General features: G+C 63.8%; 56 protein-coding genes, 1 tRNA gene and 1 riboswitch. Of the genes, 30 read left to right on the top strand and 27 right to left on the bottom strand.

What is annotated here, in order from left to right; translation table 11 throughout:
• The first annotated feature begins 488 nt into the window (after window positions 1–488).
• The 4 genes from D1Y85_RS02285 to D1Y85_RS02270 all read left to right on the top strand — a co-directional run bounded on the left by D1Y85_RS02285 (window position 489) and on the right by D1Y85_RS02270 (window position 4803).
• Window positions 489–1172, top strand: coding sequence for an ABC transporter ATP-binding protein (locus tag D1Y85_RS02285; RefSeq protein WP_124149382.1), 684 nt, complete (start codon window positions 489–491; stop codon window positions 1170–1172).
• A 9-nt stretch (window positions 1173–1181) separates the two neighbouring features.
• Window positions 1182–2570, top strand: a complete 1389-nt coding sequence (locus tag D1Y85_RS02280) for an ABC transporter permease (RefSeq protein ID WP_124149381.1) — start codon at window positions 1182–1184, stop codon at window positions 2568–2570.
• A gap of 16 nt (window positions 2571–2586) precedes the next feature.
• Entirely contained in the window at window positions 2587–3384 is a 798-nt protein-coding gene (locus D1Y85_RS02275; protein WP_221410256.1) for an outer membrane lipoprotein-sorting protein, read from the top strand.
• A 96-nt stretch (window positions 3385–3480) separates the two neighbouring features.
• Complete coding sequence (locus tag D1Y85_RS02270; RefSeq protein ID WP_124149380.1) at window positions 3481–4803, top strand: hypothetical protein; 1323 nt, start codon at window positions 3481–3483, stop codon at window positions 4801–4803.
• Between the two features lie 278 nt (window positions 4804–5081).
• Here D1Y85_RS02270 and D1Y85_RS02265 read toward each other — a convergent pair whose 3' ends face one another.
• Window positions 5082–5423, bottom strand: a complete 342-nt coding sequence (locus D1Y85_RS02265) for a zinc ribbon domain-containing protein YjdM (RefSeq protein WP_124149379.1) — start codon at window positions 5421–5423, stop codon at window positions 5082–5084.
• Window positions 5424–5636: 213 nt separating this feature from the next.
• On the opposite strand from D1Y85_RS02265, the gene D1Y85_RS02260 reads away from it, so the two are divergent.
• From D1Y85_RS02260 to fghA, 3 genes are read left to right on the top strand one after another with little or no spacing between them, the layout of a single operon-like run.
• Window positions 5637–7073 (top strand): xylulokinase, encoded by a 1437-nt coding sequence (locus tag D1Y85_RS02260; RefSeq protein ID WP_124149378.1) that lies wholly within the window; start codon window positions 5637–5639, stop codon window positions 7071–7073.
• Window positions 7074–7125: 52 nt separating this feature from the next.
• Window positions 7126–8232, top strand: a complete 1107-nt coding sequence (locus tag D1Y85_RS02255; RefSeq protein WP_124149377.1) for an S-(hydroxymethyl)glutathione dehydrogenase/class III alcohol dehydrogenase — start codon at window positions 7126–7128, stop codon at window positions 8230–8232.
• 13 nt (window positions 8233–8245) lie between these two features.
• Window positions 8246–9091, top strand: a complete 846-nt coding sequence (gene fghA, locus D1Y85_RS02250) for an S-formylglutathione hydrolase (protein WP_124149376.1) — start codon at window positions 8246–8248, stop codon at window positions 9089–9091.
• A gap of 100 nt (window positions 9092–9191) precedes the next feature.
• On the opposite strand, the gene D1Y85_RS02245 is transcribed toward fghA, so the two are convergent.
• The 3 genes from D1Y85_RS02245 to D1Y85_RS02235 are packed head-to-tail and all read right to left on the bottom strand — an operon-like array spanning window position 9192 to window position 11924.
• The gene (locus D1Y85_RS02245; protein WP_124149375.1) at window positions 9192–9974 is read right to left on the bottom strand and encodes a metal ABC transporter permease; all 783 of its coding nucleotides are present in this window, start codon (window positions 9972–9974) and stop codon (window positions 9192–9194) included.
• Complete coding sequence (locus D1Y85_RS02240) at window positions 9967–10953, bottom strand: ABC transporter ATP-binding protein (RefSeq protein ID WP_124149374.1); 987 nt, start codon at window positions 10951–10953, stop codon at window positions 9967–9969. The genes D1Y85_RS02245 and D1Y85_RS02240 overlap by 8 nt, the downstream gene beginning before the upstream one ends.
• Before the next feature lie 23 nt (window positions 10954–10976).
• Window positions 10977–11924 (bottom strand): metal ABC transporter solute-binding protein, Zn/Mn family, encoded by a 948-nt coding sequence (locus tag D1Y85_RS02235; protein ID WP_124149373.1) that lies wholly within the window; start codon window positions 11922–11924, stop codon window positions 10977–10979.
• A 309-nt stretch (window positions 11925–12233) separates the two neighbouring features.
• On the opposite strand from D1Y85_RS02235, the gene D1Y85_RS02230 reads away from it, so the two are divergent.
• From D1Y85_RS02230 to D1Y85_RS02205, 6 genes are all read left to right on the top strand, one after another.
• Window positions 12234–13037: an L-iditol 2-dehydrogenase gene (locus D1Y85_RS02230; protein ID WP_246024737.1), complete on the top strand. Its 804-nt coding sequence runs from the start codon at window positions 12234–12236 to the stop codon at window positions 13035–13037.
• 59 nt (window positions 13038–13096) lie between these two features.
• Window positions 13097–14422 carry an ABC transporter substrate-binding protein gene (locus tag D1Y85_RS02225; protein WP_124149371.1) on the top strand — a complete coding sequence of 442 codons (1326 nt, stop codon included), beginning with the start codon at window positions 13097–13099 and terminating at the stop codon, window positions 14420–14422.
• Between the two features lie 134 nt (window positions 14423–14556).
• The gene (locus D1Y85_RS02220; protein ID WP_124149370.1) at window positions 14557–15477 is read left to right on the top strand and encodes a carbohydrate ABC transporter permease; all 921 of its coding nucleotides are present in this window, start codon (window positions 14557–14559) and stop codon (window positions 15475–15477) included.
• Entirely contained in the window at window positions 15474–16352 is an 879-nt protein-coding gene (locus D1Y85_RS02215; RefSeq protein ID WP_124149369.1) for a carbohydrate ABC transporter permease, read from the top strand. The genes D1Y85_RS02220 and D1Y85_RS02215 overlap by 4 nt, the downstream gene beginning before the upstream one ends.
• Window positions 16349–17044: an HAD family hydrolase gene (locus D1Y85_RS02210; protein WP_124149368.1), complete on the top strand. Its 696-nt coding sequence runs from the start codon at window positions 16349–16351 to the stop codon at window positions 17042–17044. Before D1Y85_RS02215 ends, D1Y85_RS02210 begins: the two co-directional genes overlap by 4 nt.
• A gap of 90 nt (window positions 17045–17134) precedes the next feature.
• Complete coding sequence (locus tag D1Y85_RS02205; RefSeq protein WP_124149367.1) at window positions 17135–18244, top strand: ABC transporter ATP-binding protein; 1110 nt, start codon at window positions 17135–17137, stop codon at window positions 18242–18244.
• A 258-nt stretch (window positions 18245–18502) separates the two neighbouring features.
• Here D1Y85_RS02205 and D1Y85_RS02200 read toward each other — a convergent pair whose 3' ends face one another.
• Window positions 18503–18901: an FKBP-type peptidyl-prolyl cis-trans isomerase gene (locus D1Y85_RS02200; RefSeq protein ID WP_124149366.1), complete on the bottom strand. Its 399-nt coding sequence runs from the start codon at window positions 18899–18901 to the stop codon at window positions 18503–18505.
• A gap of 172 nt (window positions 18902–19073) precedes the next feature.
• Between D1Y85_RS02200 and yedE the strand changes: the two genes are divergently transcribed.
• Both yedE and yedF read left to right on the top strand, forming a co-directional pair.
• A complete protein-coding gene (gene yedE, locus D1Y85_RS02195; protein ID WP_124149365.1) occupies window positions 19074–20294 on the top strand; it encodes a selenium metabolism membrane protein YedE/FdhT in 1221 nt (406 codons plus the stop codon).
• Window positions 20294–20533, top strand: a complete 240-nt coding sequence (gene yedF, locus D1Y85_RS02190) for a sulfurtransferase-like selenium metabolism protein YedF (protein WP_124149364.1) — start codon at window positions 20294–20296, stop codon at window positions 20531–20533. Before yedE ends, yedF begins: the two co-directional genes overlap by 1 nt.
• A gap of 125 nt (window positions 20534–20658) precedes the next feature.
• Here yedF and D1Y85_RS02185 read toward each other — a convergent pair whose 3' ends face one another.
• From D1Y85_RS02185 to mutL, 5 genes are all read right to left on the bottom strand, one after another.
• Window positions 20659–21606 carry a sugar-binding transcriptional regulator gene (locus D1Y85_RS02185; RefSeq protein ID WP_124149363.1) on the bottom strand — a complete coding sequence of 316 codons (948 nt, stop codon included), beginning with the start codon at window positions 21604–21606 and terminating at the stop codon, window positions 20659–20661.
• Between the two features lie 60 nt (window positions 21607–21666).
• On the bottom strand, window positions 21667–23148 hold the full coding sequence (gene xylB, locus D1Y85_RS02180) for a xylulokinase (protein WP_124149362.1): 1482 nt from the start codon (window positions 23146–23148) through the stop codon (window positions 21667–21669).
• A 160-nt stretch (window positions 23149–23308) separates the two neighbouring features.
• Window positions 23309–24718, bottom strand: a complete 1410-nt coding sequence (gene dalD, locus D1Y85_RS02175; RefSeq protein WP_124149361.1) for a D-arabinitol 4-dehydrogenase — start codon at window positions 24716–24718, stop codon at window positions 23309–23311.
• 504 nt (window positions 24719–25222) lie between these two features.
• Entirely contained in the window at window positions 25223–26200 is a 978-nt protein-coding gene (gene miaA / locus D1Y85_RS02170) for a tRNA (adenosine(37)-N6)-dimethylallyltransferase MiaA (protein WP_124149542.1), read from the bottom strand.
• Window positions 26200–28308, bottom strand: a complete 2109-nt coding sequence (mutL, locus tag D1Y85_RS02165) for a DNA mismatch repair endonuclease MutL (protein WP_124149541.1) — start codon at window positions 28306–28308, stop codon at window positions 26200–26202. Before mutL ends, miaA begins: the two co-directional genes overlap by 1 nt.
• Window positions 28309–28442: 134 nt before the next feature.
• On the opposite strand from mutL, the gene D1Y85_RS02160 reads away from it, so the two are divergent.
• Complete coding sequence (locus tag D1Y85_RS02160; protein WP_124149360.1) at window positions 28443–29135, top strand: VTT domain-containing protein; 693 nt, start codon at window positions 28443–28445, stop codon at window positions 29133–29135.
• Window positions 29136–29303: 168 nt separating this feature from the next.
• Here D1Y85_RS02160 and D1Y85_RS02155 read toward each other — a convergent pair whose 3' ends face one another.
• Window positions 29304–30086 carry a mechanosensitive ion channel family protein gene (locus D1Y85_RS02155; protein WP_425466871.1) on the bottom strand — a complete coding sequence of 261 codons (783 nt, stop codon included), beginning with the start codon at window positions 30084–30086 and terminating at the stop codon, window positions 29304–29306.
• 347 nt (window positions 30087–30433) lie between these two features.
• On the opposite strand from D1Y85_RS02155, the gene D1Y85_RS02150 reads away from it, so the two are divergent.
• Entirely contained in the window at window positions 30434–31108 is a 675-nt protein-coding gene (locus D1Y85_RS02150; protein WP_124149358.1) for a ParB-like protein, read from the top strand.
• A 21-nt stretch (window positions 31109–31129) separates the two neighbouring features.
• On the opposite strand, the gene D1Y85_RS02145 is transcribed toward D1Y85_RS02150, so the two are convergent.
• A complete protein-coding gene (locus tag D1Y85_RS02145) occupies window positions 31130–32047 on the bottom strand; it encodes a LysR family transcriptional regulator (protein ID WP_124149357.1) in 918 nt (305 codons plus the stop codon).
• A gap of 106 nt (window positions 32048–32153) precedes the next feature.
• Here D1Y85_RS02145 and D1Y85_RS02140 point away from each other — a divergent pair, with 106 nt between their 5' ends.
• From D1Y85_RS02140 to motB, 4 genes are all read left to right on the top strand, one after another.
• A complete protein-coding gene (locus tag D1Y85_RS02140; protein ID WP_124149356.1) occupies window positions 32154–32726 on the top strand; it encodes a cytochrome b in 573 nt (190 codons plus the stop codon).
• A gap of 43 nt (window positions 32727–32769) precedes the next feature.
• Window positions 32770–33348, top strand: coding sequence for a YceI family protein (locus D1Y85_RS02135; protein ID WP_124149355.1), 579 nt, complete (start codon window positions 32770–32772; stop codon window positions 33346–33348).
• Between the two features lie 61 nt (window positions 33349–33409).
• Window positions 33410–33991 carry a YceI family protein gene (locus D1Y85_RS02130; RefSeq protein WP_124149354.1) on the top strand — a complete coding sequence of 194 codons (582 nt, stop codon included), beginning with the start codon at window positions 33410–33412 and terminating at the stop codon, window positions 33989–33991.
• A gap of 441 nt (window positions 33992–34432) precedes the next feature.
• The gene (motB, locus tag D1Y85_RS02125) at window positions 34433–35422 is read left to right on the top strand and encodes a flagellar motor protein MotB (RefSeq protein ID WP_124149540.1); all 990 of its coding nucleotides are present in this window, start codon (window positions 34433–34435) and stop codon (window positions 35420–35422) included.
• Between the two features lie 169 nt (window positions 35423–35591).
• Here motB and D1Y85_RS02120 read toward each other — a convergent pair.
• The 9 genes from D1Y85_RS02120 to ydfG all read right to left on the bottom strand — a co-directional run bounded on the left by D1Y85_RS02120 (window position 35592) and on the right by ydfG (window position 42154).
• Window positions 35592–35667: transfer RNA gene (locus D1Y85_RS02120), tRNA-Lys, on the bottom strand.
• Window positions 35668–35834: 167 nt separating this feature from the next.
• Window positions 35835–36584 (bottom strand): tol-pal system protein YbgF, encoded by a 750-nt coding sequence (gene ybgF, locus D1Y85_RS02115; RefSeq protein ID WP_124149353.1) that lies wholly within the window; start codon window positions 36582–36584, stop codon window positions 35835–35837.
• A 24-nt stretch (window positions 36585–36608) separates the two neighbouring features.
• A complete protein-coding gene (gene pal, locus D1Y85_RS02110) occupies window positions 36609–37118 on the bottom strand; it encodes a peptidoglycan-associated lipoprotein Pal (RefSeq protein WP_124149352.1) in 510 nt (169 codons plus the stop codon).
• 18 nt (window positions 37119–37136) lie between these two features.
• On the bottom strand, window positions 37137–38429 hold the full coding sequence (gene tolB, locus D1Y85_RS02105; RefSeq protein ID WP_124149351.1) for a Tol-Pal system beta propeller repeat protein TolB: 1293 nt from the start codon (window positions 38427–38429) through the stop codon (window positions 37137–37139).
• A gap of 118 nt (window positions 38430–38547) precedes the next feature.
• On the bottom strand, window positions 38548–39543 hold the full coding sequence (gene tolA, locus D1Y85_RS02100) for a cell envelope integrity protein TolA (RefSeq protein ID WP_124149350.1): 996 nt from the start codon (window positions 39541–39543) through the stop codon (window positions 38548–38550).
• The gene (tolR, locus tag D1Y85_RS02095) at window positions 39540–39986 is read right to left on the bottom strand and encodes a protein TolR (protein ID WP_124149349.1); all 447 of its coding nucleotides are present in this window, start codon (window positions 39984–39986) and stop codon (window positions 39540–39542) included. Before tolR ends, tolA begins: the two co-directional genes overlap by 4 nt.
• A 17-nt stretch (window positions 39987–40003) precedes the next feature.
• A complete protein-coding gene (gene tolQ, locus D1Y85_RS02090) occupies window positions 40004–40681 on the bottom strand; it encodes a protein TolQ (RefSeq protein WP_124149348.1) in 678 nt (225 codons plus the stop codon).
• Between the two features lie 130 nt (window positions 40682–40811).
• The gene (gene ybgC, locus D1Y85_RS02085) at window positions 40812–41330 is read right to left on the bottom strand and encodes a tol-pal system-associated acyl-CoA thioesterase (protein ID WP_124149347.1); all 519 of its coding nucleotides are present in this window, start codon (window positions 41328–41330) and stop codon (window positions 40812–40814) included.
• Window positions 41331–41407: 77 nt separating this feature from the next.
• The gene (ydfG, locus tag D1Y85_RS02080; protein WP_124149539.1) at window positions 41408–42154 is read right to left on the bottom strand and encodes a bifunctional NADP-dependent 3-hydroxy acid dehydrogenase/3-hydroxypropionate dehydrogenase YdfG; all 747 of its coding nucleotides are present in this window, start codon (window positions 42152–42154) and stop codon (window positions 41408–41410) included.
• A 170-nt stretch (window positions 42155–42324) separates the two neighbouring features.
• A riboswitch (ZMP/ZTP riboswitch) is annotated at window positions 42325–42504 on the top strand.
• A 223-nt stretch (window positions 42505–42727) separates the two neighbouring features.
• Between ydfG and glyA the strand changes: the two genes are divergently transcribed.
• The 7 genes from glyA (at window position 42728) to D1Y85_RS02045 (ending at window position 47356) form a co-directional block, all read left to right on the top strand.
• Entirely contained in the window at window positions 42728–43975 is a 1248-nt protein-coding gene (gene glyA / locus D1Y85_RS02075) for a serine hydroxymethyltransferase (protein ID WP_124149346.1), read from the top strand.
• 18 nt (window positions 43976–43993) lie between these two features.
• Window positions 43994–44476, top strand: coding sequence for a transcriptional regulator NrdR (gene nrdR, locus D1Y85_RS02070; protein WP_124149345.1), 483 nt, complete (start codon window positions 43994–43996; stop codon window positions 44474–44476).
• A 159-nt stretch (window positions 44477–44635) separates the two neighbouring features.
• Entirely contained in the window at window positions 44636–45172 is a 537-nt protein-coding gene (locus D1Y85_RS02065) for a GspH/FimT family pseudopilin (RefSeq protein ID WP_124149344.1), read from the top strand.
• Window positions 45169–45582: a hypothetical protein gene (locus D1Y85_RS02060; RefSeq protein WP_124149343.1), complete on the top strand. Its 414-nt coding sequence runs from the start codon at window positions 45169–45171 to the stop codon at window positions 45580–45582. Before D1Y85_RS02065 ends, D1Y85_RS02060 begins: the two co-directional genes overlap by 4 nt.
• Window positions 45579–46379 (top strand): PilW family protein, encoded by an 801-nt coding sequence (locus tag D1Y85_RS02055; RefSeq protein ID WP_124149342.1) that lies wholly within the window; start codon window positions 45579–45581, stop codon window positions 46377–46379. The genes D1Y85_RS02060 and D1Y85_RS02055 overlap by 4 nt, the downstream gene beginning before the upstream one ends.
• 5 nt (window positions 46380–46384) lie before the next feature.
• A complete protein-coding gene (locus tag D1Y85_RS02050) occupies window positions 46385–46906 on the top strand; it encodes a pilus assembly PilX family protein (RefSeq protein ID WP_124149538.1) in 522 nt (173 codons plus the stop codon).
• 27 nt (window positions 46907–46933) lie between these two features.
• A complete protein-coding gene (locus D1Y85_RS02045) occupies window positions 46934–47356 on the top strand; it encodes a type IV pilin protein (protein ID WP_124149341.1) in 423 nt (140 codons plus the stop codon).
• 20 nt (window positions 47357–47376) lie between these two features.
• On the opposite strand, the gene D1Y85_RS02040 is transcribed toward D1Y85_RS02045, so the two are convergent.
• The 3 genes from D1Y85_RS02040 to D1Y85_RS02030 all read right to left on the bottom strand — a co-directional run bounded on the left by D1Y85_RS02040 (window position 47377) and on the right by D1Y85_RS02030 (window position 48733).
• Window positions 47377–47841, bottom strand: a complete 465-nt coding sequence (locus D1Y85_RS02040) for a DUF3318 domain-containing protein (protein ID WP_124149340.1) — start codon at window positions 47839–47841, stop codon at window positions 47377–47379.
• A gap of 31 nt (window positions 47842–47872) precedes the next feature.
• The gene (locus tag D1Y85_RS02035) at window positions 47873–48259 is read right to left on the bottom strand and encodes a phage holin family protein (RefSeq protein ID WP_124149537.1); all 387 of its coding nucleotides are present in this window, start codon (window positions 48257–48259) and stop codon (window positions 47873–47875) included.
• A 171-nt stretch (window positions 48260–48430) separates the two neighbouring features.
• Window positions 48431–48733 (bottom strand): ElaB/YgaM/YqjD family protein, encoded by a 303-nt coding sequence (locus tag D1Y85_RS02030; protein ID WP_124149339.1) that lies wholly within the window; start codon window positions 48731–48733, stop codon window positions 48431–48433.
• A gap of 355 nt (window positions 48734–49088) precedes the next feature.
• Between D1Y85_RS02030 and D1Y85_RS02025 the strand changes: the two genes are divergently transcribed.
• Complete coding sequence (locus D1Y85_RS02025; RefSeq protein WP_124149338.1) at window positions 49089–49727, top strand: peroxiredoxin; 639 nt, start codon at window positions 49089–49091, stop codon at window positions 49725–49727.
• An 87-nt stretch (window positions 49728–49814) separates the two neighbouring features.
• Here D1Y85_RS02025 and D1Y85_RS02020 read toward each other — a convergent pair whose 3' ends face one another.
• Window positions 49815–51005, bottom strand: a complete 1191-nt coding sequence (locus tag D1Y85_RS02020; protein WP_124149337.1) for an acyl-CoA dehydrogenase — start codon at window positions 51003–51005, stop codon at window positions 49815–49817.
• Between the two features lie 99 nt (window positions 51006–51104).
• Between D1Y85_RS02020 and D1Y85_RS02015 the strand changes: the two genes are divergently transcribed.
• On the top strand, window positions 51105–51911 hold the full coding sequence (locus tag D1Y85_RS02015) for an IclR family transcriptional regulator (RefSeq protein ID WP_124149336.1): 807 nt from the start codon (window positions 51105–51107) through the stop codon (window positions 51909–51911).
• A 105-nt stretch (window positions 51912–52016) separates the two neighbouring features.
• Here the strand turns inward: D1Y85_RS02015 and D1Y85_RS02010 are convergent, their stop codons facing one another.
• Window positions 52017–53246, bottom strand: coding sequence for an argininosuccinate synthase (locus D1Y85_RS02010; RefSeq protein WP_124149335.1), 1230 nt, complete (start codon window positions 53244–53246; stop codon window positions 52017–52019).
• Window positions 53247–53364: 118 nt separating this feature from the next.
• Complete coding sequence (gene argF / locus D1Y85_RS02005; RefSeq protein ID WP_124149334.1) at window positions 53365–54294, bottom strand: ornithine carbamoyltransferase; 930 nt, start codon at window positions 54292–54294, stop codon at window positions 53365–53367.
• Between the last annotated feature and the right edge of the window lie 542 nt (window positions 54295–54836).

The raw sequence follows: 54836 nt of genomic DNA, 5'->3' as shown, positions 1-54836 counted from the left end.
CGTCGCACGAACAGGCCGCTTGAGCGACGCGTGTGAGCGTGAGCGCGGCGATCACGAGAAACAGGCGAGCCTTCATGTCTGTTCCTCGAGGGGAGCCCGCGGGATGTGGACGCCATTAGGTCAAAGGATCAGCAGTGCTGCTTTCAGTCGCTACCGCGTAGCCGCGTGTCGTCGTATCCATCCCCCGTGTGACAAGGGATTCGGTCGACTGCATCGTGAAAAACGGGACGCAGATCAGGCTCTTTCCCGGCATCTATTTTTGCTGTTTTTAACAGGATGTTTTTCATTATTTAAAATGAAGTGGATGTGTATATTTGTTGATTTATTTAACTTAATTTCACTTGATCCTGAATTGATTATCTTGTCGGCTGTAAATCGGTGATGTGGATCAATTGTTGATTGCCGCGGCCCGGATTTTCAACGCCATACCTTTTTTTGCCGCTAACATCGTTGTGTCGTAATCAGCTATCCCTTATCGGGACAGAAACATGCCGGCGGTAAAGATAGATGGCGTGAGCAAGAGCTATATGCTCGGGCGATCGCGGGTAGAAGCATTGAAAAATGTAAATCTTGAAATAGGGAGAAAGAAATTTGCTGTATTTTCAGGAAAATCGGGAAGTGGGAAAACCACGCTGCTGAATCTGATTGGCGGAATTGATAATCATGATAAAGGGCGTCTGGTAGTCGACGGTCACGATATGGCGCAAATGAATGATGATCAGCGCAGCGAGTTTCGGGCGCGCCATTTCGGGTTTATTTTTCAGAATTTTAATTTAATTCCGGTGCTCACTGCGCGTGAGAACGTTGAAATTCCGTTGCTCCTTCAGCCCGGCACCGCCACGCAGCGCCGTCGCGCAGTGATGGAGATGCTGGAAAGCGTTGATCTCGCGGACAAGGCGAACGCATTTCCCGACCAGCTCTCCGGCGGACAGCGCCAACGGGTTGCTATCGCGCGGGCATTGGTTCACCGCCCGGCGTTGGTACTGGCCGATGAGCCCACCGCCAACCTCGACAGCAAGACCGGTCAAGCTATTTTGCAGTTGCTGCGCGGTCTGCAGCAGCAGCACTCGGTCACGGTTGTCTTTTCCTCGCACGATCCGCAGGTCATTGCCGAAGCGGACGATCTTTATCGGGTCCACGACGGTATCGTCAGCCGCCTGCCAGTCGCGTAACGCAGCACAATGCAAACCGCCAAACTCGCTTTCCGCAATCTGCTGCGCAACCGTCGCCGCACGCTCTCTACCCTGGGGGCGATCGTGGTCGGTGCAGTCGGTATTCTTCTTTTCGGCGGCTATAACCGCTCCATCGAATACAGCCTCCAGACCGCCTTCGTTCGCGACATCGGCCATCTGCAGATCCAGCATGAAGACTATCTGCGTAACGGCATGGGCAACCCGGCGGAGTACAGCATCCGTGACTATCAGAAGATCATGGATACGATTGCCCACGATCCCGTGCTGGCGTCGATGACGAAGGTTAGTACACCGGTGTTGTTGGTGTCCGGCATCGCCGGGAAATATTCGACGGGAGTGGCCCATCCCGCGCTGATTTACGGTTGCGACGAAGCAGGGCGCGCGCAGCTCGATCGCTGGGATGAATACCGGCTTGGCGCCCAGTTGAAGACCCGGAAAACGCTCGACAAAAACCCGGATTCAGCCCTGATCGGCGCTGGCCTCGCGCGGTTGCTGCAGCTAGGCGAGTTCGTCAACGATCCGCAGTATGGCTCGTCGACGAAGCAGAGCGATAAGGTTTCGGAATCAATTCCGGACGATATCCGGGTGCTGGCTCAAGCCGCTCAGCAAGCGCGGCCACCGGACAAGGGCACGCGCATCGAGTTGCTGGCTGCGTCGACCGGTGGTGTGCCGAATATCGTTCGCGTGCAGGTGGACGGCGTCGCACCCCAGGCGGCGCGAGAACTGGACGACAGCTTCGTTGGAATTCATCTGCAGCGAGCCCAGCAACTGCTGTTCGGTCAGGACACGCCGGGGGTTACGGCGATCATTCTGCAACTGCATAAGACCGCTCAACTGGAGGCTGCGCGCTCGCGTTTGCAGCACGTGCTCGCCACCTCGCACGTGGGAGAGCGTCTCGCCATTTACGACTTCGCCCAGTTGCAACCGACGTACGGCCAGGTTCTGGGGATGTTCAGCGACCTATTCGATTTCCTGCTGGCGTTGATCCTTGGCATCGCGCTCTTTACCGTCAGCAATGCGATGGGAGTGGCCGTTCTGGAGCGCACCGTGGAAATCGGAACGCTGCGTGCGGTGGGGCTGAAAAGGTGGGACATCCAGCGCCTGTTTCTCAACGAAGGCGTGCTGCTCGGTGTCATTGGTTCGGTCATCGGTGTCGCTGCCGCCCTGATCCTCGCCAATGTGATCAACGTGTCCGGGCTGACCTGGCAACCGCCCGGTGTGATTGCCCCCGTTCCACTTCGTATTGCCGTCTGGGGCGAGTGGTGGATGATCGCTCGCGTCGTGGGGATCTTGCTGGCAGCGACCGTTTTTTCCTCCTGGTGGCCGGCGCGACGCGCGGCGAATGTGTCCGTCGTCGAAGCGTTGCGTCATCGCTAAATATTTGGGGTCGACAATGAAGGGGCAACTGGGATTTCAGATGAGCAGGTTTGTTGCAGCTTGCGCGATTTCGATGGTGTTGAGTGGTGGTCAAGCCCTGGCCGCGATGAGTGCGCAGGAAATCCTGAAGAAAAGCGATGCGGTTCGTAACCCGGATCGCTCATTCAGCCTCGTCACCACCATGGTCAGCTTCAAGAACGGTAAGCAGGACGAATCAAACAGGATGACGCTCTATTCCCGCGCGTACCCGAACGGGGGGCAGTTCCGCAGTCTGCTGCGCTTCATCAGCCCGCAGCGCGACGCCGGAAAACTGACGCTGAAAAGCGGTCGCGATTTGTGGCTGTTTGATCCTTCCAGCCAGGCGAGCGTGCCGATTTCTCCGCAGCAGAGACTGCTGGGACAGGCTTCCAACGGCGATGTGGTAACCGCGAACTGGAGCACGGACTATCAGGCCACGCTGGTGGGCGAAGAGAGGATTCAGGATGGGGATCGTCAAATGCGCGATTGCTACCGTCTGCATCTGGTAGCGAGCAATCCAGACGCAGCTTATCCGGCTATGGAGCTGTGGGTGGACCGCGCCGACTTCAAGAGCCGCAAGGCGGAATTCTATGCAATCAGCGGCGGCCTGCTGAAAACGACCTACTACCGCCGCTACGAACAGGCGCTGGGCGGCGTTCGGCCAATGGAAGCGGTGATCATCGACGGGGTGGATGCAAACCTGGTTACCGTGATCCGGCATCAGGATTTTGCGTGGCGCGATGTGCCTGAAGCATGGCTGCAGCGGGACTATCTGCCGCATTTCAAGGACAACTGATCGATGAGGATGGCGCGATTTCCTCGCCGGGCGGTTCGGTTGTCTCAACTGGCAGTATGGTTCGCGCTTTGCGGAACCCCCGCTTTCGGATTCGGGATGACTGCCGCTGTAATGCCCGGCCAGGCAAACGAATCCGAACTGTTGGTCGTCTTGACGAAAATGCCGGGAACAACGGTAGAGGCGGCCAACGCCCCGAGCGAAAAGGCCGGCAACATGCCGGATGCCACGCTTGCCGCCCTCGATCTGGCGGACCACACCGAATTCGCCCCCGTCACGAAGAAAAGACTGATCGTGCTGGTCGAAGCGGCTAGCGTCCTTAACGAAAGTGCCAGTAACGTGCAGCGCGGGTCGCTCGACCTGCGCTGGGACACGCCGCTGATGGGGCGGCTCGCTGACAACTGGCACCTGGTATTCTCCGATCGTTTCGACGGTCGCGTCTACTCCGGGCTGAGCGAGAGCCGCGGCGTCAACACGCTCAGGGAAGCCTACGTGACGTATCAACCAGGTTACGGGATGTCCATTGACGTCGGCCGCGTCAACACCCGATACGGTGTAGCGTTCGGCTACAACCCCACGGACTTCCTCGGGCGTGGCACCGTGCGTTCGGTGATCTCCGCCGATCCGGAAAGCTTGCGCAACAACCGCCTTGGCAATGCGATGGTCCGTCTGCAGCAGACTTCGGACAAAAGTGCGATCACGTTGATCGCATCGCCCAAGCTGGGCGACCACCCGGACGATAGCGGTGGCAGTCTAGACTGGGGCGCGAGCAACCCCCGAAATCGCGTTTTGCTCGCGGGCAGCTATCGTTTTGCCGACAACCTGAATCCACAATGGCTGCTTTTCCTGGAAGAGGGCCGTTCCCTGCAGCTCGGGTTCAATTTTTCGCGTGTCCTCAGCCGCTCTACGCTCCTCTATACCGAGTGGGCGGGTGGCCGGCAGCCACTCGACTGGCAAACGTCGTTGCCTGCGAGTCAGCAGGACATCGCCTGGCGTAACCGTGTGGCGACCGGTGTGACCTGGACCAGCGAGAAAGGGCTGACGCTACGTCTCGAAGGGCAGTACGACGGCAGCGCAGACAACGAGCGCGCCTTGTCGGTGCTGGCGGCTGCGCCGGCTTATGCGATGTCGCTCGGTAACGGAAGCGCCGGCAGCTCTGCGCAACAGGCTCTGGACTGGGTCGCGCCGCGCCGTTCCGTGCTGGTGCAGGGATACTGGACCAACGTGTTCGATCAGTACGATCTCAATCTGATCTGGCAACGCGATCTGCAGCGGCAGCGCAACATGGGTTTTGCGGAACTGCGGCGGCACATTGGCCCGGTGGACCTTGCGCTGCAGTGGCAAAGGATATATCGACTGGGGCTGGATCGCCAGATCCATGCGGATCAGCGTTGGCAGGTGTCGTGCGGCTACTATTTCTGAGCGCGAGGTGCCGCTGGTGCAAGAGGAGGTCGGTGTTTGCGCCCGACGCGCGCCATCGCGAGCGTGGCCGATAGCACCAACGGATCGATCGTCGGCAACCAGTTCAAGACCTTCGCGTCTGACCGGCAGACAGACTGTCCGCGACGTGCGGTGCCGTCGGCATTGCCCTGCGCACCAAACGCGTACACGAGTGTTCGTCCATCGCCTGCCTGGCGTGTCCGTTGCGCAGACTGCTGCCGGCAGGCTGCGCTGATCGAGGTTACGCGTTGTCTGCCCGATTACACCTTTTTGACGAATTCCGATTTCAGGCTCATCGCACCAAACCCATCGATCTTGCAGTCGATATCGTGGTCACTGTCCACCAGACGGATATTCTTGACCTTGGTGCCCATCTTGACCACGCCGCCCGAACCCTTCAGTTTCAGGTCTTTGATGACAGTGACGGTGTCCCCGTCCTGCAGGACGTTGCCAGCCGAATCGCGATAAACCTTGGCAACCGTTTCTGTCGATACGGCCGCATCGGCCGACCATTCATGCGCACACTCCGGACAGATGAAAACGCCTCCGTCTTCGTACGTAAACTCGGAGTTGCATTTCGGGCAAGGGGGCAGCGTGCTCATGGGTAATCCTTTGTGCCAGATAACGGTAATAAAAGCGCGAAAGTATAACGCCGCCTGGTAGCTGGCTCGTCCTCCGGCGTCGTGACTTCAATGTAGAACGTCCGCTGGCGGAATGTATGAAGGCGCGCCTCGGGCCGTTATGCGGGGTGTCGCATGGGCGGCTCCTCCCGCCGTTATCATGACCCTTTCTCACTTCCGCGCATCCCGATTCCCATGAGCCCATCGCACGCACGTTTTCTGGGTATCGATCTCGGCACCGGCTCGCTCAAGGTTGCGATCATCGACGAAGCAGGGGCCGAACGCGCGACAGCCAGTGCCGCCTATGCATTCGATACCCCGAAACCCGGCTGGGCCGAAATTCCCGTCACGCGCTGGTGGGACGCGTTATGCGCGGCATTTGCGCGCCTCGATGTCGGCGAGCGCGCGGCCGTGCGTGCGATCGGCTTCTCGGGGCAGATGCACGGCGTCGTGCTGACCGACGAAGCGGGCCGCGCGCTACGCCCCGCGATGCTGTGGCCTGACACGCGCGCGCACGCGCTGCTCGACGCCTGGCCCCAGCCGCAGCCCAATCCGGTCGCGCCGGGCATGGCGGGACCGCTCCTGCGGTGGACGATGCTGCACGACGCCGATACAGCGCGCGCCGCGCACTGGGCCTTACAGCCGAAGGACTGGCTGCGTGTCGCGCTAGGCGGTGCGATCGCGGCCGATCCGTCAGATTCCTGCGCGACTGCGCTCGCGACGCCCGACGGCGCATGGGACCACGCACTGATCGAGCGCCTCGGCTTGCCGTCGCATTGGTTCGCGCCGCTCGCGACATCGTCCGGGGCGAGCGGCAAACTTCGTGCCGACGTCGCGCGAACGCTCGGCCTCACCGCCGGCATTCCACTTGCGACGGGCGCGGGCGACACGCCGTGCGCCGCGCTCGGCAGCGGTCTCGCGCCCGAAGGCGACGCGCTGCTCACCACGGGCACCGGCGGCCAGATTCTCGTGACCGCGCGCGCCGAACCGCCTGCGCAGCATGGCCTGCATCGTTATAGATCGGCGAGCGGCGGCTGGTACACGATGGCGGCCATGCAGAACGTAGGTGTGGCCTTCGAAGCAGCGCGCGGCTGGTTGTCATACGATTGGGCTCGCGCGTATGAAGAAGCGTTCGACGCGACGCCATCGGCGACCCTCGCGTTCTTGCCGTATCTGAGCGGCGAGCGTTCGCCGTGGCTCGATCCGTCGGCGCGCGGCGGCTGGCTCGGCGCCGGTTTGAGCGACACGCGCGGCACGCTCATGCGCGCCGCGTTCGAAGGCGTTGCCTTCGCGTTGCGCGCGGGACTCGATGCAATCCGCGACAGTGGCACACAGATCACGGCGCTCAAGCTCGCAGGCGGCGGTTCGGTCGATGCGCGCTGGCGGCAATTGCTCGCCGACGCGCTCGACGTCGAACTCGACGCCATCGATTGTCCGAACGCCGCTGCACGCGGCGCTGCGCTGCTCGGCGGTCTCGCATGCGGGCACTGGTGCGAGGCCGATCTAGCCGTGCTCGCGCCTACTGCGACGCGCGTGGCGTCGCCGCGCGAGGATGCAGCGCTACGAGCGCGCTATGCGCGCTTCGTCGATCTTTATGGCCGCGTGCGGAGCTGGTTTCCCGCGACGCGGTGAACCGTGCAGCGCATCGCACACATTGATTTACCGTTTCACAGGAGCATGCAAGATGAAAACGAAAGCCGCCATCGCATGGAAAGCGGGTGCCCCGCTGACGATTGAGGTAGTCGATCTCGAAGGTCCGCGCGCGGGCGAGGTGCTGATCGAGGTGAAGGCGACGGGCATCTGCCACACCGATTACTACACGCTCTCGGGCGCGGACCCCGAAGGCATCTTTCCGGCGATTCTCGGCCACGAGGGCGCGGGTATCGTCGTCGATGTGGGGCCGGGCGTCGGTACGCTGAAAAAGGGCGATCACGTCATTCCGCTCTACACGCCCGAATGCCGCGAATGCAAATTCTGCCTCTCGCGCAAGACGAACCTGTGCCAGAAGATCCGCGCGACCCAGGGCAAGGGCCTCATGCCCGATGCGACCTCGCGCTTCTCGCTCGACGGCAAGCCGCTCTTTCACTACATGGGCACCTCGACGTTCTCGAACTACATCGTCGTGCCGGAGATCGCCGTCGCGAAGATCCGTGAGGACGCGCCGTTCGACAAGGTCTGCTATATCGGCTGCGGCGTGACGACGGGTGTGGGCGCCGTCGTGTACTCGGCGAAGGTCGAGGCGGGCGCGAATGTCGTCGTGTTCGGGCTGGGCGGTATTGGGCTGAACGTGATTCAAGGCGCGAAGATGGTCGGCGCGGACAAGATCATCGGCATCGACATCAATCCGAAGCGCGTCGAACTCGCGAAGAAGTTCGGCATGACGCACTTTATCAACCCGAACGAAGTCGAGAACGTCGTCGACCGCATCGTACAACTGACCGATGGCGGCGCCGACTACTCGTTCGAATGCGTCGGCAGCACGAAGCTCATGCGCGAGGCGCTCGAATGCACGCACAAGGGCTGGGGCCAGTCGTTCATCATCGGCGTCGCGGCGGCGGGCGAGGAGATCAGCACGCGGCCGTTCCAGCTTGTGACCGGACGCCAGTGGAAGGGCTCGGCGTTCGGCGGCGCGCGCGGCCGCACGGACGTGCCGAAGATCGTCGACTGGTACATGGAAGGCAAGATCAACATCGACGATCTCATCACGCACCGGCTGCCGCTCGAACGCATCAACGAGGGCTTCGACCTGATGAAGCAGGGCGAGTCGATCCGCTCCGTCGTGCTGTACTGAGCGGAGGCGCGCGATGCTGACTTTGATCGAGGAGCACGCCTGTTACGACGGCGTGCAGCGCATCTACAAGCACGACTCGGCGACGATCGGGCTGCCGATGCGCTTCTCCGTGTTTCTGCCGCCGCAGGCGCGCACGCGCAAGGTGCCGGGGCTTTTCTATCTCGCGGGCCTGACCTGCACGGAAGAAACGTTTCCGATCAAGGCGGGTGCGCAGCGCTTCGCGGCCCAGCACGGCATCGCGCTGATTTCGCCGGACACGAGCCCGCGCGGCGCGAACGTGCAGGGCGAAGCCGATGCGTGGGACTTCGGCGTGGGCGCGGGCTTCTACGTCGATGCGACGCGCGAGCCCTGGGCTACGCACTGGCGCACGTACTCCTACGTGCGCGACGAACTGCGCGAGGTCGTGACGTCGAATCTGAGCGTCGATGGCGAGCGGCTTGGCATCTTCGGGCATTCGATGGGTGGGCACGGCGCGTTGACGCTCGCGTTGCGCAATCCGCAGATATATCGGTCGGTGTCGGCGTTCGCGCCGATCGCTGCGCCTTCGCGGTGCCCCTGGGGCGAGAAGGCGTTCAGCGGCTATCTCGGAGACGATCGCGAAGCGTGGAAACAGTACGACGCGAGCGAACTCGTCGCGCGCGCGACGCGCAAGTTCGATGAAGGCATCCTCGTCGATCAGGGCATGGCCGATCAGTTCCTTGCGAACCAGCTGAATCCGGATGTGTTCGAAGCCGCATGCCGCGCGGCGGGGCAGCCGCTCACGCTGCGCCGCCACGAGGGCTACGATCACGGGTACTTCTTCATCCAGACGTTCGTCGAGGATCACATCGCGCATCATGCGCGGGTGTTGCTGAAGTAGATCGGCGCAAGTCCTATGCCGAAAGCAGAACGGCGTTGCTCTTCCGGTGCAACGCCGTTTTTTCTTGCCTGCAAATAGCGCTATAGACGCTTCAGGCGCTTTAGCGTCGCCCGATCAAACTCGCGCCATAAACCAGCGCGGCGAGCGCGGTGATCCAGAAGCTCGTCGGCCAGTCGGTGTAATACGCGAGCGTCACGCCGAGCCACGCCTGCACGAGTGCGAGCGCGGCGGCGAGCACGAGGCCGGTCGACAGACGCGTCGTCAGGTTCTGCGCTGCCGCGGCGGGTCCGACCATCAGCGTGAACACGAGCAGCACGCCGACGATCTGCGTGCACGCGGCCACCGCGAGCGCCGCGATGGCAAGGAATAGCACGGAGACGAGGCGCAGCGACACACCCTTGGCTTCCGCGAGTTCGGGTTGCAGCGAAGCGAACAACAGCGGCCGCATGATCGCGGCGAGCGCGGCGAGGCTCGCGATGGCGAGCGCGGCCAGCACACCGAGCGTGTCGCGGCCAACGCCGAGCACGTTGCCGAAGAGCAGGGCGGTGACCTGCGTCGCGTACGACGTGAAGAAGTGCAGGAACAAGAGGCCGAAGCCGAGCGCGAGCGAGAGGATCACGCCGATGGCGACATCGCGGCCCGCGAGCTTTTCGCCGAGCGCACCCATCGAAACACCTGCGGCGAGCGTGAAGCCGACCATGCCCCACATCGGCGAGACACCGAGCAGCACGGCGCCCGTCGCGCCGGTGAAGCCGACGTGCGAGAGCGCGTGGCCCGCGAAGGTCTGCCCGCGCAGCACGAGAAAATAGCCGACCACGCCCGCGAGCACCGCGACGATGCCCGACGCCGCGAAGGCGTTCACCATGAAATCGTATTCAAGCATCGTGCGTGTGGTCGTGTTGGCCGTTTTGTCCGTGTGCATCGCCGCCGGGCCGATGTGCATGCGCGGCGTGTCCGTGATCGTGTTCGTGCGTGTGATCGTGCTCGTGGCCGTGATCGTGTTTCTCGACTTCGACGTCGCCGGACATCACGAAGATGCGCCCTTTCATGCGCATGACTTCGATCGGCGATCCGTAGAGGCGCGAGAGCACCGGCCCGGTGATGACCTCGTCGACACTGCCGAGCGCGGCCACGCCATTGCCGAGATACAGCACGCGGTCGAGTGCGTTCAGGAGCGGATTGAGTTCGTGCGCCGAAAACAGCACCGCGATGCCGAGTTCGCGCTGCACGCGCCGCACGAGTTCGACCACGCCGCGCTGATGGTTCGGATCGAGGCTGATGAGCGGTTCGTCGAGCAAGAGCAGCTTCGGGTCACCGAGCAGGCATTGCGCGAGCAGGAGGCGCTGGCGCTCGCCGCCGGAAAGCTCGGAGAGCGGGCGGTCGGCGAGCGTCGTCGCGCCGACGAGGTCAAGCACGCGCGCGACGTCGGCGCGCGTGGCGGAATCGGTGCGCGGCAGGCCCCAGCGGTGACCGTCGGCGGCCATCGCGACGAAATCGCGTCCGCGCACGCGGCGGCTCGCCAGCGCGGTGCGCGTTTGCGGCATGTAGCCAATCGACGGATTGCCGCGCGCCACCGGCGCGCCGAGCACGCGGATCGCGCCGTGCGAGGCGGGCACGAGGCCGAGGATCGCTCGCATGAGCGTGGTCTTGCCCGCGCCGTTCGGCCCGAGCACGCCGATGAATTCGCCCTGGTTCACCGCGAAATTCGCGTCTCGCAGGATCGTCCGGTCGCCGAGCGTGAGCGTCACGCCCGCGAGCGTGAGCACCGGCGTCGCGTGACGGTGCGCGCCGTGCGGCGCCGCTTGAGCGTGCGAATCGTGGTGATCGTGGCGATCGTTGGACGGGGGCACCGCCGTCGTCATCGGGTCCTTCCTTGCACTTCGGGTTAGGGTTTCGCGGACGCGGCCAGCGCACGGTCGAGTGCGTCGAGCTGCGCCATCATCCATTGCTGGAACGTGACACCCGCCGGCTGCGTTTCAGTGACGCTTACCGCCGGCACCTTCGAATCTTTCGCGAGCACGAGCATGCGCCGCGTGAGTGCTTCGGTCGCCTGGCTGTTGTAGATCAGCACGCGCACGCGCCGCTCGCGCAGGTCGCGCTCGAAGGCGGCGATGTCCGAAGCGCTCGCCTCGGTGTCGTTCATCGTCGCCAGCTGGAAGCGCAGGTTGCGCATGTCGAGTCCGAGCGCGTCCGACATGTAGCCGAACACCGGCTCCGTCGCCGTCACCGGCACGCCATGGTAGCGCGTGCGCATGGCCGCCACCTTCGCATCGAGCGGTTTGAGCGAGACGAGGAACGCGGCCAGGTTCGCATCGTACACGCTCTTGTGCGCGGGGTCCGCCGCGGCGAGCGCAGCGCTCACCGCGCGCGCGACGGCGGGCATGGTCCGCGGGTCGTACCAGAGGTGCGGGTTGTCGCCGGCCTTCTTGCCGACCAGATCCGCCGCGACGATGATCGCGCGCGGGCTGCCCTGGCTACCCTTGGTAGCGCCGAGGAGCTTCGTCATCCACGGATCGTAATCGGCGCCGCTATAGACGACGATGCGCGCGTGCTGCAGCGCACGCGCCGTCGTCGGGCTGGCTTCGAAGAGGTGCGGGTCCTGGTCGGGGTTGCTGAGGATGCTCGTCACGTCCACGCGTGCGCCGCCGATCTGCTTGACCACGTCGCCGTAGAAGTTCTCCGCGGCGACGACGGGAATCGTCGCGTCCGCGGCGAGCGCAGCGTGGGCGAAGCCGAACACGGCAGCGACCGTGGCCGCCAGCGCGACGACGAGGCGCGCGGCAGCGCTCGTGAGGCGGGCGGCCGGACCGTGCGCGGGGTTTTGGTAGATCATGGCTCTGTCCTCGAAGGCGTCGGGAGCAGTGGAGGCGGCACGTCAGGGTGCGACAAAGCCGCAATGATATAACGTATCGCGCCGGTTGACGAGCAAGCGAGCCTCTTATCTCATTTTGTAGGCCTGTGCAGGCGGGGCCCTTGCGCGCCGCACCATCGAAATCTCCTTAAATCTCGTTTGCCCGCCTTGACATGCACCAGTGCGTATCCGATCATTCGATCATCAATAGAGCAAATGCTCGGTTATTGGGCGTTCGCTCACCCGATCGGCGCGCAAGGCGCTGGGACGAACGAATTGGGAGACAGCCCTGTGACACATTCCGCGAATCCGGCGGCTGGACGTTTGCAGGACAAGGTCGCCGTGCTGACCGGCGCGGCGAGCGGCATTGGCGAGGCCGTGGCGAGCCGCTATCTGGAGGAGGGTGCGTGCTGTGTGCTCGTCGACGTGAAGCCGGCTGGCGCCATCGCGCCCCAGCTTGCCGCCGATCACCCGGAGCGTGTGCTCGCACAGAGCGCCGATGTGACGCGCCGCGAGGACATCGAGCGTATCGTGGACGCGGCCGTCGAGCGCTTCGGACGTGTCGACATCCTCTTCAACAACGCGGCGCTTTTCGACATGCGCCCGCTCCTCGACGAATCCTGGGATGTTTATGACCGCCTATTCGCTGTCAACGTGAAGGGGATGTTCTTCCTCATGCAGGCCGTCGCGCGCCGCATGGTGGAGCAGGGTCACGGCGGCAAGATCATCAACATGTCGTCGCAGGCGGGACGTCGCGGTGAGGCACTTGTTTCGCACTACTGTGCAACGAAGGCCGCCGTGCTGAGCTACACGCAGTCGGCGGCGCTCGCGCTCGCGCCGTACCGGATCAACGTGAACGGCATTGCACCCGGCGTCGTCGATACGCCGATGTGGGATCAGGTCGACGCGCTCTTTGCGCAATACGAGCATCTCGCGGTCGGCGAAAAGAAACGGCTCGTGGGGGCGGCGGTGCCGCTCGGCCGCATGGGTCTGCCCGCAGACCTCACCGGCGCCGCGCTCTTTCTCGCGTCCGCGGACGCCGATTACATCACCGCCCAGACGCTCAACGTCGACGGCGGCAACTGGATGAGTTGAACTCAAGCCGCGTTCCATCGTGCGGCACGACATAACGTAACAAACAAAGGAGACAAGTCATGAAACCAGCCTTCAGGACCGCGTTACGTTTGCTTGGCGCGGGTGTCGTTGCTGCCGCCGGTGCAAGCGTCGTTCACGCGCAGACCGTCACCATTGCGATGTTGAACAATCCGGACATGATCGAGCTGAAGAAGCTCTCGCCGGCCTTCGAGAAGGCCAATCCGGGCATCAAGCTGAACTGGGTGATTCTCGAAGAAAACGTGCTGCGCCAGCGCGCAACCACCGACATTACGACCAACAGCGGCCAGTTCGACGTGATGATGATCGGCACGTTCGAAGCGCCGCAGTGGGGCAAGCGCGGCTGGCTCGTCCCGATGACGAACCTGCCCGCGAGCTACGATCTCGAAGACGTCGTGAAGACCGCGCGTGACGGCCTCTCGTACAACGGGACGCTTTTTGCGCTGCCGTTCTACGTCGAAAGCTCGATGACGTATTACCGCAAGGACCTGTTCGATGCGAAGGGCCTCAAGATGCCCGAGCAGCCGACCTATGACCAGATCGCCCAGTTCGCCGACAAGCTCACCGACAAGTCGGCCGGCACCTACGGCATCTGTCTGCGCGGCAAGGCGGGCTGGGGCGAAAACATGGCGTATGTGACGACGGTCGTGAACACGTTCGGCGGACGCTGGTTCGACGAGAAGTGGCACGCGCAGCTGACCACGCCCGAGTGGAAGAAGGCGGTGAACTTCTACGTCGATATGCTGAAGAAGGACGGGCCTCCGGGAGCCAGCTCGAACGGCTTCAACGAGAACCTGACGCTGATGTCGTCGGGCAAGTGCGGGATGTGGATCGACGCGACGGTCGCCGCGGGCATTCTCTTCAACAAGCAGCAGTCGCAGGTGGCCGACAAGATCGGCTTCGCCGCCGCGCCGACCCAGGTCACGCCGAACGGCTCGCACTGGCTGTGGTCGTGGGCGCTCGCGATTCCGAAGTCGTCGAAGTCGAAGGACTCCGCGCAGAAGTTCGTCGAGTGGGCCACGTCGAAGGAATACATCGAGTTGGTCGCGAAGGACCAGGGTTGGGCCTCGGTGCCGTCGGGCACGCGCAAGTCCACATATGCGCGTCCGGAATACCGGGCCGCCGCGCCGTTCGCCGACTTCGTGCTCAAGGCGATCCTGAGCGCCGATCCGACGCGTCCGACGCTCAAGCCGGTTCCGTACACGGGTATCCAGTTCGTCGGGATTCCTGAGTTTCAGTCGTTCGGCACCGTGGTCGGCCAGAACGTCTCCGGCGCGCTCGCCGGACAGATGAGCGTCGATCAGGCGTTGACCGCGGGCAACGCCGCCGCCGACCGTGCGGTCCAGCAGGCCGGCCTTCAGAAGTAGCGGGAAGCCGTCCGATGCGCGCCGCGCCGTCCGTGAAGCAGGGCGGCGCGGCCGCCGCCAGACAAGAGCGCCGCGACTCAAGCGGCGCGCAACAGTGAAGGGTGGTCACGATCATGCGTCATCTCCATCTTCCCATGCCTCTATTCAAAGGGGCGCGCAGTCAGGGCCCGCAGCGGGTCGAAACGCGGCGCACGGCGTCGAGCTGGCTTGTGGCGCCGTCCGTGGCGGTCTTGCTGGTGTGGATGACGATCCCGCTCGCGATGACGATCTGGTATTCGTTCACGCACTACAACCTGCTGAATCCCGATCTCAGGGGTTTCGCGGGCTTCGACAACTATCGCTTTCTCGCGACCGACCCGGCATTCGTTCCGTCGATCGTCCACACGATTCAACTGATCGTCTCGGTGCTCGTGATCACGGTGGTGGGCGGCGTGCTGATGGCCGTGCTGTTCGACCGCAAATTCTACGGCCAGGGCATCGCGCGTCTATTCGCCATCGCGCCTTTCTTTGTGATGCCGACGGTCTCCGCGCTGATCTGGAAGAACATGATCCTGCATCCCGTGTATGGCCTCGTTGCCATCGCGATGCGCGCGGTAGGGCTTACGCCGATCGACTGGTTTGCCAACTATCCGCTCACCGCGGTCATCATGATCGTCGCGTGGCAGTGGTTGCCGTTCGCGTTCCTGATCCTCTTCACCGCGATACAGTCGCTGGACCAGGAGCAAAAGGAAGCGGCGCGCATCGACGGCGCTGGGCCGATCTCCATGTTCTTTTACATCACGCTGCCGCACCTGAGCCGTGCCATCGCGGTGGTTGTGATGATGGAGACGATTTTCCTGCTGGCCATCTTCGCCGAGATCTACACGACCACGGGCGGCGGACCGGGCAATGCGACCACCAATCTCACTTACCTGATCTACTCGATGGGCCTGCAGCAGTTCGACGTGGGCATCGCGTCCGCAGGCGGCATTCTCGCCGTGGTGCTGGCGAACATCGTGTCGTTCTTCCTCGTGCGCATGCTTGCACGGAACCTCAAAGGGGAGTACGAAAAATGAGCCAGCTTGCCGCTACGCCAACGGCTGCACCAGAGTCGCCGCATGCCGTCAACCGCTCGTCGCCGGTGCAGTTCATCGGCCGCGTGCTGCCCGGTCTTCTCGCGTGGATCATCGCGCTCGCGCTGTTCTTCCCGATCTTCTGGATGACGATCACGGCGTTCAAGACCGAGCAGCAGGCCTATATTCCGTCGCTCTTTTTCATGCCGACGCTAGACAGCTTCCGCGAGGTGTTCGCGCGCAGCAACTACTTCGCGTTCGCGTGGAATTCGATCCTGATTTCGGCAGGCGTGACGCTCGTGTGCCTGCTTCTCGCCGTGCCCGCCGCTTACTCGATGGCGTTCTTCCCGACCCAGCGCACGCAGAAAGTCCTGCTGTGGATGCTCTCGACGAAGATGATGCCTTCGGTGGGCGTGCTCGTGCCGATCTATCTGCTGTGGAAAAACAGCGGGATGCTCGATACGGTGAGCGGTCTGGTCATCGTCTATACGCTGATCAATCTGCCGATTGCGGTGTGGATGGCTTTCACCTACTTCAACGAAATTCCACGCGACATCCTCGAAGCCGGCCGCATGGACGGTGCGGCGACCTGGCAGGAAATCGTCTATCTGCTGATGCCGATGGCGGTTCCGGGTCTCGTCTCGACTGCGCTGCTGCTCATCATTCTTTCGTGGAACGAAGCGTTCTGGAGCATCAACCTGTCGAGTTCGAACGCGGCGCCGCTTACTGTGTTCATTGCATCGTATTCGAGCCCCGAGGGACTCTTCTGGGCGAAGCTCTCGGCGGCTTCGCTGCTCGCGGTGGCGCCGGTGCTGATCCTCGGCTGGCTGTCGCAGAAGCAACTGGTGCGCGGACTCACGTTCGGGGCCGTCAAATGACGGCGGTTGCCGCATTGATCTGCGACTGCGATGGCGTGCTGATCGACAGCGAAGCCGTGGCCGCGCGCGTGCTCGTCCGCGAACTCGAGGCGCGCTGGCCTGGCGTCGCCGTCACGCCGGTCGTGATGCCGCTGCTCGGGCAGCGCATCGAGCGCGTGCTCAGTGGCGCGTGTGAGGCGCTCGGACGCAGCCTCACGTCGCACGATGTAGAAGCGATCGGTATGGCTGCCGAACGGGAAGCGCAGGACGCGCCGCTCTTTCCCGGCGTGGTGGCCGCGCTCGACGCCATCGCGCTCCTGAAGGCATGTGCGAGCAACAGCTATACGGCGGTCGTGCATGGCGTACTGGCGCGAAACGGCCTCGCGCGGTTTTTCGGCGATCGGGTCTATTGTGCCGACAAGGTCGCGAAGCCCAAGCCCGCGCCCGACGTTTATCTCGCGGCTGCGCAAGGCACAGGCGTGGCGCCTCGTGCATGCCTCGTCGTCGAAGACAGCGTGGCGGGTGTGAGCGCGGCGCGTGCGGCGGGCATGACGGTGCTGGGTTTCGTCGGCGGTACGCACGTAGGCGATGCGCATGCTCGGGAGTTGCGCGATGTGGGCGCGATCGAGGTTTTCGACGATATGAGCACGCTGCCCGCGCGGGTGGCGTACTGGACGCAAAACACGCAAGCGGTGCAAGCCCGCTCGCGTTGAGGGCATTGCGGCACACGCCGCGATGGACACGATGGACAGCGGCAAACGGCGCATCAGACAACACCGCGCCGCAACGAACGGAGACACATCATGGCAAGCGTGATTCTGCGAAACGTGCTGAAGCGCTACGACGAGACCGAAGTGCTGCGCGACGTGAACCTCGACATCGCGGACGGTGAATTCGTCGTGTTCGTCGGCCCGAGCGGCTGCGGCAAGACCACGCTGATGCGGATGATCGCAGGTCTGGAGGACATCAGCGGCGGCGATCTCACGATCGACGGCGCGCGCATGAACGATGTGCCGCCCGCAAAGCGCGGCATTGCGATGGTGTTCCAGTCATATGCGCTCTACCCGCACATGACGCTCTACGACAACATGGCGTTCGGCCTGAAGCTCGCGGGGGCGAAGAAGCCCGAGATCGACGCCGCCGTGAAGAACGCCGCGAAGATCCTGCATATCGACCATCTGCTGGATCGCAAGCCGAAGCAGCTGTCGGGCGGTCAGCGTCAGCGCGTGGCGATAGGGCGCGCGATCACGCGCAAGCCGAAGGTCTTTCTTTTCGACGAGCCGCTCTCGAACCTCGACGCTGCACTGCGCGTAAAGATGCGCCTCGAATTCGCGCGTCTGCATGACGAGTTGAAGACGACGATGATCTACGTGACGCACGACCAGGTTGAAGCGATGACGCTGGCGGACAAGATTGTCGTGCTGTCGGCGGGGAATGTCGAGCAAGTTGGGACTCCGAATCAACTCTATCACGCTCCGGCCAACCGGTTTGTGGCGGGCTTCATCGGATCGCCGAAAATGAACTTCCTCGACGGTACGATCCTGCAGCTTGCGTCCGATGGCATCGTGGTGCGTTACGAGACTGGCGAATCGCAGAAAGTGGCTGTGGAGCCGCGCGGCGCGCGCGTCGGCGACAAGGTGACCGTGGGCATCCGGCCCGAGCATCTGCACATGCTCGCAGGCGAGTGGGGCGTGAGCGCGCGGGCGATGACGGTCGAGTCGCTAGGCGACGCTGCGTATCTCTACGCGGAGACGTCAGTTGCGCCGGACGGGTTGATCGCGCGGATTCCGCCGCTGGAAAGGCATGAGCGTGGAGAATCGATGAAGCTGGGTGCGACGCCGGATCATTGCCATCTGTTCGACGCGGATGGTCACGCGTTCGAGCGGCGGTTCGCGCACGAAATGGCGGCTTAGGCGGGAGGCGAAACGAAGCGATGCAAGCGCTGCTGCGATTGAGCGGCAGTGCAGCGCCGGGGTCGACTGTGGTTGTCGTTGTGCGCCCGCTCTGCGCGGGCGTTTTTTTTGAGGCTTTTCTTTGCTAATGCCGTGTAACCACGTGTGATCGCGGAACTAACGGAGAGCCGCCGCCTTGCGACAGCCCCCACTTCGCGACGCGGCGACCCTTTCCCGATGGCGTGTCACCCACCGTGGTCAGCCGCTTTCACGATTCGATTACTTGCCGATGCCGATCAGCTCGACTTCGAACGTGAGGTCGCTGTTCGGCGGGATCGGACCGACTGCGCGATCGCCATAAGCGGTCGCGGCCGGGCAGGTCAGCTTCGCCTTTCCACCCACCCGCATCTTCTGCACGCCTTGCGTCCAGCACGGAATCACTTGCCCGAGCGGGAAGGTCGCCGGTCCGCCGTGCTTGGCGGAACTGTCGAATTCAGTACCGTTCGCCAGCGTGCCGCGGTAGTTGACGCGCACGATGTCTTCGGCGGTCGGTTGCGGGCCGGTGCCTTGCTTGAGGTGTTCGACTACGACGCCCGATGGCAACTTCTCTACGGTGTTGGCGGCGAACGCGGTCGATGCAACGGTGGCAGCGGCGAGTAGGGCAATCAGAGATTTCATGGGAAGTCCTCGTTGAATGGCACGGCAATTATATCGGGAGCCTCTCGCCGGGGTTCCGGATCGTCGCAGGCCAGGCTGGGCGAACGTCAAAGCGCCGCCTCGCCGTTTTCATCAATAGCTGGCATCATGGCCGCCTCGCTCGCGTTAGCTCACCTTTTCTGGAGGCCCAGCCATGGCATGGCGCCGCATTCGGCAAGACTATCTGGTACGTTTCTGGGCGCCGCTGCCCTCGATCATCGCGGCCGGCGTGCTGTCCGCGTTTTACTTCGGCGTGACGGGCACCTTCTGGGCGGTCACCGGTGAATTCACCCGCTGGGGCGGACATGTGCTTCAGGCTTTCGGCCTGCACCCCGAGGACTGGGGATATTTCAAGGTCATCGGACTGCACGGCGCACCGTGGACGCGCATCGACGGCGTCATGGTGCTCGGTATGTTCGCGGGCAGCCTGGCCGCCGCACTGTGGGCCAACAACGTCAAGCTGCGTTTTCCGCGTCGTCGGCGCCGCATCGTCCAGGCTCTGGCAGGCGGCGCGATAGCGGGATTCGGGGCGCGGCTCGCGATGGGGTGCAATCTCGCGGCCTTCTTCACGGGCATCCCGCAGTTCTCGCTACACGCGTGGCTGTTTGCGCTGGCTACCATCGTCGGTTCCTATTTCGGCACACGCGTCGCGCTGATGCGCTACCTGAAGGCCGAACCCCATCTTGAACGCGTGACGACTGGCCAGAAAACCCGCCTTCCCGCCAGACAGCCGAAATGGCAATTCCGTGCCGGCGTACTGGTATTTTCCGGCGCGCTTGCCGGCGCGCTCGCGCTCGCATTCGGCGCGCAAAAGCTCGGTCTTGCCGCTGTTTTCGGCATCGCATTCGGGGTGCTGATCGAGCGGGCGCAAATCTGCTTCACGTCGGCGTTTCGTGACATGTGGATCACGGGACGCACGACGATGGCGCGCGCGATCGTGCTCGGCATGGCCGCCAGCGCGATCGGGATTTTCAGCTACGTCCAGCTCGGTGTCGCGCCGAAGATCTTCTGGGCCGGTCCGAATGCCATCATCGGTGGCGTGCTGTTCGGCTTTGGCATCGTGATTGCAGGCGGCTGCGAAACGGGCTGGATGTATCGTGCGATGGAAGGCCAGGTGCATTACTGGTGGGTCGGCGTCGGCAATATCGTGGGCGCGACGGTGCTTGCGGCGCTTTGGGATCGCGTCGCGCCGGTGCTGGCGCTCGATTACCCGAAGGTCAACCTGCTGAATGCTTTGGGGCCGATGGGCGGACTGATCGCGACTTATGCGGGTCTCGTCGTGGCATTCGCCCTGTTGCTGTGGTGGGAGCGAACCTACCTCGATCGTGCGCGTCCGCGCACGCTTGGCCAATCCGAATCCGGGAGCGCAATCTGATGGCTGACGAAATCCTCACGCCCGACTTTCGGCTCGATCTCAGCGGCGAGCCCTGTCCGTATCCCGTCGTCGCGACGCTCGAAACCATGCCGAATCTGCAGCCCGGCGAGGTCCTCGAAGTGCTCAGTGACTGCCCCCAGTCGATCAACAGCATTCCCGCCGACGTACAACGCTACGGATACCGCGTGCTGAAGATCGAACAGCATGGACCGACGATTCTTTACTGGATCCAGCGGTAGGTGACGGGCCAACGATCGGCTTCATCGAGGATTGCCCAGGAACGCGGTGAAGACGATCGGCTGGCGAATCGTGCAAGGAACATGCTTGAACGCTGCGCACGAAGTCCCTGCGCTGTGTGTGCCTGCTACGCCCCGAGCGCGGCCTTCGCGCATTCCTCGTCGGTGACAAGCCCCGATAACCAGCCGCCGTTCAGCGCCGCAATCACCGCCTGACGTTTGCGCGCACCGCCCGCAAAGCCGATGGTCGGCCGCTTCGGCGGCGAATCGAGGTGCACGCTCGTCACGCGCCGGCCCGTCGGTGAATCGACGCGCCGGCCCGACGCGTCGATCGGCAGCCCGAGCATTTCGGCTGTCGCGCCGAGCTGCATCAGCTCGCGCACTTCATCGGCGGTGATGAAGCCGTCTTCGTGCAGCGGACAATGCTCGCCGATATTGCCGATCCCGACGAACGCGACATCGGCTTGCGCGGAAAGCGACTCGACGATCCGATAGAGCCGGTGATTGCACCACTGCGCGCGCTCGGCCTCGTTATCGGCGATGAGGGGCGCGGGCAGCAGGAAGTGTTTGCCGCCCGTTTTCTCGGAGATGTGCAGCGCGACGTCGTAGCGGTTCGACGAGCCGTCCTGCGCAATCGCGCCCACCATCGACACGAGCCGGTGCTGCGGCCGCTCGAGCTGCGCTATCTGATCGACGGCGGCCTTGAGTGTGCGCCCACTGCTCACGGCGACGATCATCGGCTGTTCTTCGGCGAGGTAGCGCTCCATGACTTGCGCACCCGCGACGGCGAGCTTGCGGTCGATTTCCTCGGGTGTGTCGTTGTCGACCGGAACTACTTCGCAGACCGAAAGACCGTAGCGTTTCGACAACTGGTCGGCAAGCGCGAGGCAATCGGCTAGCTGGTGATCGACGCGCACGCGGATCAGGTTCTTTTCGACCGCGAACGCGACGAGCCGCTGCGCGACGGGCCGCGAGACCTGCAGCTTCTCCGCGATTTCGTTCTGGGTGTTGCCGGCCACGTAGTAAAGCCAGGCGGCGCGGGTGGCGAGATCGAGTTTTTCGGTGGACTTTGGCACGGTGCTATCGGGTGTCGGGGGTGTCGGCGCGCTCGCGTGAAGCCCGCAGTGTAACGGACCTCAGGCGAGCCGCTCGCGCGATCGATCGAAGAGCGGTCGCACGTGGCGGTAGAGCGCACGGTAGGTGTCGAGCCGTTCGCGTAGCGCTGCGTGGCGGTCCGCGTTAGGCATGTATTCGGCGACCACAGGTGGCTTCGTCAGCACGTCTTTTGCATCGCCGCCCGCAGCGAGCCAGCCGAGCCGCGCTGCGCCGAGTGCCGCGCCCGTCTCACCGCCGCCGTGCTGGCGCGTGGGTGTATCGAAGGCATCGGCCACGAGTTGCGCCCAGTACGCGCTGCGCGCGCCGCCTCCGATCATCGAGAGGGCGCCCACTTCGGTGCCGGCCGCGGCGAGCGCGTCGAGGCCGTCGGTGAGTGCGAGCGTCACGCCTTCGAGCACGGCATAGCCGAGCAGCGCGCGGTCGGTCGCATGCGTCATGCCGAAGAAAACGCCTTGCGCGTAGGGGTCGTTGTGCGGCGTGCGCTCGCCCGAGAGATACGGCAGGAAGAGCGGTGCCTGGCTCACCGCATCAGGTGCGAGCTTTTCGACTTCGGCGAGCAGCGTGGGCTCGTCGGTGCCGGTGAGCTTGCAGACCCAGCGCAGACAACTGGCCGCCGAAAGCACGACACTCATCTGATGCCAGCGGTCGGGAATCGCGTGGCAGAACGCATGGACCGCCGACGCCGGATTGGGCCGGAAGCGGTCGCCCACGACGCACAGTACGCCCGATGTGCCGAGCGAGACGAAGCCGTCGCCAGGCTGCGTCGCGCCGATGCCGATCGCGCTCGTCGCGTTGTCGCCGCCGCCGGCCGCGACGATGACGTCGGGGCGCAGGCCGAGTTCGCGCGCGATTTCGGGCAGCAGTGTGCCCGACGGCGCGCTGCCCTCGGCGAGCGCGGGCATCTGTGAGCGTGTCATGTTGCACGCGTCGAGTAGCGCATCGGACCAGTCGCGCTTTGCGACGTCGAGCCAGAGCGTGCCGGCCGCATCCGATGGATCGGACACCTTGCCGCCCGTGAGACGCAGGCGCAGATAGTCCTTCGGCAGCAGCACACAGGCCGTTTCACGAAAAATCTGCGGCTCGTGGCGCGCGACCCAGAGCAGCTTCGGCGCGGTGAATCCCGGCATCGCGAGATTGCCCGCGACGCGGTGAAGCTGCGGCGCGCGCGCAGTGAGTTCGGCGCACTCGTCGACGGCGCGCATGTCGTTCCAGAGGATCGCGGGGCGCAGCACGTTGTCGTGTGCGTCGAGCAGGACGGCGCCGTGCATCTGTCCGGAGAGCCCGATGCCGCGCACTTGCGCGAAATCGGCGGGATGCTTCTCGCGCAGCATGGCGAGCGAATGGCGCGTGCCGTCCCACCAGTCGGCGGGATTCTGCTCGGACCAGCGCGGGTGCGCGCGCGTGACCACGAACGGCGAGCCGGCAGTGCCGATCACGCGGCCATCGGGCGCGAGCAGCAGGACTTTCACTTCGGAGGTGCCGAGGTCGATGCCCAGGTACATGTGCGCGCGAAGTCGTGGGGAGATGCGCTACTTTAGCCGCCTGGCGTGCGCAGCGCCATGCGCGGCGACCCGGGGGCCCGGCGCTCGAACCCGCACGTGCGCGCGGCGCGGCGCATGCGGGCGAGCGAACGTGATGATGGTGACGATGGCGACGCCCCGCTCAAGCCTGTGCGCTGCGGCGTGCAGCGAGCCACGCATCGACGCGTGCCAGCGCATCGCGCATCGCGCCGCCGAGCGTTGCGTTGCCGGCGAGTCCGCCCCACAGAAGCTTGTCGGCGCAGAAGACGGCAAGCGGGTCGTCGGCCTCGAACATGCGGTGCACGGCGGCTTCGTCCATGACGCCGTCCTGATACGTGTACGGCAGCGTCCCCTTGTGCCAGCGTTCGAGAAAGCGCAGGAAGAGCGCGGGCAGCATCGCCGTCGCGGCAGGCGTCGCACCGGCTGCGATGCGTTGCGCAAGCGTCGGCGTAATGAAGCCGGGGATCTTCGAGTAGCCGTCCGCGGCGACGCGCTGGTTCGTGTCCTGAATGTACGGATTGCTGAAGCGATCGAGCACGACGTCGCGGTACTTCGCGAGATCGAGCGGGCTCGGCGTGAGACAGGGAATCACGTCTTCGCTCACGTATTGGCGGGCAAAGGCGCGGATATCGGCGTCGCTTGTGCCTTCGTGAATGTAGTTGAGGCCAATCAGCGTGCCCGCCCACGCGATGCAGCTGTGCGTCGCGTTGAGAATGCGGATTTTTGCTTCCTCATACGGCTTCACCGACGCGACCAGTTCCGCGCCCGCGCGCTCCCACGCAGGGCGGCCGGCGCGGAAGCGATCCTCGATCACCCACTGGATGAACGCTTCGCCCATGACCGGGCACGTGTCGTCGACGCCGGTCGCCGCTTTCACGCGCTCGCGGACATCGGGTGTGGGGCGCGGCGTAATGCGGTCGACCATCGAATCCGGGCAGGCCGTGTTCGCGTCGAACCAGGCGAGCAGGGCGCTCGCGTTGCGCCGCGTGAGAAATTCGCGCATGCCCGCGTGAAAGCGATCGCCGTTGCTGCGCAGGTTATCGCAGGTCTGCAGCGTGACGAGGCCGCCGTTGCGCGCCATGCGCGCTTCGAGTATCGCGGCGAGCGCGCCGTAGATCGTCGTGCGCGCGCCGTTGAGATCGGCGGCGAGGTCGGGGTTCGCGGTGTCGAGGCGGTCGTGTTCGTCGAGGTAATAGCCGCCTTCGGTGACGGTGAACGCGACGATCTTGCACGCGGGATCGGCGCCTGCCTCGATCAGGCCCGCGAGGTCGGCGGACCACGGCAGCACGCGCGTGATCGAACGGATCGTTTCGTAGCTGCGCTCGCCATGCGGCGTGACGGTTTCGAGCGTGTAGACCCCGTGCTGGGCTACGAGGGCGTCGAGCACGGCGTTCATGTCGGACCGGATGTTGCCGACGGTCAGCGACCAGGCCGCCTCGCCGGGTTCGCGCGAGAGGTTCACGCGATGCAGGTACCACGCCTGATGCGCCCGGTGAAACGAACCGGCACCGATGTGCAGGATAACGTTTGGGCTGGTGCCTTCGCTGTTCATGTGTGTCTCCTTTCGGTCGCACTGGCGTATTGGCCAAGGCTGGCACATCAGCGCCTGCGTTGGCCCATAGCACCTGGTGCGATCCCATGCAGAGCCGAGAGGTACGGAGTGCGCGCATCGACTGCGCGTCCAGGGTTGGTTCAGTACCTCGGACAGAGCAATTGCTCTATTTGTGAACTAATGATCGTTGCCGGTCGGGCGAAAGTCAAGACGGCTACAGTGGGTTTTCGTGGCGCGGTGCCGCGCGATAGTGGGTGTGCGGCACGCGTGAGTACGCGTGTTGCGGGCCATCGGGTGTCTTGCTGTGCCGCACAAGCGCGTCGGGCCGCGCTGATGGGTTGGGTTGGCCTGCAGCCGGCGGAATGCAGGTGACTGAGGTAATTCCGGCCCGCAATGCCGTTGGATGCACTACGTCCGCGTTCAGGGTTGCGGCGTGCAGATCACGAACCGTTCGACGTGCCCGAGTTTCTCGATGCCGTACGCCATTCGCGTTCCAGCGCCGCCTCAGTCACCAACGCTTGTCACCGCCGCCACAGCCTGCGCCGTAGCATCCGTCGCACAGCAATCCACGACGATCCGCTCTGGCATCGAGCGCAGCCACGTCAGTTGGCGCTTGCAGAGCTGGCGCGTCGCGAAGATACCCTTGTCGCGCATCGTGTCGTAGTCGGTGGCGCCGTCGAGGTATTCCCAGGCCTGGCGATAACCCACGCAGCGCATCGAAGCCAACCCCGGGTGAAGGTCGCCGCGCGCGCGCAGGGCTTTCACTTCGTCGATGAAGCCAGCCGCCAGCATCGCGTCGAAGCGTACAGCGATGCGCGCGTGCAGCACGCTGCGGTCGGACGGTTCGAGCGCGACCGGCACGAAGCGGTACTGCGCGGCGAGGTCGGCGCGCGGCGTCGGTGCCGCGAGCAACGTCGACATTGGCTGGCCGGTGAGCATGAACACTTCTAGTGCGCGCTGGATACGCTGCGAGTCGTTGGGCGCGAGGCGCGCGGACGTAGCGGGATCGACCTCGGCGAGGCGTGCGTGGAGCGCGGGCCAGCCGTCGCGGGCGGCGTCGGCGTCGAGCGTAGCGCGGACTTCGGCGTCGGCGCCCGGCAGGTCATTCAGACCGTGCGTGAGCGCGCGATAGTAGAGCATCGTGCCGCCCACGAGCAGCGGCACGTTTCCACGCGCGACGATCTCGCCGGTCACGCGCAGCGCATCGGCGCGGAAGTTCGCGGCGGAGTAGGCGTCGGCGGGATCGACGATGTCGATCAGATGATGAACCACCGCCGCGCGCTCGGCGGCGGACGGCTTGGCCGTGCCGATGTCCATCCCGCGATAGACGAGCGCCGAGTCGACGCTGACGATCTCGACCACGCGCCCTTGCGCCGCGGATTGCGCGGCATACGCGAGCGCGGCTGCGGTCTTGCCCGATGCAGTCGGGCCGAGCAGGCAGGCGACCGGCAGCACGCCGTCGCCGGAAGCAGTACCGGACATCATTGACCGCGCATGAAGAGGCGGTCGAGGTCGCCGAGCGTCAACTGGTACCACGTCGGCCGGCCGTGATTGCACTGGTCGGCACGCTCGGTGGCTTCCATCTGGCGCAGCAGCGCGTTCATTTCGTCGAGCGTCAGGCGCCGGTTCGCGCGCACCGCGTGATGGCACGCGAGCGTGCCGAGCATCTCGTGCTGGCGTTCGGTCAGCACGCGCGAGCCGCCGTAGGCGTGCAGATCCGCGAGCACTGCGCGCGCGAGCGCGGCCAGATCGGCGTCCTTGAGCAGGGCGGGCACGGCGCGGATCGCGATCGACGTGGGTGAGAGCACGGCGAGGTCGAAGCCAAGCGCTTCGAGCGTGGCCTTTTCTTCCTCGACGGTGCCTGTTTCCACGGGATCGGCGGTCATCGAAAGCGGGATCAGGAGCGGCTGGACGGCCAGCGAGCGTTGCGCGAGCGCCTCCTTGAATTGCTCGTAGAGGATGCGTTCGTGCGCGGCGTGCATGTCGACGATCACGAGGCCCTGTGCGTTCTGCGCGAGGACGTAGATGCCGTGAATCTGGCCGATCGCGAAGCCGAGCGGTTGATCGTCGCTCGGGTCGAAGGCGTGCGCTTCGCGCGGTGCGACGCTTGCCGCGCCGTCTTCGGCCTGCAGCACTGTTGACCCTTGCGGCGTCCCGGTGCCCACGTCCTTGCGGCCGAAAAGCGCGTCGTAGAGCGCGAGCGGCTGCGCGACGGGCAGCGTGCCCTGCGTCATGCGCGACTGGCGCAGCCAGGTGTTGCCCGAACTGCTGCCGCTGCCACCGCCTGTCATGAAGCCGGACGAACGCGTGCCGCCGCCGAAGTTGCCACCTGAGCTGCCCGAACTGCCGCTAGAACCGGACCCGCCGAAGCTGCTCGCGACTCGTGCCGTGCCGAAACCACCCGATTCACCGACACCGCTCGCCGCACCGTGCGGCGTCGTGCCCGGTACATTCGCGCCGGGCGCGGGCCGCGGCTCGACGAACGCGGCATGAGCGCCTGATGTCGTCTCGGGAGAAGCGCCGGCATGCCGCGCGAGTGCGCGCTGCACGGCGTGAAACACGAACTGGTGAATCGAGCGCGAGTCGCGGAATCGCACTTCGATCTTCGACGGATGCACGTTCACGTCGACGGCCTCGGGCGGCAGGTCGAGAAACAGCACATACGACGGATAGCGGTCGCCGTGCAGCACGTCCTCGTAGGCGGCGCGCACGGCATGCGTGAGCAGCTTGTCGCGCACGAAGCGGCCGTTGACGAAGAAATACTGCTGATCGGCGCGGTTGCGGCTCGCGGTCGGCAGGCCGGCGCAGCCGTAGACGGCGAGCGGCCCGGCGCGCTCGTCCAGCGGCAGGTGCGCGGTGGCGAACGCATCGCCGAGGATCTTCGAGACGCGCGTGGTCGGATCGCTCGCGTTCCAGTGCTCAACGGCGCGGCCGTTGTGCAGCACCGAAATCGCGACATCGGGTCGTGCGAGTGCCGAGCGGCGGATCATCTCGAGACAATGGCCGAGTTCGGTCTGCTCGCTCTTCAGGAACTTGCGGCGCGCGGGCGTGTTGAAGTACAGCTCGCGCACTTCGATGGTCGTGCCCTGGCCGCCCGCGGCGGGCGCAAGCGAGCCGGTGTCCGCATCGATCTTGACGGCGTGCGCCGCGTCGGCGGGGCGGCTCGTGATCGACATCTGCGCGACCGACGCGATCGAAGCCAGCGCCTCGCCGCGGAACCCGAGGGTCGCGACGCTTTCCAGTTCGGCGAGGGAGCGGATCTTGCTCGTGGCGTGTCGCATCAACGCGAGTGGCAGTTCGCGCTCGGGAATGCCGCAGCCGTCGTCGGTGATGGAGATGCGCTTCACGCCGCCCTCGTCGAGCAGGATGCGCAGCGTCGAAGCGCCCGCATCGAGTGCGTTCTCGAGCAGTTCCTTGACGACCGACGCAGGCCGCTCGACCACTTCGCCCGCGGCGATCTGGCTGATGAGCTGGTCGGGAAGCGCCGCTATTGCGCGGGCGGGCTGCGCGGCCCGCGATGCGGCGGTTTGCGTGGCGGTGTCGTCGCGGGCCGGGCCGGCGGCGTCGGTGGGATCGGAATACGATGACATGCGCGTCATTATAGCGAGTCGGCAGGCGCGGCCCGGCGGCGTGTCCGACGGGATTTATTCGTGACGGCCAGGCACTTTCGGTATGATGGCGCGGTCAATTTCCTTCTCGCCCCATAAGCCAAAAAGGGACACCTTTGGATACGCTGCTGCAGTTCCTCAACCTTGTCTTGCATATCGACAAGTTCCTCGGAGTCTTCATTCAGCAATATGGCGCCTGGGTTTACGGCGTGTTGTTTCTGATTGTGTTCGCCGAAACCGGGCTCGTGGTCGTGCCGTTCCTGCCGGGCGATTCGCTGCTCTTCATCGGCGGTGCGTTCGCCGCTGCGGGTGCGATGAACCTCGGTGCGCTGATCGTGCTGCTGCTCGTCGCCGCAATTACGGGCAATACGGTCAACTACCTGATCGGCCGCGCCATCGGGCCTGCCGTGTTCAACACACGCATTCGCGGGCTCGAACGGTTCCTCGACCGCGCCGCGCTGCAGAAGACCCACGACTTCTACGTGCGCCACGGTGGCAAGACCATCGTGCTCGCACGCTTCATTCCGGTCGTGCGAACGTTCGCGCCGTTCGTCGCGGGCATCTCGCAGATGAGCATGAAGCGCTTCCAGTTTTTCAACTTCGCGGGCGCGTTCTTTTGGGTGCTGCTGCTCGTGCTGCTCGGCTACTTCTTCGGCAACATCCCGTTCATTCGCCAGTACCTGAATGTGATCGTGCTCGTGGGTATTGGTGCTGCGGTCGTGCCTGTGGCCATCGGCGGTGTGTGGAAGATGCTGCGCAAGAATCCGCGCCAGGATGACGGCGTTCACCGCCCCGACGGCAACCGCTGATCTCTGCACGGCGCGCGAATCGTACGAATCGTGATCGTTGTGCAAGCCGCGCCAACGAATAACGGCATCGCCAGTCCGACTGGCGATGCCGTTTTACTTTGAGGCTGTGCGCCGGCTGTGCATCGTTAGCCTGCGCGCGAATTGCCGGCGATGGACGCGCCGCGTGCGTCAACCCACGCGGCGAATGATGGAAGGCGTCTCCGGCGTCGGATATCCGGCGTCCCTGAAGGTCTCGACGATGGCGCGGTTCGTGTCGAAATAGACCTGCCAGTAGGTGTCGTTCTTCGTGTACGGCCGCACGCACAGGAGCGGTCCTTCCGGCGTGAACGACAGCACTTCGACGTCGGGCGCCGGGTCCGTCGCGACGTTCGGGATCTTGTCGATGGCCGCGCGCAGGCGCTTCGCTGCATCGACGGGATCGACGCCATTGGCGATTTTCGCGGTCAGCTCGACGCGCCGCACGGGCGTGGCGCTGAAGTTGGTGATGGTGTCGGAGAAGACCTTGTTGTTGCCGACGATGTTGACGACGTTGTCCGGCGAAACGATCGTCGTGCCGAAGATGCCAAGCTCTTTCACGGTGCCGGTCACGCCGCCCACCGTCACGAAGTCGCCCACCTTGAACGGCCGCAGCACCTGCATGAACACACCCGCCGCGAAGTGGGCAAGCAGGCCGCCCCAGGCCGTGCCGATCGCGAGACCGAGGCCGGCGAGCAGTGCTGCAAACGAGGTCGTCTGCACACCGAACACCTGGAGGATCGCGAGAATCAGCAGCAGGTTCAAGAGCGCGGCGAGGATGGAGCTGAGGTAGTGCGCGAGTGTTGGATCGACGCGCTCGTTGCGCCCGAGCATCTTGCGCAGGAGCCTCGCGATCAGGTTGATGGCCCAGCGCCCGACGAACCACAGCACGATCGCGGCAAGGACCTTGGTCCCGAAGTCGATGCCCCGGGTCATGATGAACGAGTGGATGGTGTCGAGATCCAAGATGCCCTCGCTTGAGTCGGTGAGTGAGTCGGAGTGATTCGAACCATGCTGCCGGGTGTTGCCGAAGGATGCCGAATATTGCCGATACGACCGGGGGGCGAAGCTGGCGGACGCGCGATGGCGATGATGGTGGCCCGCGCCCGTTTTCGCTCCCTGATGACAGGTGCGAGGTGCGGCAGCACGGCGCTCAGGCCATGCTTGATGAGGTCACGCAACCGGGCACGATAAAGCCGCGCCTGGGACATGAGACGCGCAAAACGTCACCGTTCGACGGTATTGTTGCGCCTGTGACACTCACATGAAAACGAGGTGCGACCATGATACTGCCGAACACCGATCTGCATCTGATCACTGTGCAACTGGAGGAACTGCGCCCGACGCAGATCACCGTCGGTTACCGCGAAGTGAACGCCAAGCGCGCGCACTGGACATCGCTCGACAAGAAGGGCCGCGCGGCGGCCATCGACTCGCACTGGTTTCCGGCCGTGCTCGGCCCGAAGGAACGCTACTACGTGGTCGACCATCATCACCTCGGCTTCGCGTGGCTGCAGGAGGGCGTGCAAAGCGCGCGCGTCACCGTGCTCAAGGATCTGTCGTGGCTCGAGCCGACTCTCTTCTGGCGCATGATGGAGCACAACCAGTGGGTGCACCCGTTCGACGCCGCAGGCAAGCGCTGCGATTTTGGCGACCTGCCGAAGCAGTTGACCGGGCTCGCCGACGATCCTTATCGCAGTCTCGCGGGTGAATTGCGCACGGCGGGCGGCTTCGCGAAGGACACGACACCGTTCAGCGAATTCCTCTGGGCCGACTATCTGCGCCTGAAGGTGGCGAGGACGCTCGTGCGCAAGGACTTCGACAAGGCGCTTGCGGCAGCGCTCGCGCATGCTCACGAACCCGATGCGCGCTATCTGCCGGGCTGGTCGGGTGTCGTGCCTGCGGCGGCGCCCGCGCGTTTGCCAGGGAAGGGAGCGGGCAAGCGCGCAAAGGCCTGACGCTTCACGCGGGCTGGCCGTTCAGCCTGCGTCCGGCAGCGGTTCGCCGGGTGGTGCGCCCCTCGACAGATAGTGGCTCAGCCACTGCCCGGCCGGACCGGGCGCGGCGTCCACGCGATGGATCAGCGAAACGCTGTAGTTCACCGAACTCCGGTCCGCGAGAGCAATTCGCACGAGCCGTCCGGCGTCGAGATCGGCGTCCACGAGATGCTTCGGCATCGATCCCCAGCCCAGCCCTGCGAGCAGCAGCCGGTGCTTCGCGCCCAGATCCCCGAGCCTCCACGCACGATTGCTGTACACGCCGAACGTCTGTCCTTCGGTGAGGCGGCTGCGGTCGGTCAACACGAGTTGGGTGTGCTCGCGCGCATCGGAAATCCGCACCGGCTGGTCCGCTTGCGCAAGAGGATGGCAGGGGGCCGCCACGAGCACGAGTTCGACTGTTGCGATCGTCTTGGCCTCGATCACGTGCGGCCAGTTGTTATTCGGGCCGCTGATGCCGAGCGAGTAGTCGCCGTCGAGCACGAGCTTGAGCACGCCGCCGAGCGCTTCCATCGTCAGATTGAGCGCGACGGTGGGAAACGCCTGGGCGAAGGCCTGCAACGCGTTCACGAGCCGTTGCGACGGAAACATCACGTCGACCGCCACCGATACTTCGCCTTCCAGTCCGCGCTGCAGCCCGGTGGCTCGCGCGTTGAGCTGGGCCATCATGAGATCGAGGCGCCGCGCGTCGGCGAGGATGGCGCGGCCGGCGGCGGTCAGTTCGGGCTTGCGCTTGCCGCGCTCGAAGAGCGCGACGCCGAGCAGCGCCTCCAGATTCGCGATCGTATAGCTCACGACCGACTGCGCACGGTCGAGCCGCCGCGCAGCCGCCGAGAAACTACCAGTCTCGGCGACGGCGATCAGAGCGCGCAGTTGTTCGATACCAGGCGAGCGGTCCATAGGTGACCTATCGATAAACTGGATAATAATGATCCATTTTATACGATTGTTTGAATAGTTTCCGCCTGGTAAAGTGCGCCTCACCCGTAACGGAGCTGATTGAACGATGAACACGATAAACCGGCCTCTGTCGCCCGCCCGCCGCTATAGCGGCGTCGCGATGCTGCTGCATTGGCTGATTGCCGCAATGATCATCTGGGGCTTCGCGCTCGGCTGGGTGATGACCGACATTCCGGGTATCACGCCCACTAAACTGCGCTACTTCTCGTGGCACAAGTGGATCGGCGTGAGCGTGCTTGCGCTCGTGCTTGTGCGCATCCTGTGGCGCGCGACGCATTCCGCACCCGCGCTGCCAGCATCCACGCGTGCGTGGGAGCGGCTCGGTGCACATGCGGGGCACGCGGCGCTCTACGTCCTGATGCTCGCGATTCCCGTGACGGGCTATCTCTACAGCTCGGCGGCGGGCATACAGGTCGTGTATCTCGGCATCTGGCCGTTGCCCACGCTGATCGGCCCCGATACTGCGCTCAAGGCGCTGCTGCGCACGGTCCACGTCGCACTCAATTACACGCTGCTCGCCGTCGTGGCGGTGCATGTGCTCGCAGTCGTCAAACATCACGTGCTTGACCGGCAGAATATCCTCGCGCGCATGTTGCCGTTCGGCACGCCGCGCGACTGAACCCAACGTCCCCGTGACACTCCTCACCACCGGATCGACCGCCATGATCAAACGTCTCGCCCATACCGCATCAGTGGCCGCGCTTGCCGCCGCCGCAGCTTTCAGCGTGAGCTTCGGCGCGAACGCCAACGCCGCGGCTGCCGTCGCCGCGAAAAACTCCGTTACCGCGGTCTTCAAGCAGATGAACGTACCTGTGGAAGGCCACTTCAACCGTATCAACGCCGACGTGCGTTTCGATCCGTCCAACGTCGCGGCCGCGAGCGCGAAGATCGATATCGATGTCGCGAGCTTCGACATCGGCGCGCCCGAATACAACCAGGAAGTCGCGGGCGACGAGTGGTTCGATGCCGCGCATTTCCCGCATGCGACGTTCGTCTCCACGCGCATTCAGCCGGGCGCGAACGGCGCATATTCCGTGGCGGGCAAGCTGACGATCCGGGGCAAGACGACCGACGTCGTCTTGCCTGTGCAGTACCACAAGGACGGCGCGAACCAGGTGTTCGACGGCGCGCTGCCGATCAAGCGCCTCGTGTACGGCATCGGCACGGGCGAGTGGAAGGACACGTCGGTCGTCGCCGACGACGTGCAAATCAAGTTTCACATCGTGACCGCCGCGCACTGACGCGCGCGCGTTTTTCGTTTCATCCGGCTAACCCCGCTTAACCCCTATCAGGAATCACGTCATGAAGACCACGATTTTCGCGGCAGCCGCGCTCGCCGCCGCCATCGCGACGCCCGCGATTGCCGCCCCGACCACCTACAACGTCGATCCGAAACACACGTATCCGAGCTTCGAAGCCGATCACTTCGGCGGCGTTTCGGTGTGGCGCGGCAAGTTCACGAAGTCGTCGGGTACGGTCGTGCTCGATCGCGCTGCGAAGACTGGCACGGTGGACGTGACCATCGACGCCTCGTCGATCGACACGGGCGACGCCGCGCTCGACAAGCACGTGCGCTCGACCGAGTTCCTCGACATCGACAAGTATCCGACTGCGACGTACAAGGGCACGTCGATCCGCTTTGACGGCGACAAGCCGGTGGAAGTGATCGGGACGTTCACGCTGCATGGCGTGACGAAGCCGCTGAACCTGAAGATCGATTCGTTCAAGTGCTTCCAGAACCCGATGCTCAAGCGCGAAGTGTGCGGCGCCGACGCGAAGGCCGAGTTCAACCGTGCCGACTACGGCGTGAACTGGGGTGAGAGCTACGGCTTCAAGATGGCGACGACGCTGCAGATCCAGGTGGAAGGCGTCAAGGCCGACTGATACCCGGTATCCGGCGATGATGTGAAGCGCCATCGTGTCGATGGCGCTTCGCGTGGCACAAAAGAGCCCGCGCACGTGATGTGCGCGGGCTTTTTTTTATGGTTTCGGACGAGTTGCCAAGCGATAGCGCACAGCGGTGGATGCTCTGATGAGATGCACGCATCAGAGCTTTCGAGATGCCCTTGGGGGATTTTGTAAGGCACTTCGAGCAAAGCGTGGAGGATGTGCGGTCGTTTGAAAATGCGGTGCCGATGGAACGGCCAGATGCATCCTGGTGACTGAAAGCGCGGACCGGCACTTCGATAGTTTGTCCAATGGCAACCTTGGGCGATCAAGACTACCTGCGATTCTGCCGTAATTCAGCTATCCGGCGGCATGGACCACTATTCATGCAAGAGGCAACGGAGTCGGGCGCAGTCAACCAGCCTGGGAGAATCGGTGATGGGGAGGAACAGGGATCGAAAGATCGTCGTGAGGCACGTCATGCCCGATTGCAAGGTTCATCGCAGTGGGGCGTGGAAGCTCGCTTACGCGGACTTCATGACCGCGATGATGGCCTTTTTCCTGCTGATGTGGCTACTGACCATGGAGACAACAGTTCAGGTTCAGGGGGTCGCCGACTACTTCAAACAGCCCCTCAAACTGACCTTGTGGAGTGGGGACCGCAGCGCTGTCGATTCGGGCGCCCTCAAGGCTGGAGGCCGGGACGTCGCCATTGATCGCCAGGGCGATACCCGGCAAACGGATGGGCGCATCGACCGGGCCGCGCACTCAGCGCAGAGGGCGGACGACGACGCCACCAAACTGCAGAGCGGCAATATCGCGATGCAGGAGCAGGTTCGTCTGCATGACCTTCAGATCAAGTTGATGGCGGCATTACAGGCCAACCCAGCCCTTCGGCAATACAAACAACAGATCCGCATTGACTCGACGCTCATGGGTTTGCGTATCGAGATCGTGGATTCGCAGAAGCGCCCGATGTTCGCGACCGCGCGGGACACGGTCGAGCCGTATATGCGCGACATCCTCAGGGCGATCGGAGGCACGCTCAACAGCGTACCCAACCGGATCATTGTTCAGGGGCACACGGACGCCGTTCCGTACCCGGACGGTGAGAAGGGCTACAGCAACTGGGAACTCTCCACTGACCGGGCGAACGCGTCGCGTCGCGAGTTGATTGCAGGCGGCCTCGACACTGGCAAGGTTATGCGTGTCCTTGGACTCGCTGCGACGCAGAACCTGAACAAGGCAGACCCGCTGGATCCGGAGAACCGACGCATCAGCATCATCGTCCTCAACAAGAAGTCGGAAATGGCGCTCATGCAGGACGACACATCAACGACGACAACCGTCCCCGATGATGCGGCGGGTGCACGAAACTCGCCGCTGCCAGGGCTCACCGTACCCGCGGTCGCTGCGGCGCGGCGATAGGTGGAATGCTCGTGAGCGGTATCTGGCGGTTCGGTTTGTGTTGCGCGGGCGAAGGTGGCTGTCCCCGGGCTACCCCGATCGCCAATTTCTGGCAGGGCTACACGTGGATTGCACAAAACGGGTTGCCCAAAAGAAAAGGGCTTAGCCGAAGCTAAGCCCTTGAATCTTTTGGTAGGCCGTACGGGATTCGAACCTGTGACCAACGGATTAAAAGTCCGCTGCTCTACCAGCTGAGCTAACGACCCAAAAGAGAAGCGGAATTATAGCTGCGGCCGGGCCCGGTGTCAACGACGCTGCCGCCCGCGCTCAGGAACGACAAAGGCCCGGGACACACCGTGCCCCGGGCCTTTGTATCTTCACGCGAGAGGCGTGTCGCGCGGCGAGTGCCGCGCGAAACCGCGTCCAGCAGCGCTCACTTGAGCTGGGATAACTTGCTCTGCGCCGTCTGGGCCACGTCCGAGCTACCGTATTGCGAAACGATCTGCTCGAGCGTGCGCTTGGCCGCGGCCTTCTGCCCTTGCTCGATCTGATTGTTCGCAATCGCGAGCAGGGCCTCAGGCGCCCGCGGATGCTGCGGATAGCTCTTGACCACGTTCTGCCACGTCGCCGTCGAACCCTTGTAGTCCTTCAGCGCGTAGAGCGCGTTGCCGAGCCAGAACTGCGCGGTCGGCTGGTAAGGGCTATCCGGGAACTTGGCGATGAAGCTGCGGAAGGACGCTGCAGCGTTCTTGAAGTCACCGCTGCGGAATTGCTGCGAAGCGGCGTTGAACGCGTCCGTCTCACCCGGCTGGACCGTGCCTTGCATGCCGTCCACGGTTTGCTGCTGCGGCTCGAACTTCTTGATACGCGTGTCCAGATCCGTGTAGTAGTCCTTCTGTTGCTTCTGCACGGTCGCCAACTGATTCGCCAGATCCTCGTTCTGCCCACGCAGCGTCGCGACCTGCTGGTTCAGCTGGTCGAGGTGGTTGGACTGATCGAGAATCGTGCGTTGCGCGGCGGACAGCTGGCCAGCCAGGTTGTCCGTCTTCGCTCGCAGGTCGAGAATCGCCTGGCGTGCCTGATCATCATCGAAGAGGCCCGCGTGCGCCGGCATCGACATGAAAGCGACACTAGCCACGCAGGCTGCTGCGGCTGTCCGCAGCGGGGAGAAACGGTGCGACATACGCCCCTTCATCCAATACGTCGGTTACTGTTGGTACACGAGGTCAGCACGGCGATTCTGCGCCCACGATGCTTCGTCGTGGCCGAGCGCAACCGGCTTTTCCTTACCGAGGCTGACAGCTTCCATCTGCGAATCCGGCACGCCCATCAGCGACAGTGCACGGCGGACGGCTTCAGCACGACGCTGGCCCAGTGCCAGGTTGTACTCGCTCGTGCCACGCTCGTCGGTGTTGCCCTGGATCAGGACGTGACGCTCCGGATGTGCCTTCAGATACTGCGCGTGAGCTTGCAGCACCGACTGGAACTCGTCGCGCACGGTGTAGCTGTCGAAGTCGAAGTACACGCTGCGCTTGGCGAGCGGGCTGTTCGGATTGTTGAGTTCATCGACGTTCACTTGCGCGACAGCGTTCGGGTTCGGCTGCGTGCTCATAGCGCCAGCGTTAGCGTTTTCGTTGGGCTTGACACCCGACTTACACGCTGCCAGCGCGCCGATCATCAAAACGGCCAAGGTCAAGCGGACTTTATTCGACATCATTTTTGCTCTCCTGAAGTGTCATTGCATGAAGGGGCCCCAGGACGGCTCGCGAACGATGCCGCCCTGAACGGACAGGATTTGCCGCGTACGACCGTCGGTCGATACAGCGGCCAGCACGCCACGGCCGTTCACCTGAGTGGCGTAAAGAATGTACTGACCGTTCGCCGCGAAGCTTGGCGATTCGTCATGTGTGGTGTCGGTGAGCGCCGTTGCGACGCCCGACTGCAGGTCCTGGATGTACAGCTTGAATCCGCCGCCCGTTCGCGAGATGTAAGCGAGCTGCTTGCCGTCCTGGCTGACCCGCGGGCTCGTATTGTAGTTGCCGGTGAACGTTACGCGCTGCGCGGCGCCAGTGCTTTCGCCCTGGGCTGGCATCTTGTAGATCTGCGGCTGGCCACCGCGATCGCTGGTGAAGTAAATCCACTGGCCGTCAGGAGAGTAGGTGGGTTCCGTGTCGATCGTCGTGCCTTGCGTGAGGCGGCGCAGACCGCTACCGTCGGCGTTGACGGCGAAGATCTGCGTGTTGCCAGTGCGCGACAGTGCAACGGCGAGCGTGCGCCCGTCCGGCGACCAGGCGGGCGCCGAATTGTTGCCCTTCTGGTCCGAGATGATCACGCGGCGGCCGGTCGGCAGGTCATGCACGTATACGATCGGTTTCTTCTTTTCGAACGAAACGTAGGCGACCTTGGTGCCGTCGGGCGACCACGCCGGCGAGATGATCGGCTCCGGGCTCGACAGTGCGATGTGCGCGTCCTGGCCGTCGGAGTCGGAAATCTGCAATTGATAGCGGTTGCCCGTCTTGATGACGTATGACAGTCGCGTGGCGAACACGCCGCGGTCGCCGAGCAGCTTCTGATAGATGTAGTCCGCGACCTTGTGCGCGCTCATGCGCAGCCCGCTCGGGGGGCTCTGGAGCACGAGGCCGCCGAGGCTTTCTCCCTTGACGGTGTCGTAAAGCTTGAAGCGCACTTCGTACTGGCCGTTCGCGAGCTTGTTCACGCTGCCCGACACGAACGCGTTCGCGCCCTTGGCTTTCCAGCTGCCGAGATCAACCGAATCGTTCTCCGAAACGGGCGCACTACCCGCATCGATGTTGGTGAACTTGCCGCTGCGCGCCAGGTCCGCGCGCACGATGGCGCTCACCTGTTCGGGCGAACTCGCCTCGTTGGCGAAATTTGCCGTCGCGATCGGAAACTGGGTTGAGCCGATACCCGTCACGAGTACGTTGAGTTGCGCATGCGCCGCACTGCCGGCCGTGATCAAACAAGACGCGACAAGGGTTCGCAGACCAAGCTTTGTCATCAAACTCATGCTGTGATGTTTCCTGAAAGAGCTATTTTGTAACATCGTGCAACAGCAAAGAGACCCGAATAAGCGCTAATCGTTCCGCTAATTCGCTATTGCACGCCTGCGCCCCCTGGGGCCGCCCTCAACCGCCAGGGCGCAAGATAATTGTAAAACTCGATGGTGCCTTGCCGTCCTTGTCGAGCGGCATCGGATCTGACTGCTGGACCGCGCGCAAAGCCGCGGCGTCCCACTGTGGATTGCCGCTGGAACGGGTGATGGTCGCATTGAGCAGCGTCCCGGTGGCCGCGCAACGCACCGCTACCACCGTTTCGAGACCTTCCGTCGAGCCGGGCCAGATGATGTGCTGGCGCACGAGGCGCTGCACCTTCTCCGCGTAACCCGACGAAGCTGCCGTACCGCCCGCGCCGCTACCCGTGCCACTCTTTGCGAGACCGTTGCCACCAGCGCTCTCGCCACCACCCGCGAGGCCTTGCATTTGCGCGATACGCGCGCGCCGTTCGGCGTCCATCTTCTTCGCCTGCGCGTCGGCTTGCGCCTTGGCTTTGGCCGCCTTATCGGCTTCGGCCTTCTTCTGCGCTTCGAGCTGCGCCTGCTTCTGATCTTCTTCCTGCTGCTGTTGCTTCTTCTGCGCTTCCAGTTGCTGTTGCTTGAGCTTCGCGGCCGCGGCCTGCTGTTCCTGCTGTTGCTTGAGCTTCGCCGCTTTCTGTTGCGCGGCGAGTTGCGCCGCCTGCTGGGCCGCGAGTTGCTGCTGGCGCTTCGCCTCGGCTTCTTGTTGCTGCTGCTGTTGCAGACGCTGCTGCTCGGCGAGCTGCGCCTGACGCGCGGCTTCCTGCTGCTTGCGCTTTTGCTGCTGTAGCGCGATGTCGGCTTCCTCTGACGGCTGCGGTGGGGCAGGGGCGACTGGCGCGGGCGGCGCCACTGGCCGTGGCGTCGACGTGTCCGGCACCTCGGTCCACAGTTCGGCTTCCGCGCCCGCCGGTGTGCTGTTCTGCCAGTGGATGCCGTGATACAGGAAGAATCCGAGCAGCACGTGCATCAGCACGGCAAGCAGAAAAGCACGTCCCGTGCCGCGATCACGCGGAGGCTGTACCGGATAGCTGGATTGCTTGCGGGTCATTGCGGTTTAACGAGCAGTCCGACGCGTTTGACGCCCTGTGCCTTCAGGTCGGACATCACGTTCATCACGGTCTCGTACTTGACGGACTTGTCGGCCGCGATCACGACCGGCTGGTCGGGATGGCTCTGCTCGCGCTGGGCGACGAAGCCGACGAGGTCGGCCCGCGTCATGTCTTCCTGCTGGCTGGCGCCGGAATCATCCTTGTAGCGTACGCTCAGATTTCCGTCAGCGCGAATGTTGACCACGACCGGTGGCGTTTGCTGCTGTGGCGCCGCGCCGCCGACAGTCGGCAGGTTGACGATCGACGGCGCGATCAGCGGCGCCGTGACCATGAAGATCACGAGCAGCACCAGCATCACGTCGATGTACGGCACGACGTTGATGTCGGCCATTGCGCGGCGCGAGCGGTTGCCGCGCATGCTCGATCGAACTGAGCCTCCCATCTCCGACTCCTTGAAGATTAGTGGGCCTGACGCTGCAGGATATTCGAGAACTCTTCGATGAACGTTTCGAAGCGAATCGCGAGGCGGTCGATGTCGTGCGCGTAGCTGTTGTAGGCGACGACAGCCGGAATCGCGGCGAAGAGACCGATGGCGGTTGCGGTGAGTGCTTCGGCGATGCCGGGCGCAACGTTCGCAAGCGTCGCCTGTTGCACGTTCGCGAGACCGCGGAATGCGTTCATGATCCCCCAGACGGTGCCGAAGAGACCGATATACGGGCTGACCGAACCCACCGATGCGAGGAACGACAGGTTGGCCTCAAGCGCGTCCATCTCGCGCTGGAACGCGGCCCGCATCGCGCGGCGCGCGCCGTCGAGCACGGCGTCCGGATTGTTCAGGCGCTTTTCTTTCGCCTTCAGGAATTCGCGCATGCCCGATTCGAAGATGCGTTCGAGCGCACCGATCGTGTGCCGGTTGTTCGCGGCGCTCTGATACAGGGCCTGCAGGTCGCCGCCGGACCAGAAATCGCGCTCGAAGCGCTCGGTTTGCGTGCGGGCGCGGCGAATCGCAAACCACTTGCGGAAGATAAAGGTCCACGAAATCACGGAGAGCAGCAGGAGCAGCCCCATTACCGCCTGAGCCAGCACACTCGCATTAAGAACGAGAGAAATGATCGAAAGATCTTGAGTTGAGTTCATATAGGTTCGTTGTAACGTCCCGCAAAGGGCGAGCGGCGGCTTGGCGTTGCGAGGCTTCCTGCGTGCAAGCGGGAATCCTCCGCGCGAGTGCGGTCGAACCCTGCTTGGTCCCAAATTGACTGGCGCGAGTTCACTGGCGTCGTATCAACGGAAATAACTGCGCGGCCGTTGACACGGCCGGTGCGTCGTTGCCCGGCCCACGGCGCAACGCGTCGTGCACGTGGTCCGGAATGGCGGCGGGGCGCATGGTGGCGCCTTCGACGCAGGCGACGCGAATGCTCCCTGTTGCGAGCAGCGTTTCGCCACGCCACGCTTCCTGCATGAAGTCGACCGACGCGCGGCCGAGCTTCTCAATCTTGCTGGTGATCGTCACGATGTCGTCGAGGCGGGCCGGCGCGCGATAGTCGATGGCCGTACTGCGCACGACGAAGAGCGCGCCGTTTTCCTCGGCGAGGCGGCGCTGGTCGACGCCGCACGCGCGCAGCCATTCGGTCCGCGCGCGCTCGAAGAATTTGAGATAGTTCGCGTAGAACACGATGCCGCCGGCGTCCGTGTCTTCGTAATAAACGCGAACCTGCCACGTAAAGTCCTGCGCGGACCCGGGCGGGGCCGCGCCCGTCTGACTGGTGGATCTTTCCATGCCGCGCATTCTACCGGAACGCGCTGGTGTACTGACTTTCGTCCACCTGACAGCGGAGGCCGGCCCGAAAGTCTTGATCCTGCCCTTTAGCCGCGATGGATGCTCAATCCGGCGAACGACTGCGCGACAGGCATCAGTTCGATCGTATTAATGTTCACATGCGCGGGACGCGTGGCGATCCAGTAGATCGAGTCGGCGATGTCCTCGGCGGTGAGCGGCTGGACGTCCTTGTAGACGTTGGCAGCCTTGGCGTCGTCGCCGCGATAACGCACGTTCGAAAACTCGGTGCCGCCGCACAGGCCCGGCTCGATGTCGGTCACGCGCAATGCCGTGCCCGCGAGATCGGCCCGCAGGTTCAGGCTGAACTGGCGCACGAAGGCCTTGGTTGCACCATAGACATTGCCGCCCGGATACGGCCAACGCCCGGCTACCGATCCGAGATTGAAAATGTGGCCACGGTTGCGAGCGATCATCCCGGGCAGGAACGCATGGGTGACCTGCACAAGGCCGGTGCAGTTGGTGTCGATCATGGTTTCCCATTCGTCGAGATCGGCTTTTTGCGCCGGTTCGACGCCGAGCGCGAGGCCGGCGTTGTTGACGAGGACGTCCACGGATCCAAATTCGGGCGGCAGCACGGCGGGAGTCGCTTCGACGGCGGCGCGGTCGCGCACGTCGAGCTCGATCGGCAGGAGTGCGTCACCTAATTCGGCGGCGAGTGCATCGAGACGATCCTTGCGGCGGGCGGTTGCGATGACGCGATGCCCGCCCTTCACGAAGGACCGGGCGATGGCGGCGCCAAAGCCCGCAGAGGCGCCGGTGACGAAGACAATCATGGTTGCTCCCAAATCGGTAGAAGGTGCAGAAAGGGTGAAGCCTACTTCCATTGACGCGCTGCGGCAAGGAAGCCGGCGAAGAACCGGGGCTGGAACCTCGGAAGCCCGACTGGACGAGGCTTCGCGCCGGCGGTTGCCTATTCCCGGCGCATCCAATACACTAACGCGCTCAATCCCTGCGTGACTGGCGATAGGGTTCCCGAATGGCAGAGCTGGCGGCAACTCCGACTGCACCAACTGCAGCGCCAACCGCAGCGGTATGTGCGCCGCAGGCCGGCACGGGAACTCAAGGTGGAACGACCCACCGTGAAGCGCAGGGTGCCGTTTTGCCGTTCGCCTGGGCAGCCGAGATTCGCGCGCTTCAATCTGCGCTGCATGGGCGATACCGCCCGTGGCTGTCCTGCCTCGCGTGTGCGGCACCGTCTTCCGCCACGTCAAGGCTGGCGATTTTGCCAAACGCGTTGCCGAATGTGTTACCAAACGCGTTTTCAGAATTGTTGCCAGCAGCGCCGCGTACCCGCTACGCGATTCGCGCGACCCCCGGTCAACCTGAACACACTTAACGGAAACCGTATGTTTGACAGAGCCGAAAGCACCATCGCCAAGGTCGATCCCGAACTCTGGAAAGTGATCGAACTCGAAAACCGCCGTCAGGAAGAGCACATCGAGCTGATCGCGTCGGAGAACTACACCAGCCCGGCCGTGATGGCCGCGCAGGGTTCGCAACTCACCAACAAGTACGCCGAAGGCTACCCCGGTAAGCGCTATTACGGCGGCTGCGAATACGTGGACATCGCGGAGCAGCTCGCGATCGACCGCGTAAAGGAACTGTTCGGCGCCGAAGCCGCGAACGTTCAGCCGAACTCGGGTTCGCAGGCGAACCAGGGCGTGTTCTTCGCCATGCTCAAGCCGGGCGACACGATCATGGGCATGAGCCTCGCGCATGGCGGCCACCTCACGCACGGTTCGCCGGTCAACATGTCGGGCAAGTGGTTCAACGTCGTGAGCTACGGCTTGAACGAAGCCGAGGACATCGACTACGACGCCGCCGAGCGACTGGCGCAAGAGCATAAGCCGAAGCTGATCGTGGCGGGTGCGTCGGCGTTCGCGCTGCGCATCGACTTCGAACGTTTCGCGAAGATCGCGAAGAGCGTGGGCGCGTACTTCATGGTCGACATGGCGCACTACGCTGGCCTCGTCGCTGCGGGCGTCTACCCGAATCCGGTTCCGCACGCCGACTTCGTCACGACGACTACGCACAAGAGCCTGCGCGGCCCGCGCGGCGGCGTGATCCTGATGAAGGCCGAATTCGAGAAGCAGATCAATTCGGCGATCTTCCCGGGCATTCAGGGCGGTCCGCTCATGCACGTGATCGCGGGCAAGGCCGTGGCATTCAAAGAAGCGCTTTCGCCGGAATTCAAGACCTACCAGCAGCAAGTGGTCGAAAACGCACGCGTGCTGGCGGAAACGCTCGTCAAGCGTGGCCTGCGCATTGTTTCGGGCCGTACCGAGAGCCACGTGATGCTGGTCGACCTGCGTGCGAAGAAGATCACCGGCAAGGCAGCGGAAGCCGCGCTGGGCGCCGCGCACATCACCGTCAACAAGAACGCCATTCCGAACGATCCGGAAAAGCCGTTTGTCACGAGCGGCATCCGTCTCGGTTCGCCGGCCATGACGACGCGTGGCTTCGGTGTGAAGGAAGCCGAGCAGGTGGGCAACCTGATCGCTGACGTGCTCGACAACCCGGAAGACGCCGCAACGATCGAGCGCGTGCGTGCCCAGGTGGCCGAGCTGACGACGCGCTTCCCGGTCTATCGCTGATCCTTCGGCCGATCGATCATGCGCTGCCCCTTTTGCCGGCACGAAGACACGCAGGTGGTGGACTCCCGCGTGTCCGAAGACGGCGCCGCGATCCGGCGCCGCCGCCGCTGTCCGGCCTGCGACAAGCGTTTCACGACGTATGAGCGGGTCGAACTGTCGATGCCGGCAGTCGTGAAGAAGGATGGCAGCCGCACGGAATTCGACCGCCGCAAGATCGCGGCCAGCATGCAACTGGCGCTGCGCAAGCGCCCGGTTGCCGCTGATGCGATCGACGCGGCGGTTGCCCGTATCGAATATCAATTGCTCGGCAGCGGTGAGCGCGAGGTGCGCAGCGAGCGCCTCGGGGAACTCGTGATGGCCGAGTTGCGCGAACTCGATATGGTCGCGTTCGTGCGATTTGCCTCCGTCTACCGGCGCTTCGAAGACGTCTCCGAATTCGAGGACGTGATCGGAGAATTCCGCCGTTCCAGCAGCGCCGGCACACCGCCGCGCAAACGCTGAGCCTGTCTGCATTTTTTTCTTCTCCCTTTCTCGCTGTTTTTCGTAACGCTTGCATTGTGGCGAGCGTGCGTCTTGCACACCACCTGGCCGTTCGGCTAATTGTTCCGACTGCGTTTCGCCGGTAGATTCACTGCAATCCCATCAAAATAAGGATTGCTGATGAAATGCGAAGGCTTTTCGCTCATCGAAATCATGGTCGTCGTGGTCCTGCTGGCCATCTGCGCGACGGTTTCGACGCCGGTTTTCGTAACGTGGCGCGTGCGCGACGAAGTGAACGCACGTGCCGACGCGCTACTCGTCACACTTGCCTACGCGCGTAATGAGGCCATTCGTCGAAAGACGCGCGTCACAGTTTGCCGCGTCGACACGGCAGGCAATTGTCTTGCGTCCGGTAAAGCGTGTCCGTCCGGTGCAGCCGACTGGTCGTGCGGGTGGGCCGTGACGGCCGAGGTCGCGGGAGCGCTCAGGCATTTGCGCGTGAAGCCGGCGCTCAACGAGGTCGGCGTGGCTTCGTCGTTGAGTGCTATCACGTTTACACCGCCAGCCGGTCAGGCAATTGGTGTGCTGCGCGACTTCGAGGTCGCGCCGCGCATGGTGAGCGCCGCTACGAGCGGGGCGGCGTGGCGCCGCTGTATTCGCGTCGCGGCCGGCGGGCGGGCGCGTATTAGCGACGGTGCATGCAAGGCGTCATCATGAGGCCGAGAGGATGCTTTCATGCCTGCGGTACGACGTTGCTTGAAGTCGCGATCGCGATGTCTGTCATGGCATTTTGCACGCTCGGGTTGATGAGTACGCAGCTTGCGCTCGGCCGCAACGCGCAGGCGGTAGCTGCGCGCGAACGGGCAGCATTCGCCGCCGATGCAATTGCGGAGGCTGCGAGCTTGTCCGGCGCCGAACTCGACGTATGGAAGGCGCGTGTCGTTACGATAGTGCCGGACGGTCTCGCGGGAATCTCGAACCTGGCGTCCGGTGTGTCAAATGCGACGGTATCGTGGACATTTACTGGTTTTTCGGTCGCGTCGGGCGTCGTCGTGCCGCCATCGACCTGTAATGGTGCGCCTCTCGCTTCCGGACGAGATTGCGTCGCACTGGCATTCGCTCGATGAAGCTGCGCCGCCCCATTCGCTTGAAGAGCGGCACCGGCCACACACTGCTCGAGTTGGTGATCGCGGTGGCCCTTGGCCTCGTCGTGGCAGCGGGAGCGGTGGCCGCATACCGTTCGCAGGTTCAGGCGTTCCGTCTTGCAACCGACGCCGCACGTATCCACGAAGCGGGCATGAACGCGCTGACGTTGCTGGGAGAGCAGATCCAGATCGCCGGATTCTCCCCGGCTGACGTCCCGCAAAGTCTCTCCGGCTCCGCGGTCTTCGGTTGCGCGGGGGGGCGTCCGACTGGCGCGGACACCAGTCTCACCTGCAAATCATTGTCGGGCCGGTCAGACGGCATCGCCGTGCGCTACGTGGGCGACACCGTCTCGACCTGGCCGTCGACTGGTGGCCTCGTCACCGATTGCCTCGGTCAGGCGGTCGGTGCAACGGGTGTCAACGTGGTCAACCGCTACCACGCCAAAGCGAGCGGTTCGACCGGTGAGCCGGAGCTGTATTGCGAAGGCTCGGGCAACGTCGGTACCGCGCAACCGCTCGTGGAGGGCGTCGAACTATTGCGCCTGCGTTACTGGCCGGCGAACGCCACGCAATCGGTGGACGCCTCGGTGCTGGCGGGCGAGCAGTGGTCGTCGGTGGTCGCCGTGGATCTGTGCGTCCAGGTGCGCGGCGCGCCGTTTCCTCGCAGCGTGAGCTATGTGGATTGCGACGGCGCGTCGAAGGCAGCAACCGATGGGCGCATGCGTCAGACGTTCTGGCGGCACATCACGCTGCGCAATCAGCAAGGTGAGTCATCTTGAGCAGCGTGCGTGGTCGCGGTCGTCGCCGCTGCGGGTCTTCGGTGCCGCGAGGCGTCGCGTTACCGGTCGTGCTGGTGATGGCGTCGATGATGCTGGTTACGTCGGCGGCATGGTTCGAGGCTTCGCTGCTGGAAGCTCGCAATGCGAGCATCATCGCCGATCACCTGGTGTCCTTCCACGCCGCAGACGCCGCGTTGTCGCTCTGCAGCCAGGCACTCGCTGAGGGTTCGATGGTCGCGCCATCGTTACCCGAGCAGCCCGGCGAACCCGATGGCTGGCGGCGCAAAGACACCTTCGAAGCACAAGCCGTCGCGCCGGTTGCCGCCTGGTCCGGCTCGGTCCGGCCACCGCAGTGTCTGATCGAGGCATGGCGTATCGACAGTCGTCCTGATGCACGCGCGTTCGTCGTTACGGCGCGCGGCTTCGGAGCGGACGACGACACGCAGAGCTGGCTGCAGGCCCAGGTCGTGTTCGTTGGTTCGCGCGTCGAAAAACACTGGCGGCGCGTCGTCGCGCGTCCGTTCTAAACAACGTTGGTGCGCAAAAGGAAAGCGATGAGAATCAGAGCCGCGGCATTCACCCTACTGGAACTCGCCATAACGCTGGCGGCTGTAGCGATCGTGGCGGCCTTTGCGACACCGGCCTACCGTAGCCAGATCGCGCGAGGTCATCGCATCGACGCCATGACAGCGCTCTATCGGGCGGCGCAGTTCGTCGATATGCAGACGCCCGCGGCCACGTCGCTGCCGTCCGGTATGGACCAGGCGCCGCCGACGGGCACGGCCGTCTATCGGCTCAGACTCTTGCCCGCGGACGAATCGAATGGCGGGTATGCGGTAGCCGCTTCACCGGTGGAGTCTGGTCCGATGTATGACGACGTGTGCGGCACTTTCACCCTGGATGCCACGGGGATACGAGGCAATATAACAACCAATGCGTCGGCGGACTCGACGGGCGACTGCTGGGGCGGTCGCTGAAAAGAACGGTGGGGCGTGTTTCAGTAGCCCTGATCGTCCGCCGTTTCGGTCGATTCGTTACGCGCGGGCTGGTTTTCCTCGCTCCGCGCTTGTTGCCACGTGCGCCAGACTTCCCACGCGGCGAATGCGAGGGCGCCCCACTTGATGATCGGGCGTGCCGCCGAGAAGACGCGGCCGCGCAGCGGCTTCGCGAGGATGAGGGAGACGAGCGAGCTCAGAAGCGGATATTGCGTGAGGAGATTGCCGAGTCCTGCGCCAAGGCCGCGGCCGCGCGAGCGGCCAAGGCCCGGTACTAGAAAGCGAAGCCAGTTAAAACGCGCGACGCTCTCACGCAACTCGATAATCGAAGCGGCCATCTCGGCGCGCTCCACGCCTGCTCGCACGATCAGCAACTCCTTGCGCAACGCGCGCAGTTGCGGTGTCGAGAGATCGCGGGAGCGCGGGCGGGCGGGGCGGAAGGCGGTATCCGGTCGGGGTCGGCTCATATTCTCGGATGGGCAGTAAGCGGTTCCGGGACTAGGGCTTGCGAAAGATCTCGCGATCCTTCTCGAACTCCTCCAGCGTCGCCTGGAACACCAGCGGAGCGTTGCGCAGTCCATTGCGCGCCTTCAGCGCGCAGAACAGCGCGGCGAGCGCATAAACGATCGTGATAATGGCGAGCGCCTGCCAGCGCCATGTGTCCCAGAAGGCGATCGCGATCAGCGCCGTCAGGGTGATCAGGGCCATCGACACGAGCATCATCGCCGCAAGGCCGAGGAACAGCACTCCCAACAGGCGGTCTTTCTCTTCGGCTAGCTCGACGCCGACCAGTTCCAGCCTGGTCTGCAGCATCGCGGACGCGGAGCCGAGCAGGCGGCGCAGTGCTCCATTTTCAGGTCGCGGCGATTGGGTATCTGTCGTCATGGCGAGAGCGGATTTCGCATGCGGATGCGTCAAGGAGTGCGGTCCGGCAAAGCGCGCCGGTCAACGGCCCCTGACGGACCTGGCGGCGCACGAGCGCGCTAGTGCCGCGCGGCCGGCCACGTCCATGCGACCGGTCGCGCCCACACGCTCGCTGGGCGCCCCGCGATGCAGTTACTTGCGGTTGATCAGGAGGCCGATCAGCACGCCAACACCCGCAGCGATACCGATCGACGTCCATGGATGCTCATGGACGTAGTCGTCGGTGGCACGGGCCGCTTTCTTGCCCTTCTCGACGACAACGACCTGAACGTCAGCCGCCTTTTCCTTGGCCTGCTTCAGGCGCGAAAGCGCCGTTTCGCGCAGTTCGGACGCACGCTCGCCGGTGGCGCTCGCAGCCTGCTTGAGCAGGTCCTCCGCGTCCGAGAGGACGGTTTTGATATCCGACATCAGCCTCTCCTTGTTGACTTCTGACATTGACTGGCTCCCTTCGTATCACGTTACGCGTGAATCGTAACAAAGAAACGGGTGCTGGCAAGCGCGACGCACCGCATTCATGGCATGCAAAGCGCGTGTTGCTTGTGCGCCGTCTTGCTGTAGGTCATCGCGATGCGTATCGCATGGTAAATCGCGGCCCTATCGAATGGAGTTGATCTGTCCCGTAAAGTTTCCGTCATTGCGTCCAAAATTACAAAAACACATAACGGTGTGAAACGATGTTCGTTTGTTCCGCGCCAGGTTTCCCGTATTCTTTTTTCAAAGTCCGCTTACTTTTCCGTGGACTGGCAGCGCTGCTGCGCAACAGTCTTTCATCCATTCAAGGACATTGAACATGAGTCTACGTCTTGGCGATTCCGCACCCGACTTCGAACAGGATTCGAGCATCGGCCCTATCAGGTTCCACGAATGGCTCGGAGACAGTTGGGGCGTTCTGTTCTCGCATCCCGCAGATTTCACGCCCGTTTGCACGACGGAACTCGGCTTGACCGCGAAGCTTAAAGACGAATTCGAGAAGCGTAACGTCCGGACGATCGCCCTTTCGGTCGATACGGCCGAATCGCACAACGAGTGGATCAAGGACATCAACGAGACGCAGGCCGCGAGCGTCGGCTTTCCGATTCTGGCGGATCGCGACCGGAAGGTGTCGTCGCTTTACGACATGATCCACCCAAACGCCAACGAGACGCTCACAGTGCGCTCACTCTTCGTGATCGATCCGAAGAAAAAGGTGCGGCTCATCATCACCTATCCGGCCAGCACGGGCCGCAACTTCGACGAAGTACTGCGCGTGATCGACTCGCTGCAACTCACTGATAACCATCAGGTCGCCACGCCGGCCAACTGGAAGCAGGGGGACGACGTCGTGATCGTGCCGTCGTTGAAGGATGAAGAGCTCATCCGCGAAAAATTCCCGAAGGGATACAAGGCGCTGCGTCCGTATTTGCGCCTCACGCCGCAGCCGAACAAGTAAGGCGTTAGTCCGCCCGGTTTGCACAAACAAAAAGCGCCGCACGATGTGCGGCGCTTTCGCAATACGACAGATTCAAACGCTCGGTGATCAGAAGAACGCCTGAATGCCCGTCTGCGCGCGGCCGAGGATCAGCGCGTGGATGTCGTGCGTACCCTCGTAGGTGTTGACGACTTCGAGGTTCACGAGGTGACGCGCGACGCCGAATTCATCGGAGATACCGTTGCCACCCAGCATGTCACGTGCGAGACGGGCGATGTCGAGTGACTTGCCGCACGAGTTGCGCTTCATGATCGACGTGATCTCGACGGCGGCCGTGCCTTCGTCCTTCATACGGCCAAGGCGCAGGCACCCTTGCAGGGCGAGCGTGATTTCCGTCTGCATGTCGGCGAGCTTTTTCTGGATCAACTGGTTCGCGGCGAGCGGACGGCCGAACTGCTTGCGGTCCAGCACGTACTGGCGCGCGGTGTGCCAGCAGGACTCAGCCGCACCGAGTGCACCCCAGGCGATGCCGTAGCGCGCCGAGTTCAGGCACGTGAACGGACCGCGCAGGCCCTTCACGCCCGGCATGATGTTCTCTTCCGGGACGAACACTTCGTCGAGCACGATTTCGCCGGTGATCGACGCACGCAGACCCACCTTGCCGTGGATCGCCGGCGCCGACAGACCCTTCCAGCCCTTCTCGAGAATGAAACCGCGGATATCGTCCTTGCCGTCCTCTTCGAGTTTGGCCCAGACGACAAACACATCGGCGATCGGCGAATTCGTGATCCACATCTTCGAGCCCGAGAGCGAGAAGCCGCCGTTCACCTTCTTCGCGCGCGTGACCATGCTGCCCGGGTCGGAGCCGTGGTTCGGCTCGGTGAGGCCGAAGCAGCCGATCCACTCGCCGCTCGCGAGCTTCGGCAGGTACTTCTGCTTCTGCGCTTCCGAACCGAATTCGTAGATCGGCACCATCACGAGCGACGACTGCACGGACATCATCGAGCGATAGCCCGAGTCCACGCGCTCGACTTCGCGTGCGATCAGGCCGTAGCTCACGTAGTTGAGGCCCGGGCCGCCGTACTGCTCGGGAATCGTCGGGCCGAGCAGGCCCACTTCGCCCATTTCGCGGAAGATCGACGCATCGGTCTTCTCGTGACGGAATGCTTCCAGCACACGCGGTGCGAGCTTGTCCTGCGAATAGGCGGCGGCGGCGTCGCGCACCATGCGTTCGTCTTCGGTGAGCTGCTGGTCGAGCAGCAGCGGATCTTCCCAATGGAACTGGGCGTGTTGGGCCATGGCGTCTCTCCTCGGAATGGCAAATCTGGTACTTGACGGAAGTTCCGCTATGCGGAACAATGTTTTGCAAGTTGACTCCAGTGTACCACTCACCCGCCTATGTCTGTATCTGGATTGCCCTTATATGCTGCGCCGCAGCCCGATGGTGCGATCGACGAGCGCAAGTTCGTGGTCGCGCTCGCGCGTGGCCTGGAACTACTGCGCGCGTTCCGCCCCGGCGAGACGCTGCTCGGTAACCGCGATTTCGTCGAGCGCACCGGCCTGCCAAAGGCGACCGTGAACCGGCTCGCCTACACGCTGACGGTGCTCGGTTATCTGCGCTTCGATGAATCGCTCGGTAAGTACGCGCTCGATGCAGGCGTGCTCTCGATCGGTTTCACGATGCTGTCCGGGACCGATATTCTCGAACTCGCGCGTCCGCATCTGCGAGCGTTCGCGCGCGAGGTGGGGGCGGCGGTGTCGCTCGGCTGCCGCGACGGGCTCGACATGGTCTATCTGGAAACGATCCGCAGCGAGACGGCGCTTACGCTCGGTCTTGCATCGGGCTCAAGGCTTTCGATGCTCACGAGCTCGATGGGGCGCGCATACCTTGCGGTCCTGCCGCTGGATACCCGGACGGCGCTGATGGCCGAACTGGAAAAGGCGGCGGGGGAAGACGGCCCGGCGCTGGTAGCGGCCACGAGGCGCGAGATCGAGACGTTCGGGAAAGAGGGCTGTTGCTATTCGTTTCGCGACTGGCACGACGACGTCAACGCGGTAGCGGTGCCGTTTCGCGAGCCGCGCGAGCGCCGCTGGCTTGTGTTGAGCTGCAGTGGGCCGGCGTCGTCGATGGGGCCGGACCTGTTTCGCCAGCGCGTCGCGCCGCTGCTCAAGGCGCTCGCGCGGCGGTTGGGGGAGACAGTCTGACCGGCCTGCGTGTAGCCTGGATGTTGCGGCAGTGGTAACGCGAAAAAAAAGCCGGGACGCTATTGCGCGCCCCGGCTTTTTTGCAGCTTGCGTGCGGAATGTCGCTTACTTTCCGCGCTGACGGCGCGCGTTTTCGGCAATACGCATACGCAGTGCGTTGAGCTTGATGAAGCCGCCGGCGTCGGCCTGGTTGTAGGCGCCGCCGTCGTCGTCGAAGGTCGCGATGGTCTTGTCGAACAGCGTGTCCTTCGAGTCGCGCGAGACGACCGAGACGCTGCCCTTGTACAGTTTCACGCGCACCCAGCCGTTGACGTTCTGCTGCGTGTGGTCGATCAGCACCTGGATTGCACGGCGCTCCGGGCTCCACCAGTAGCCGTTGTAAATCAGCGCGGCGTAGCGGGCGAGCAGGTCGTCCTTCAGGTGGGCGACTTCGCGGTCGAGCGTGATCGATTCGATGCCGCGGTGTGCCTTGAGCATGATGGTTCCGCCCGGCGTTTCATAGCAGCCGCGCGACTTCATGCCGACGTAGCGGTTCTCGACCAGATCGAGACGGCCGATGCCGTGCTTGCTGCCGAGGCGGTTCAGTTCGGTCAGCGCCTCAGCCGGCGTGACGCGCTTGCCGTTGATCGCGACCGGGTCGCCGTGCTCGTACTCGATATCGATGTACTCGGGCGCATCCGGCGCCTTTTCCGGCGACACAGTCCAGCGCCACATCTCTTCCTCGGCTTCCGCCTTCGGGTCTTCGAGGTGGCGACCTTCGAACGAGATATGCAGCAGGTTCGCGTCCATCGAGTACGGCGCGCCGCCCTGGCGGTGCTTCATGTCGATCGGAATGCCGGCCGCTTCAGCGTAGGCGAGCAGTTTTTCGCGCGACAGCAGATCCCACTCGCGCCACGGGGCGATCACCTTGATGCCCGGCTCGAGTGCGTAGTAGCCGAGTTCGAAGCGCACCTGGTCGTTGCCCTTGCCGGTCGCGCCGTGCGAGACGGCCTGCGCGCCGGTCTGGCGGGCGATTTCGATCTGGCGCTTGGCGATCAGCGGACGTGCGATCGACGTGCCGAGCAGGTATTCGCCTTCGTACAGCGCGTTGGCGCGGAACATCGGGAACACGAAATCGCGGACGAATTCTTCGCGCAGGTCGTCGATGAAGATGTTTTCCGGCTTGATGCCGAGCAGTTCCGCTTTCTTGCGGGCCGGTTCGAGTTCTTCACCCTGGCCGATGTCGGCGGTGAAGGTGACGACTTCAGCGTCGTAGTTGTCCTGCAGCCACTTCAGGATGACGGAGGTGTCGAGGCCGCCGGAGTAGGCGAGCACGACTTTTTTAATATCGCTCATGGTGAATCCGTAACGGGTGAAATCGGTGCGCGCGAGCGGCCCCGACGCGCGAAAAACAATATTTTGACACCAAACGGGCGACACGCCGCGTTTTCGCGGCGGCGTGCCGCGCGTCGGATCAGTGGTTCAGGCGGCCGAGCAGCAGGAATTCCATCAGCGCTTTCTGAACGTGCAAGCGGTTTTCCGCCTCGTCCCAGACCACGCTCTGCGGCCCGTCGATCACTTCTGCGGTCACTTCCTCGCCGCGGTGCGCGGGCAGGCAGTGCATGAAGAGCGCATCGGGCTTGCCGCGCGCCATCATCTCGGCGTCCACGCACCAGTCGGCGAACGCCTTCTTGCGGGCTTCGTTCTCGGCTTCGAAGCCCATGCTGGTCCAGACGTCCGTCGTGACGAGGTCGGCGCCGTCGCAGGCCTCGTCCGGATCGTCGAAAACCTGGAAGAACGGCTGGCTCCCAGGCGCGACGAGCGCCGGATCGATCTGATAGCCCTGCGGCGTGGAGACGCGCAATTTGAAGTCGAGAATTTGCGCTGCCTCGATCCACGTGTAGAGCATGTTGTTCGCGTCGCCGATCCAGGCGACGGTCTTCCCGCGGATCGGCCCGCGGTGCTCGTAGTACGTGAAGATGTCGGCCAGCACCTGGCAGGGGTGATACTCGTTCGTCAGGCCATTGATGACCGGTACGCGCGAATTCTCCGCGAAACGCGTGAGGATGTCCTGACCGAACGTCCGGATCATGATGATGTCGACCATGCGCGAGATGACCTGCGCCGCGTCCTCGATGGGCTCGCCGCGGCCGAGTTGCGTGTCGCGGGTGCTCATGAATACCGCGTGCCCGCCGAGCTGGAAGATGCCGGCTTCGAACGACAAGCGCGTGCGCGTCGAGTTCTTCTCGAAGATCATCGCGAGCGTGCGGTCGTGCAGCGGATGGTACGTCTCGTAGTTCTTGAATTTGCGCTTGAGGATGCGGGCACGCTCGAGCACATATTCATATTCGTCAAGAGAGAAATCCTTGAACTGCAGGTAATGGCGTATGGTGCGGGAGGTCATGAAACGAAAACGGCGCCGGATCCGGCCTCAGAACTGCAGGATCAGGCCGGCGACGCCGCTGCGGTTGGTGGTAAGTCAATGCAGCATAAAGGATTTTGCGCATTTTGACGAGTCGCCCGAAGGGCGGGCGACGCTCTCGCCACGCAAGGGAAGAGCATGGATCGCGCTGGGGCGACGGCGCGCTCGGGGCGCATCCGGGGTCCGTCCGGGGTTTGTCCGCCTTGTCCGGTATGCCCTGTGTGCAGTGCGGAATAACCCCAGGTACGCTATAATCGACGAGTTTTCTTTCAGGCACGACAGCGAGCCCGGCGGATATAAAAGGCGGCTCGCGACAGCGGCTCGTACTATGGCTGGCAGTGCGCTGCAAACCCGATTATCGCGATTTGCGGTGCTGCGCGAGTCCTCGTGTGCAGGCGGCCGCTCCCTGTCCATCGGACTGTAATCGCACGCGAGGTCGCAAGGCCAGTGGCCGGCAACCCGTGTCCCGCCGGGGTAACGCACGAGATGGCAACGACCGCGCAAGTGTGCCGCCGTTTCGTGCT

It is taken from the genome of Paraburkholderia dinghuensis (assembly GCF_003837865.1).
GTDB classification, from domain to species: domain Bacteria; phylum Pseudomonadota; class Gammaproteobacteria; order Burkholderiales; family Burkholderiaceae; genus Paraburkholderia; species Paraburkholderia dinghuensis.
Note: the sequence above shows the minus strand (reverse complement) of the source record. Positions and strands in the feature narration are given on the sequence as shown.

Coding starts and splice junctions, on each gene's coding strand:
- D1Y85_RS02285 (WP_124149382.1), top strand. CDS start 489: ATGCCGGCGGTAAAGATAGATGGCGTGAGCAAGAGCTATATGCTCGGG.
- D1Y85_RS02280 (WP_124149381.1), top strand. CDS start 1,182: ATGCAAACCGCCAAACTCGCTTTCCGCAATCTGCTGCGCAACCGTCGC.
- D1Y85_RS02275 (WP_221410256.1), top strand. CDS start 2,587: ATGAAGGGGCAACTGGGATTTCAGATGAGCAGGTTTGTTGCAGCTTGC.
- D1Y85_RS02270 (WP_124149380.1), top strand. CDS start 3,481: ATGACTGCCGCTGTAATGCCCGGCCAGGCAAACGAATCCGAACTGTTG.
- D1Y85_RS02265 (WP_124149379.1), bottom strand. CDS start 5,423: ATGAGCACGCTGCCCCCTTGCCCGAAATGCAACTCCGAGTTTACGTAC.
- D1Y85_RS02260 (WP_124149378.1), top strand. CDS start 5,637: ATGAGCCCATCGCACGCACGTTTTCTGGGTATCGATCTCGGCACCGGC.
- D1Y85_RS02255 (WP_124149377.1), top strand. CDS start 7,126: ATGAAAACGAAAGCCGCCATCGCATGGAAAGCGGGTGCCCCGCTGACG.
- fghA (WP_124149376.1), top strand. CDS start 8,246: ATGCTGACTTTGATCGAGGAGCACGCCTGTTACGACGGCGTGCAGCGC.
- D1Y85_RS02245 (WP_124149375.1), bottom strand. CDS start 9,974: ATGCTTGAATACGATTTCATGGTGAACGCCTTCGCGGCGTCGGGCATC.
- D1Y85_RS02240 (WP_124149374.1), bottom strand. CDS start 10,953: ATGACGACGGCGGTGCCCCCGTCCAACGATCGCCACGATCACCACGAT.
- D1Y85_RS02235 (WP_124149373.1), bottom strand. CDS start 11,924: ATGATCTACCAAAACCCCGCGCACGGTCCGGCCGCCCGCCTCACGAGC.
- D1Y85_RS02225 (WP_124149371.1), top strand. CDS start 13,097: ATGAAACCAGCCTTCAGGACCGCGTTACGTTTGCTTGGCGCGGGTGTC.
- D1Y85_RS02220 (WP_124149370.1), top strand. CDS start 14,557: ATGCCTCTATTCAAAGGGGCGCGCAGTCAGGGCCCGCAGCGGGTCGAA.
- D1Y85_RS02215 (WP_124149369.1), top strand. CDS start 15,474: ATGAGCCAGCTTGCCGCTACGCCAACGGCTGCACCAGAGTCGCCGCAT.
- D1Y85_RS02210 (WP_124149368.1), top strand. CDS start 16,349: ATGACGGCGGTTGCCGCATTGATCTGCGACTGCGATGGCGTGCTGATC.
- D1Y85_RS02205 (WP_124149367.1), top strand. CDS start 17,135: ATGGCAAGCGTGATTCTGCGAAACGTGCTGAAGCGCTACGACGAGACC.
- D1Y85_RS02200 (WP_124149366.1), bottom strand. CDS start 18,901: ATGAAATCTCTGATTGCCCTACTCGCCGCTGCCACCGTTGCATCGACC.
- yedE (WP_124149365.1), top strand. CDS start 19,074: ATGGCATGGCGCCGCATTCGGCAAGACTATCTGGTACGTTTCTGGGCG.
- yedF (WP_124149364.1), top strand. CDS start 20,294: ATGGCTGACGAAATCCTCACGCCCGACTTTCGGCTCGATCTCAGCGGC.
- xylB (WP_124149362.1), bottom strand. CDS start 23,148: ATGTACCTGGGCATCGACCTCGGCACCTCCGAAGTGAAAGTCCTGCTG.
- dalD (WP_124149361.1), bottom strand. CDS start 24,718: ATGAACAGCGAAGGCACCAGCCCAAACGTTATCCTGCACATCGGTGCC.
- miaA (WP_124149542.1), bottom strand. CDS start 26,200: ATGTCCGGTACTGCTTCCGGCGACGGCGTGCTGCCGGTCGCCTGCCTG.
- mutL (WP_124149541.1), bottom strand. CDS start 28,308: ATGTCATCGTATTCCGATCCCACCGACGCCGCCGGCCCGGCCCGCGAC.
- D1Y85_RS02155 (WP_425466871.1), bottom strand. CDS start 30,086: ATGACCCGGGGCATCGACTTCGGGACCAAGGTCCTTGCCGCGATCGTG.
- D1Y85_RS02150 (WP_124149358.1), top strand. CDS start 30,434: ATGATACTGCCGAACACCGATCTGCATCTGATCACTGTGCAACTGGAG.
- D1Y85_RS02145 (WP_124149357.1), bottom strand. CDS start 32,047: ATGGACCGCTCGCCTGGTATCGAACAACTGCGCGCTCTGATCGCCGTC.
- D1Y85_RS02140 (WP_124149356.1), top strand. CDS start 32,154: ATGAACACGATAAACCGGCCTCTGTCGCCCGCCCGCCGCTATAGCGGC.
- D1Y85_RS02135 (WP_124149355.1), top strand. CDS start 32,770: ATGATCAAACGTCTCGCCCATACCGCATCAGTGGCCGCGCTTGCCGCC.
- D1Y85_RS02130 (WP_124149354.1), top strand. CDS start 33,410: ATGAAGACCACGATTTTCGCGGCAGCCGCGCTCGCCGCCGCCATCGCG.
- motB (WP_124149540.1), top strand. CDS start 34,433: ATGGGGAGGAACAGGGATCGAAAGATCGTCGTGAGGCACGTCATGCCC.
- ybgF (WP_124149353.1), bottom strand. CDS start 36,584: ATGTCGCACCGTTTCTCCCCGCTGCGGACAGCCGCAGCAGCCTGCGTG.
- pal (WP_124149352.1), bottom strand. CDS start 37,118: ATGATGTCGAATAAAGTCCGCTTGACCTTGGCCGTTTTGATGATCGGC.
- tolB (WP_124149351.1), bottom strand. CDS start 38,429: ATGAGTTTGATGACAAAGCTTGGTCTGCGAACCCTTGTCGCGTCTTGT.
- tolA (WP_124149350.1), bottom strand. CDS start 39,543: ATGACCCGCAAGCAATCCAGCTATCCGGTACAGCCTCCGCGTGATCGC.
- tolR (WP_124149349.1), bottom strand. CDS start 39,986: ATGGGAGGCTCAGTTCGATCGAGCATGCGCGGCAACCGCTCGCGCCGC.
- tolQ (WP_124149348.1), bottom strand. CDS start 40,681: ATGAACTCAACTCAAGATCTTTCGATCATTTCTCTCGTTCTTAATGCG.
- ybgC (WP_124149347.1), bottom strand. CDS start 41,330: ATGCGCGGCATGGAAAGATCCACCAGTCAGACGGGCGCGGCCCCGCCC.
- ydfG (WP_124149539.1), bottom strand. CDS start 42,154: ATGATTGTCTTCGTCACCGGCGCCTCTGCGGGCTTTGGCGCCGCCATC.
- glyA (WP_124149346.1), top strand. CDS start 42,728: ATGTTTGACAGAGCCGAAAGCACCATCGCCAAGGTCGATCCCGAACTC.
- nrdR (WP_124149345.1), top strand. CDS start 43,994: ATGCGCTGCCCCTTTTGCCGGCACGAAGACACGCAGGTGGTGGACTCC.
- D1Y85_RS02065 (WP_124149344.1), top strand. CDS start 44,636: ATGAAATGCGAAGGCTTTTCGCTCATCGAAATCATGGTCGTCGTGGTC.
- D1Y85_RS02060 (WP_124149343.1), top strand. CDS start 45,169: ATGAGGCCGAGAGGATGCTTTCATGCCTGCGGTACGACGTTGCTTGAA.
- D1Y85_RS02055 (WP_124149342.1), top strand. CDS start 45,579: ATGAAGCTGCGCCGCCCCATTCGCTTGAAGAGCGGCACCGGCCACACA.
- D1Y85_RS02045 (WP_124149341.1), top strand. CDS start 46,934: ATGAGAATCAGAGCCGCGGCATTCACCCTACTGGAACTCGCCATAACG.
- D1Y85_RS02040 (WP_124149340.1), bottom strand. CDS start 47,841: ATGAGCCGACCCCGACCGGATACCGCCTTCCGCCCCGCCCGCCCGCGC.
- D1Y85_RS02035 (WP_124149537.1), bottom strand. CDS start 48,259: ATGACGACAGATACCCAATCGCCGCGACCTGAAAATGGAGCACTGCGC.
- D1Y85_RS02030 (WP_124149339.1), bottom strand. CDS start 48,733: ATGTCAGAAGTCAACAAGGAGAGGCTGATGTCGGATATCAAAACCGTC.
- D1Y85_RS02025 (WP_124149338.1), top strand. CDS start 49,089: ATGAGTCTACGTCTTGGCGATTCCGCACCCGACTTCGAACAGGATTCG.
- D1Y85_RS02020 (WP_124149337.1), bottom strand. CDS start 51,005: ATGGCCCAACACGCCCAGTTCCATTGGGAAGATCCGCTGCTGCTCGAC.
- D1Y85_RS02015 (WP_124149336.1), top strand. CDS start 51,105: ATGTCTGTATCTGGATTGCCCTTATATGCTGCGCCGCAGCCCGATGGT.
- D1Y85_RS02010 (WP_124149335.1), bottom strand. CDS start 53,246: ATGAGCGATATTAAAAAAGTCGTGCTCGCCTACTCCGGCGGCCTCGAC.
- argF (WP_124149334.1), bottom strand. CDS start 54,294: ATGACCTCCCGCACCATACGCCATTACCTGCAGTTCAAGGATTTCTCT.